This is a genomic window from Shewanella frigidimarina NCIMB 400, from assembly GCF_000014705.1.
GTDB classification, from domain to species: domain Bacteria; phylum Pseudomonadota; class Gammaproteobacteria; order Enterobacterales; family Shewanellaceae; genus Shewanella; species Shewanella frigidimarina.
Map to the genome: position 1 here is coordinate 749,441 of NC_008345.1, position 57,671 is coordinate 807,111.

33 protein-coding genes, 3 tRNA genes and 6 rRNA genes (2 of these 42 running past the window's edge) are annotated in these 57,671 nt (G+C 43.0%); 24 read left to right on the plus strand and 18 right to left on the minus strand.

Features of this window, described 5'->3' with window-relative positions; translation table 11 throughout:
* Positions 1 to 33, minus strand: partial view of a methionine adenosyltransferase gene (gene metK, locus SFRI_RS03305; protein WP_011636133.1) — the 5' end (the start) only. Its footprint begins 1,119 nt before the window's first position; the window shows 33 of its 1,152 coding nt (coding positions 1–33); it begins with the start codon at positions 31 to 33; its stop codon lies beyond the left edge, outside the window.
* 539 nt (positions 34 to 572) lie between these two features.
* Between metK and tkt the strand changes: the two genes are divergently transcribed.
* The 9 genes from tkt to SFRI_RS03350 all read left to right on the plus strand — a co-directional run bounded on the left by tkt (position 573) and on the right by SFRI_RS03350 (position 12,005).
* On the plus strand, positions 573 to 2,567 hold the full coding sequence (gene tkt / locus SFRI_RS03310) for a transketolase (protein WP_041412760.1): 1,995 nt from the start codon (positions 573 to 575) through the stop codon (positions 2,565 to 2,567).
* A gap of 189 nt (positions 2,568 to 2,756) precedes the next feature.
* A complete protein-coding gene (gene epd / locus SFRI_RS03315) occupies positions 2,757 to 3,776 on the plus strand; it encodes an erythrose-4-phosphate dehydrogenase (protein ID WP_011636135.1) in 1,020 nt (339 codons plus the stop codon).
* 76 nt (positions 3,777 to 3,852) lie between these two features.
* Positions 3,853 to 5,028 carry a phosphoglycerate kinase gene (locus SFRI_RS03320; protein WP_011636136.1) on the plus strand — a complete coding sequence of 392 codons (1,176 nt, stop codon included), beginning with the start codon at positions 3,853 to 3,855 and terminating at the stop codon, positions 5,026 to 5,028.
* Positions 5,029 to 5,183: 155 nt separating this feature from the next.
* Positions 5,184 to 6,248, plus strand: coding sequence for a class II fructose-bisphosphate aldolase (fba, locus tag SFRI_RS03325; RefSeq protein WP_011636137.1), 1,065 nt, complete (start codon positions 5,184 to 5,186; stop codon positions 6,246 to 6,248).
* A gap of 192 nt (positions 6,249 to 6,440) precedes the next feature.
* A complete protein-coding gene (locus tag SFRI_RS03330) occupies positions 6,441 to 7,781 on the plus strand; it encodes an MATE family efflux transporter (RefSeq protein WP_011636138.1) in 1,341 nt (446 codons plus the stop codon).
* A gap of 115 nt (positions 7,782 to 7,896) precedes the next feature.
* Positions 7,897 to 8,637, plus strand: a complete 741-nt coding sequence (locus SFRI_RS03335) for a DUF481 domain-containing protein (RefSeq protein WP_011636139.1) — start codon at positions 7,897 to 7,899, stop codon at positions 8,635 to 8,637.
* A gap of 620 nt (positions 8,638 to 9,257) precedes the next feature.
* Entirely contained in the window at positions 9,258 to 9,905 is a 648-nt protein-coding gene (locus tag SFRI_RS03340) for a hypothetical protein (RefSeq protein WP_123777948.1), read from the plus strand.
* Positions 9,898 to 10,473 (plus strand): hypothetical protein, encoded by a 576-nt coding sequence (locus SFRI_RS03345; protein WP_041412763.1) that lies wholly within the window; start codon positions 9,898 to 9,900, stop codon positions 10,471 to 10,473. Before SFRI_RS03340 ends, SFRI_RS03345 begins: the two co-directional genes overlap by 8 nt.
* Before the next feature lie 89 nt (positions 10,474 to 10,562).
* The gene (locus SFRI_RS03350; protein ID WP_011636142.1) at positions 10,563 to 12,005 is read left to right on the plus strand and encodes a hypothetical protein; all 1,443 of its coding nucleotides are present in this window, start codon (positions 10,563 to 10,565) and stop codon (positions 12,003 to 12,005) included.
* Between the two features lie 160 nt (positions 12,006 to 12,165).
* Here SFRI_RS03350 and SFRI_RS03355 read toward each other — a convergent pair whose 3' ends face one another.
* From SFRI_RS03355 to SFRI_RS03380, 6 genes are all read right to left on the minus strand, one after another.
* Complete coding sequence (locus SFRI_RS03355) at positions 12,166 to 14,415, minus strand: PAS domain-containing protein (protein ID WP_011636143.1); 2,250 nt, start codon at positions 14,413 to 14,415, stop codon at positions 12,166 to 12,168.
* A gap of 90 nt (positions 14,416 to 14,505) precedes the next feature.
* Positions 14,506 to 15,138, minus strand: a complete 633-nt coding sequence (locus SFRI_RS03360) for a TatD family nuclease-associated radical SAM protein (protein WP_011636144.1) — start codon at positions 15,136 to 15,138, stop codon at positions 14,506 to 14,508.
* A 145-nt stretch (positions 15,139 to 15,283) separates the two neighbouring features.
* On the minus strand, positions 15,284 to 18,436 hold the full coding sequence (locus SFRI_RS03365; RefSeq protein WP_011636145.1) for an efflux RND transporter permease subunit: 3,153 nt from the start codon (positions 18,434 to 18,436) through the stop codon (positions 15,284 to 15,286).
* 2 nt (positions 18,437 to 18,438) lie between these two features.
* Positions 18,439 to 19,638 (minus strand): efflux RND transporter periplasmic adaptor subunit, encoded by a 1,200-nt coding sequence (locus SFRI_RS03370; protein WP_011636146.1) that lies wholly within the window; start codon positions 19,636 to 19,638, stop codon positions 18,439 to 18,441.
* Positions 19,639 to 20,091: 453 nt separating this feature from the next.
* Positions 20,092 to 21,312: an ATP-dependent RNA helicase SrmB gene (gene srmB, locus SFRI_RS03375; protein ID WP_011636147.1), complete on the minus strand. Its 1,221-nt coding sequence runs from the start codon at positions 21,310 to 21,312 to the stop codon at positions 20,092 to 20,094.
* 53 nt (positions 21,313 to 21,365) lie between these two features.
* Positions 21,366 to 22,121: a tRNA1(Val) (adenine(37)-N6)-methyltransferase gene (locus SFRI_RS03380; protein WP_011636148.1), complete on the minus strand. Its 756-nt coding sequence runs from the start codon at positions 22,119 to 22,121 to the stop codon at positions 21,366 to 21,368.
* 481 nt (positions 22,122 to 22,602) lie between these two features.
* Between SFRI_RS03380 and brnQ the strand changes: the two genes are divergently transcribed.
* From brnQ to recJ, 4 genes are all read left to right on the plus strand, one after another.
* Positions 22,603 to 23,934 carry a branched-chain amino acid transport system II carrier protein gene (brnQ, locus tag SFRI_RS03385; protein ID WP_041412764.1) on the plus strand — a complete coding sequence of 444 codons (1,332 nt, stop codon included), beginning with the start codon at positions 22,603 to 22,605 and terminating at the stop codon, positions 23,932 to 23,934.
* Between the two features lie 89 nt (positions 23,935 to 24,023).
* Positions 24,024 to 24,929 (plus strand): site-specific tyrosine recombinase XerD, encoded by a 906-nt coding sequence (gene xerD / locus SFRI_RS03390; RefSeq protein ID WP_041412765.1) that lies wholly within the window; start codon positions 24,024 to 24,026, stop codon positions 24,927 to 24,929.
* A 144-nt stretch (positions 24,930 to 25,073) separates the two neighbouring features.
* Positions 25,074 to 25,802, plus strand: coding sequence for a bifunctional protein-disulfide isomerase/oxidoreductase DsbC (gene dsbC / locus SFRI_RS03395; RefSeq protein ID WP_041412766.1), 729 nt, complete (start codon positions 25,074 to 25,076; stop codon positions 25,800 to 25,802).
* 115 nt (positions 25,803 to 25,917) lie between these two features.
* Positions 25,918 to 27,642 carry a single-stranded-DNA-specific exonuclease RecJ gene (recJ, locus tag SFRI_RS03400; RefSeq protein ID WP_011636152.1) on the plus strand — a complete coding sequence of 575 codons (1,725 nt, stop codon included), beginning with the start codon at positions 25,918 to 25,920 and terminating at the stop codon, positions 27,640 to 27,642.
* A 283-nt stretch (positions 27,643 to 27,925) separates the two neighbouring features.
* On the opposite strand, the gene SFRI_RS03405 is transcribed toward recJ, so the two are convergent.
* The 3 genes from SFRI_RS03405 to SFRI_RS03415 form a co-directional block, all read right to left on the minus strand.
* Positions 27,926 to 28,012 (minus strand) — tRNA-Leu (locus SFRI_RS03405).
* Between the two features lie 59 nt (positions 28,013 to 28,071).
* Positions 28,072 to 28,147, minus strand: a tRNA-Phe gene (locus SFRI_RS03410).
* A gap of 325 nt (positions 28,148 to 28,472) precedes the next feature.
* A complete protein-coding gene (locus SFRI_RS03415) occupies positions 28,473 to 29,234 on the minus strand; it encodes an outer membrane protein assembly factor BamD (RefSeq protein ID WP_011636153.1) in 762 nt (253 codons plus the stop codon).
* A 123-nt stretch (positions 29,235 to 29,357) separates the two neighbouring features.
* Between SFRI_RS03415 and rluD the strand changes: the two genes are divergently transcribed.
* The 3 genes from rluD (at position 29,358) to clpB (ending at position 33,798) form a co-directional block, all read left to right on the plus strand.
* Positions 29,358 to 30,332 (plus strand): 23S rRNA pseudouridine(1911/1915/1917) synthase RluD, encoded by a 975-nt coding sequence (gene rluD / locus SFRI_RS03420; protein ID WP_011636154.1) that lies wholly within the window; start codon positions 29,358 to 29,360, stop codon positions 30,330 to 30,332.
* Entirely contained in the window at positions 30,332 to 31,060 is a 729-nt protein-coding gene (gene pgeF / locus SFRI_RS03425; protein ID WP_011636155.1) for a peptidoglycan editing factor PgeF, read from the plus strand. The genes rluD and pgeF overlap by 1 nt, the downstream gene beginning before the upstream one ends.
* A gap of 164 nt (positions 31,061 to 31,224) precedes the next feature.
* Positions 31,225 to 33,798 carry an ATP-dependent chaperone ClpB gene (clpB, locus tag SFRI_RS03430; RefSeq protein WP_041412767.1) on the plus strand — a complete coding sequence of 858 codons (2,574 nt, stop codon included), beginning with the start codon at positions 31,225 to 31,227 and terminating at the stop codon, positions 33,796 to 33,798.
* A gap of 61 nt (positions 33,799 to 33,859) precedes the next feature.
* Here clpB and SFRI_RS03435 read toward each other — a convergent pair whose 3' ends face one another.
* Positions 33,860 to 34,303, minus strand: a complete 444-nt coding sequence (locus SFRI_RS03435) for a DUF4124 domain-containing protein (protein ID WP_011636157.1) — start codon at positions 34,301 to 34,303, stop codon at positions 33,860 to 33,862.
* Positions 34,304 to 34,402: 99 nt separating this feature from the next.
* Here SFRI_RS03435 and pssA point away from each other — a divergent pair, with 99 nt between their 5' ends.
* From pssA to rrf (SFRI_RS03455), 4 genes are all read left to right on the plus strand, one after another.
* Positions 34,403 to 35,227, plus strand: a complete 825-nt coding sequence (pssA, locus tag SFRI_RS03440) for a CDP-diacylglycerol--serine O-phosphatidyltransferase (RefSeq protein WP_011636158.1) — start codon at positions 34,403 to 34,405, stop codon at positions 35,225 to 35,227.
* A 731-nt stretch (positions 35,228 to 35,958) separates the two neighbouring features.
* Positions 35,959 to 37,501: ribosomal RNA gene (locus tag SFRI_RS03445) — 16S ribosomal RNA — on the plus strand.
* Between the two features lie 392 nt (positions 37,502 to 37,893).
* Positions 37,894 to 40,797 (plus strand): 23S ribosomal RNA (locus tag SFRI_RS03450).
* Positions 40,798 to 40,948: 151 nt separating this feature from the next.
* Positions 40,949 to 41,064 (plus strand): 5S ribosomal RNA (gene rrf / locus SFRI_RS03455).
* Together the 16S, 23S and 5S rRNA genes form the textbook arrangement of a ribosomal RNA operon.
* A 788-nt stretch (positions 41,065 to 41,852) precedes the next feature.
* Here rrf (SFRI_RS03455) and SFRI_RS21170 read toward each other — a convergent pair.
* A protein-coding gene (locus SFRI_RS21170; RefSeq protein ID WP_086019737.1) for an IS630-like element ISShfr2 family transposase occupies positions 41,853 to 42,879 on the minus strand; the annotation gives its coding sequence in 2 pieces (ribosomal slippage) (positions 41,853 to 42,422 and positions 42,424 to 42,879; 1,026 coding nt in all).
* Between the two features lie 953 nt (positions 42,880 to 43,832).
* On the opposite strand from SFRI_RS21170, the gene SFRI_RS03470 reads away from it, so the two are divergent.
* From SFRI_RS03470 to rrf (SFRI_RS03480), 3 genes are all read left to right on the plus strand, one after another.
* Positions 43,833 to 45,375, plus strand: a 16S ribosomal RNA gene (locus SFRI_RS03470).
* A gap of 392 nt (positions 45,376 to 45,767) precedes the next feature.
* A 23S ribosomal RNA gene (locus tag SFRI_RS03475) occupies positions 45,768 to 48,672 on the plus strand.
* A gap of 151 nt (positions 48,673 to 48,823) precedes the next feature.
* A 5S ribosomal RNA gene (gene rrf, locus SFRI_RS03480) occupies positions 48,824 to 48,939 on the plus strand.
* A 210-nt stretch (positions 48,940 to 49,149) separates the two neighbouring features.
* Here rrf (SFRI_RS03480) and SFRI_RS21175 read toward each other — a convergent pair.
* A protein-coding gene (locus SFRI_RS21175) for an IS630-like element ISShfr2 family transposase (protein ID WP_086019738.1) occupies positions 49,150 to 50,176 on the minus strand; the annotation gives its coding sequence in 2 pieces (ribosomal slippage) (positions 49,150 to 49,719 and positions 49,721 to 50,176; 1,026 coding nt in all).
* A gap of 637 nt (positions 50,177 to 50,813) precedes the next feature.
* On the opposite strand from SFRI_RS21175, the gene SFRI_RS03495 reads away from it, so the two are divergent.
* A tRNA-Trp gene (locus tag SFRI_RS03495) sits at positions 50,814 to 50,890 on the plus strand.
* Between the two features lie 699 nt (positions 50,891 to 51,589).
* On the opposite strand, the gene SFRI_RS03500 is transcribed toward SFRI_RS03495, so the two are convergent.
* The 5 genes from SFRI_RS03500 to SFRI_RS03520 all read right to left on the minus strand — a co-directional run.
* Positions 51,590 to 52,642 (minus strand): porin, encoded by a 1,053-nt coding sequence (locus SFRI_RS03500; protein WP_011636161.1) that lies wholly within the window; start codon positions 52,640 to 52,642, stop codon positions 51,590 to 51,592.
* A gap of 240 nt (positions 52,643 to 52,882) precedes the next feature.
* The gene (locus tag SFRI_RS03505; RefSeq protein ID WP_011636162.1) at positions 52,883 to 53,608 is read right to left on the minus strand and encodes a fumarate reductase iron-sulfur subunit; all 726 of its coding nucleotides are present in this window, start codon (positions 53,606 to 53,608) and stop codon (positions 52,883 to 52,885) included.
* Positions 53,605 to 55,614, minus strand: a complete 2,010-nt coding sequence (locus tag SFRI_RS03510; protein ID WP_011636163.1) for a fumarate reductase flavoprotein subunit — start codon at positions 55,612 to 55,614, stop codon at positions 53,605 to 53,607. The genes SFRI_RS03505 and SFRI_RS03510 overlap by 4 nt, the downstream gene beginning before the upstream one ends.
* Before the next feature lie 203 nt (positions 55,615 to 55,817).
* A complete protein-coding gene (locus tag SFRI_RS03515) occupies positions 55,818 to 56,543 on the minus strand; it encodes a fumarate reductase cytochrome b subunit (RefSeq protein ID WP_011636164.1) in 726 nt (241 codons plus the stop codon).
* A 137-nt stretch (positions 56,544 to 56,680) separates the two neighbouring features.
* Positions 56,681 to 57,671 carry the 3' portion of an anaerobic C4-dicarboxylate transporter gene (locus SFRI_RS03520; protein WP_041412770.1) on the minus strand. 311 nt of this gene lie beyond the right edge of the window, so the window shows 991 of its 1,302 coding nt (coding positions 312–1,302); its start codon lies beyond the right edge, outside the window — the gene reads right to left on this strand; it ends in the stop codon at positions 56,681 to 56,683.

Consider the following 57,671-nt stretch of genomic DNA (forward strand, 5'->3'; position numbering starts at 1 on the left):
GACAGACTCAGAGGTAAACAAGTGCTTTGCCATAATAGGAAAATCTCGTTGGTTGCATTTGAATATACGTCTAGACGTCTATTTTAGTCGAAATCTAATCTGATAACACCCCTTTATACGAATTTAACTGGAGAATTGTGCAGTGGTGCATGAATATTTTTTATTCACAAGGAGTGTGTTTAGCGGTGAGGCTAATTAACATTCTGATTAAAATCGGTTTTTATAGTTTTTACTGATCGAATTTAACTACTTTAGTACTATTAATTGAACAATGTTAGCCATGGTTAGGAAGCTTTATGTGACCTTAAAACCTTTGTTTTAATGATGTTAAGCTAGTTTCGTGCTCGACTGTCAATTAATAATTACTCACAGCATCAATGCACTTTTTGGTGATGTGATCATCTTATATGGTGAATAAATGTAGCGGTGTTGATGCCTTATATAAGCAAAATGGCGTTTATTACAGACATAAAATGTAATGAGAGAAATTTTAATTTGCGTCACATCGCCTTGTAGGGGAAAATATGGCTTCACAATTGCCCGTTAGACCTTACAAACAAGCAGGAGAGAGCATGTCATCTCGTAAAGTACTCGCTAACGCTATTCGCGCCCTAAGTATGGATGCGGTTCAAAAAGCCAATTCTGGTCATCCAGGTGCCCCAATGGGGATGGCTGATATCGCCGAAGTGCTATGGAATGATTTTCTAAAGCACAATCCAACTAATCCTAACTGGGTCGATCGCGATCGTTTTGTTCTGTCAAACGGTCATGGCTCTATGCTTATCTACTCTTTACTGCATTTATCTGGTTATGAATTGCCTATCGAAGAGCTAAAGCAATTCCGTCAGTTGCATTCTAAAACACCTGGTCATCCTGAATATGGTTATACCCCTGGTGTTGAAACCACAACGGGTCCTTTAGGTGCTGGTATCAGTAACGCAGTTGGTATGGCGATTGCTGAAAAAACCTTAGCGGCTCAGTTTAACCGTCCTGGACACGACATTGTGGATCACTTCACATACTGTTTCTTAGGCGATGGTTGTTTAATGGAAGGGATTTCTCACGAAGTCAGTTCATTAGCTGGAACATTAGGCCTTGGTAAGTTAGTGGCATTTTGGGATGACAACGGTATTTCTATCGATGGTCATGTTGAAGGTTGGTTCACTGACGATACTCCTAAGCGTTTTGAAGCCTATGGCTGGCATGTTGTTGCTGATGTAGATGGTCATAATCCAGATGCTATCCGTGCAGCAATTGAAGAAGCTAAATCTGTAACAGATAAGCCATCAATGATTTGCTGTAAAACCATTATTGGTTTTGGTTCGCCTAACAAATCGGGTAGCCATGATTGTCATGGTGCACCATTAGGTGATGCTGAAATTGCAGCAGCTCGTGAGTTCTTAAACTGGCCACACGCTCCTTTTGAAATCCCATCTGATGTGTATGCTGGTTGGGATGCAAAACATAAAGGTGTTGCTAACGAGTCATTATGGAATGACAAGTTTTCGGCTTACCAAGCAGCGTTCCCAGAACTTGCTGCAGAATATGAACGTCGCGTATTAAAAGGTGATTTACCAGCTGATTTTGAAGCTAAAGCACAAACCTTTATTCAAGAAAGCCAAGATAAAGCCGAAGGTATTGCGAGCCGTAAAGCGTCTCAAAATGCCATTGGTTTCTTTGGTGCTATGTTGCCTGAATTACTTGGTGGTAGCGCAGACTTAGCCGGCTCTAACTTAACGCTTTGGTCTGGTTCAAAAGGTATTCAAGACGATCCTGCCGGTAACTACATCTATTACGGTGTTCGTGAATTCGGTATGAGCGGTATTATGAACGGCGCGTCGTTACATGGTGGTTTTATTAACTATGGCGCAACCTTCATGATGTTCATGGAGTACGCACGTAACGCGGTACGTATGTCAGCATTAATGGGCATTCAAAACATTTTCGTTTATACCCATGACTCTATTGGTCAAGGCGAAGATGGCCCTACTCATCAGCCGGTTGAGCAATTAGCTAACTTACGTTTAACGCCTAATATGGCAGTATGGCGTCCATGTGATGCAGCGGAAACTGCTGTATCTTGGAAAGCGGCCATTGAACGTCGTGATGCACCTACATCATTAATCTTTAGTCGTCAGGGTCTTAAAGCCCAAGCGCGTACCGCTGAGCAATTAGCTAACGTAGCTAAAGGTGGTTATGTACTGTCTGATTGCCAAGGCACTGCTGATGTGATTTTGATTGCAACAGGTTCAGAAGTGCAATTAGCTATGGATTCTGCAGTAGAGCTAACCAAACTAGGTCAAAAAGTACGGGTAGTGTCTATGCCTTCTACTACCGAGTTTGATAAGCAAGATGCAGCATATAAAGAATCGGTACTACCAAAAGGAGTCACTAAACGTGTTGCTGTTGAAGCGGCACACGCTGACTTCTGGTACAAATATATTGGTTTTGATGGTGCTGTAGTGGGTATGACCACCTTTGGTGAGTCTGCTCCTGGTGGTGATTTACTTAAACATTTCGGCTTCACTGTTGATAATGTAGTAAAAACTGTCCAATCTTTAGGATAATCAACTGAGATTAAACACTTATCTATTAGGTGTTTAATCTGTATAATAACGGCCTGCAATACTATTGTAGGCCGTTTTTTTATGTCTTTAATTCACGTAAAATAATATATGCTAAGTCACTTATTAATCAGTGTTTTTATCATAATTGATTAAATAACAAGTGCTTCGGTTAATTACTCTGGACCCTAAATGATTCGAGTTGCAATTAATGGTTATGGCCGGATTGGCCGCTCAATACTTCGTGCATTGTACGAATCTGGAAAACGTCAACAAATCCAAATTGTGGCGATCAATGAGTTGGCAAAGCCAGAAGCCATTTGTCATTTAACCCAATACGACACGACTCATGGTCGTTTCAAGCATACCGTTAAGCTAAATGGTGATCAGTTGCTTATCGGCGATGACAGCATTTTGTTACTCAATCAACCTGATGCTAATTTATTGCCTTGGGCAGAGCTTGATATCGATATTGTTTATGAGGCCACCGGCAGCTTAATTGATCGTCAAGCTTGCGAAGCACACATTCATGCAGGTGCTAAGCAAGTGCTGATTAGCCATCCTTCTTCAGCAGATGTTGATGAGACCATTGTATATGGTGTGAATCATGATTTGTTGCGCGCAGAACATACCGTTATTTCTAATGCATCTTGCACTACCAATTGTATTGTCCCGGTTATCGACGTATTGGATAAGCATTTTGAAGTTAAGAGTGGCGCCATTACCACTATTCACTCGGCGATGAACGATCAACAAGTGATCGATGCTTATCATGATGATTTACGCCGAACTCGCGCAGCGGGCCAATCTATTATTCCGGTAGACACAAAATTAGCGCGAGGCATTGAGCGTATTTTGCCGCACATGAAAGACAAGTTTGAGGCGATTTCTGTTCGAGTGCCAACCATAAATGTGACCGCGATCGACCTGTCAGTCACGTTAGAGAAAAAAGTCAATATTGAGCAAATTAACAGTGTGCTGCAACGTGCGTCAAACGGCAGTTTTAATGGTATTTTAGGTTATACTGACGAGCCTCTGGTATCGTGTGATTTTAACCACGATCCACGTTCGAGTATTGTAGACGGAACCCAAACGCGTGTCAGTGCCGGCCACTTGGTCAAATTATTATTATGGTGCGACAACGAATGGGGTTTTGCCAACCGTATGCTTGATACTAGCTTAGCGATGATTCAAGCAAAGTTAGATCGGTAATATCAATAGATTATGTCGCAATGGGTTACCGTTGCGCAGCAAGACTTTGTATTAACTTAAAAAGGAACTGCTAATTATGGCAATTATTAACATGACAGATTTAGATCTACAAAATAAGCGCGTGCTTATTCGTGAAGATTTAAACGTACCTGTCAGCGACGGTGTTGTAACAAGTGATGCTCGTTTACGTGCATCATTACCAACAATTCAACTTGCATTGAAAAAAGGCGCCGCCGTAATGGTGATGTCTCATTTAGGCCGTCCAACAGAAGGCGAGTTTAACGCTGAATATTCAATGCAGCCGGTAGTCGATTATTTAGCTAAAGCGTTAGATTGCCCAGTGCGCTTAGTGAGTGATTATCTTGATGGCGTTGACGTGAATGTTGGCGAAGTCGTCGTATTTGAAAACGTTCGCTTTAATGTTGGCGAAGGTAAAAACGATGAAGCACTGTCTAAAAAGATGGCTGCATTATGTGATGTTTATGTAATGGATGCATTTGGTACGGCTCATCGTGCTCAGGCATCTACTCATGGTGTGGGTGTTTATGCTCCTATTGCCTGTGCTGGTCCATTATTATCACAAGAATTAGATGCATTAGGCAAAGCGCTTGATAACCCTGCTCGTCCAATGGTGGCGATAGTTGGTGGTTCTAAAGTGTCGACAAAATTAACCGTGCTTGAAAGCCTATCAACTAAGGTTGACCAACTTGTTGTGGGTGGCGGTATTGCCAATACCTTTATCGCAGCTGCGGGCTATAAAGTCGGTAAATCATTGTATGAAGCTGATTTAGTTGAAGAAGCAAAGCGTCTTGTGGCAAATGCTAGAAGCCGTGGTGGTGATATTCCAGTACCAACAGATGTTGTTGTAGCAAGCGAGTTTAGCCCAACTGCAGCCGCAACATTAAAGTCAGTTGCGGACGTGACCGACAGCGATATGATTTTTGATATCGGCCCAGACAGTGCAGAAGCACTGGCTAAAATTATTGAACAAGCTGGAACCATCGTCTGGAATGGCCCAGTCGGCGTGTTTGAGTTTGATCAATTCGGCGAAGGCACTAAGCGTATTGCCCAAGCCATTGCTAATTCTAAAGCGTTTTCTATTGCTGGTGGTGGTGACACTCTAGCGGCAGTTGATAAGTACAATATTGCTGACAAAGTGTCTTATATTTCAACCGGCGGTGGTGCTTTCCTTGAGTTTTTAGAAGGTAAAGAATTACCTGCTGTAGCAATGCTTGAAAAGCGTGGCGCTTAGATCACACATCAAGTATTTGTACCGCAAAACCTAATAATAATTATTATAAAAAAATGCTCTGTCATAACCTACAGGATGTAGGTTGTGCCAGAGTGTAAAATCCGTCCAAACGATAGCGACCTAGGTGAGTAATCACCCTATTAATGGAGAACAAAATGGCTCTTATCTCTCTACGACAACTGCTTGATCATGCTGCTGAGCATGGTTATGGCGTCCCTGCATTTAACGTGAACAACCTTGAACAAATGCGTGCAATTATGCAAGCGGCTGAAGCGACTGACAGCCCTGTGATTGTGCAAGCATCTGCTGGTGCACGTAAATATGCTCGCCCACAATTTTTAAAATATCTAATGGCTGCTGCACTTGAGCAGTATCCGGATATTCCGGTATGTATTCATCAAGATCACGGTACTGATCCTGACATTTGTCAGCGTTCAATTCAGTTAGGTATGTCATCAGTAATGATGGATGGCTCGTTAATGGCCGATGGTAAAACACCAGCGTCATACGAGTACAACGTTGATGTGACTCGTCGTACTGTGGCTTTTGCTCATGCATGTGGTGTGTCAGTTGAAGGTGAAATTGGTTGTTTAGGCAGTTTAGAAACTGGCCAAGCAGGCGAAGAAGATGGTGTGGGTGCTGAAGGCATTTTGAGCATGGACCAAATGCTAACAACTCCAGAAGAAGCAGCGCGTTTTGTTGCCGATACTCATGTTGATGCATTGGCCATTGCGATTGGTACTAGCCATGGTGCTTATAAGTTTAGTCGTAAGCCTACTGGTGATGTATTACGTATAGACCGTATTAAAGAAATTCATGCGCGTATCCCTAACACGCATTTAGTCATGCACGGTTCATCTTCTGTACCGCAAGAGTGGCTGAAAATCATCAACCAGTATGGTGGTGAAATTCCAGAAACTTACGGCGTACCATTAGAAGAAATCGTTGAAGGTATTAAGCACGGCGTGCGTAAAGTGAACATTGATACCGATTTACGTTTAGCGTCAACAGGTGCAGTGCGTAAATTCTTAGCTGAACATCCTGCAGAGTTTGACCCTCGTAAATTCTTGAAAGCATCAATGGAAGCGATGGCTGACATTTGTACGACTCGTTATGAAGCATTTGGTTGTGCGGGTATGGGCTCTAAAATTAAGCCTAAGTCACTGCAAGCAATGTATAAAGCTTATCAATCTGGTGAACTTGACCCTAAAATCATGTAAACCTGTTTTACGCTAGAATAACAAATCAGCTCATTTTTCGAATGAGCTGATTTTTTTTCAATAAATAACGAAAAGCGTTGTTTTTTTAAACGCTATCGAGCATCATCCTCGCCTCAAAAAATTGACCCTAAACATCATCGCTTACTGATATAACCTTATTCTGTTAGCCATCTTAATAGTTGAATTACTCATATGCTTGTTAAGCCAAATACTCCCTTATCCTTATTTTCATTGACCTGGCCATTGTTCGTCGACTTTGCTTTGCACTTTTTAACAGCAGCAATTAATACTTTTATGATAAGTCATGTGTCGTATCAGGGAGTGGCGGCGTTGTCTGTAGGTAACATGGTGTTTGAGCTAGCGATTACGTTATTTAGTTTCGTTAGTATTGGCGCTAGTGTTGTCATTACCCAGTATTTAGGCGCCAATAATAAAACTGCAGCCAGTGCCGTGGTGTATTCATCTATCGGATTCAATTTCTTAGTTGGCTTGGTCGCAGCGGTAGGTATTTTAACCGGCTCAACCATGATGTTGAATTTAATGAACTTACCAGCCGAGCTTATGGCCGATGGTAAATTGTACTTACAAATTGTCGGTTTATGTTTAATTCCTGAAGCAATGGCCATGTGCTTAGCGGCGGGAATGCGTGCTCATGGTTTTACCCAGCAAGCCATGTGGGTAACATTATCGATGAATGTGATCACCTTTATCGGCAACTTATTATTACTCTATGGTTGGTTTGGTTTGCCACAAATGGGTGTAGCAGGTGTCGCTATTAGTACTGTTGTCGGGCGACTAGTGGGTGTGAGCATTATGATGGTGTTGTTTGTACGCTATACCAAAATACCATTACATATTCCGAGTATTTTGCGTCCAGATAAAGCCATGCTGAAAAAAGTGTTTCACATTGGCTTGCCTGCAGCGGGTGAAAACGTCTCATGGATGCTGCAATTTATGGTAGTCACTTCATTTGTTGGCTTAATGGGTGATAAGGCCTTAGCGGCGCAGTCATTATATTTTCAGATTTGTATGTTTATCTTATTGTTTGGCCTGTCGATAGGCATTGGTAACGAAATTATTATTGGCCATATGGTGGGGGCTAAGCAATTAAAAGCCGCAGAGCACCAAATGTATCGCGCATTAAAGTTGGGTTTGATTGTGACCAGTATTGTGGCTTTATTCGTTGCAATATGGGGACCTAATCTTGTCGGTCTGTTTACGGATGAACAGGACATTATTGTCCTTGTGGGGCAATTATTTGTGCTCACGTTAGTTATGGAACCCGGTAGAACCTTTAACTTAGTGGTGATTAATGCACTAAGAGCTAGTGGAGATGCCAAGTTCCCATTTTTTATGGGCTTATTCTCAATGTGGTGTATTGCGGTGCCTGGTGCTTATTATCTCGGGATCCACTTAGAGTTTGGTTTGCTGGGCATTTGGGCCGCTTTAGCGCTTGATGAATGGGTTAGAGGGTTGGCGATGTTGTGGCGTTGGCGCAGTGGCCGTTGGCAATCTAAGAGCCTTGTAGCTTAGCGCTTAAGGGGATGACTATTTTTCAATTCTGCGATCAAAGTGTTAGTATGCGTGGGAATTTTAAGCGCATGCCCCCCATTAGATTTTGTAAATAGTAAATAAAGGACGAAATGACATGAAAAAACTGCTACTTACTGCAGCAATTACACTAACCATGCCATTTGCAGCACATGCTGGAAGTGAGTTTGTTGAAGGTGATGCCACTCTTGCTGGTGAAGCAGAATTAGGTGCGACTTTAACCACAGGTAATACCGATACTTCTTCGTTTAAAGCGCGCCTAGCGTTGAAACAAGAATTAGGTGACTGGGAAAACGAGTATGTGTTTGAAGGATTATACAAAGAAGACACAGAAGAAGTGACTGCAAAGCGTTATTTCCTTGGTGTGCAAGGCGACTATCAAATTAATGATGTGAGCTATTTGTTTGCTAACACTAACTATGAAGTGGATCCATTCACGGGTTACGATTTCACTTCAACGACTTCAGCTGGTTATGGTCACCGTTTTATTGACACCGACAGAATGTCTTTAAAAGCAGAGGCAGGTCCTGGTTATATTTATCAGCAACTTGATGAAGAATCAGCACTGGCAGAAGGTTATGATAGCGACGACAGCGTTGTTGCTCACGCGGTGATTGATTTCCAAACCAAGATCAGTGATTCATCTAAGTTCCAGCAGAAATTTGTTGCCGATTGGGGTAGTAAATTAGATGCACGTTCTGAAACGTCATTAACTGCAAATATCGTTGGTGCTCTAGCGATGAAATTTGCCGTTATTGTTCGTTATAACAGTGAACCGCTTGATGACAAAGAAAGTACTGACACTGAAACAAACATGACATTACTTTACGCATTTTAAGTTAATAGCCTTAAGTTAACTTGAGTGTAAGTAACAGAAAGCTGGCTTTGCCAGCTTTTTTTATGGACCGTTAGCCGTAATATTATCTTGCTGGTATACCAGAAAAACTTGCTGATGAGCCACTGTTAATCCGTAGCCTTATTCAATCGCGGCATTAACTCGCTTGAAAATATCCCTCCAACCGTTATTCATCACTGATTGAGTTGATTCTATCTTTAAAATGCTCGCTATTGATGACTCTATTTATACTATTGCCTGCTTGATTAACTGCACTCCTTATTAGGCCTGTATTTACCTTGCTTTAACCTTTCTCATTCCAAATATGGTCGAATCAACAATGATATAAATTAGCGATTTCTACATTCATTATCATGCAATTATACCTTGCGCAAATAATCACCATATTCGCGAACTAGTTCACGAATATGCAATATTATCCACAGGATAGCCGACTTAACAACCATGCAACTCTCACTTTGAGAGTATACTTTTTGTATCGGTCGATACACTGAGACAGTGCGATGCAAATAGGATGTTGTTGGTTCGACAATACACGACGTTTGTTGGTCGATCAGACCACGGCAACTCAGTGGCATTTAAATGATCACGAGTATTGGGTTTTGAGCCAGTTAGTCCAACATCGTGGTCAAGTTGTTCCCTTATCTATGCTTGAAACTGTGGCTATTTCAGGCGACTGTCCTCACCAATTATCCCATGCTGAACTACTCGATATTATCAGCAAAATTATCAATTACATGTGTCAGCGCCATACCAATCTTATTGAATATGTACCAGAACAGGGGGTGATTTTATATACCACAGCCACCGCTAAGCGTACCAAAATATTGGAACTACCTGAGCGGCTATTATCTTTAGGTCAGTATCTGTTTATTATTGTAATTCTATTAGGTGTGTTGTTATTTGTTTACTCTAAGCTAAACCCTCCGGAGTTTGCCCAGGCCGATGTATTGCGTCAAGTGTTGACCCCTGATGGGCATATTGTTCAGCTATTTGTATTTGGCAATAATAATCAGCAAGATGCCATATTACATGCGGACTGCTTATCATCGCAATTACGTCTTTGTCATAATATTCGCTGGGATTCAATTCACGTTGCTCTGTCTGCCAATCAAGATTATATGAGTTTCACATTGACCGACGCGAGTGAAACGACACCATTAGTTAATAGCGTTAAAGTCAGTATCGATGATATGAGTACGCCATTTATCACCCAGCAATGGCTACAAAAGGTACACATTTGTGGCTAGATTAATACACATTAAAATGCACCGATTACTGCGGTCAAAACGCGGTAAGCTTTTTTTTGTATTAAGTTTTCTGCTTATCATATTTATTGCTATTAGTGTTCTGAATCGTATTGCAAATACCCATAATGTTTGGTATTTCAATTGCCATGCTGATGGCTATTTTAGTCAACAAGGAGAATCGTTATTAACGGTTGATAAAAGCAATTTATGGTTAATGTTAGACATTGATCATCATCAAGCTCAATTGACTTATAAACTTGATTCCTCAACAGATGTTACTGAAATTGCTAATCTATTAGGTAAGGTCAAGCGTGTTGATATGGGCTCATTTACTTATCATCTAGAATTAACACTACAACCTATCAGTTGGCAAGAAAACAGTCGACTACATCCATATTTACGTAACGAATATGGCATAACTACCCCTGACTTTAAGGATGGTTTTAGTGTATCTCAGCAGATTCAAGTGATTGACCTAGATCAGACATTGACCAAAGCAACGTTAAAATTCCTTCCAAGTAATAACACCTGGTCCTGTCAGTTACTATCCGCAAATACTTCAGACTAATTTTGATTGAATAAATTAACTTTTAGCTTAATATTCCCTTTGCGGTATAGTAGATCAGTGTCAATTTTAAAAGGTGTGTGAAATATATAGTGGCAAAAGTTAAAGTAAAACAAGAAGAAGCGTTATCAATTAAGTTCAGTCATCAAATGGGCCCTGGTGATCAGCGGGTATTTGATCTGTATTTTTATTTGCCAACAGAAATGGGCATTGGTTCGCATACCTTAGATGAAGAGGATTATTATCACAGTAGTATTCTTGGACGTCGCTCTTATTATTCTAAAGGGCTGCATTTACCATTAGTTCAGTCTCGTTTCGTCAGTTTAAATAAACGAACCTTAGAAGAGTTTCGTTTATACCTTAATTTATTCGCTTATCAATTTGCTGTTGCCATTGAAACTGACGTAAAAGAGCTACACCAAAAACTTGATCTCAATGAGTTTTATCCTGCTTTAGATGAACTTTGTGATGTGGTTACGCAACTATTGAAAAAGTTTCGTCGCAATGAACCGAATGATCCTAAGTGGAAATCTTATTTTGAGCATGCAGATAACTACTTGTCTTGGTTTTGTGAACAGCAGTTATTAAAGACATTAGCACGTAGTCCTAGAAGTGCTGACTATAGTGATGTTAAAGAAAAAGTACTTAACTTATGTCGTAACGAAAATCACTACCGCGAGCAAGTATGTAAATACAACTCTATGCAAACCCAGCAAGACGCCAACCGTATTTCTAATAAGATGTTGCTATTGCGTCGACTCATTCAACAAGGCGTAGTATTAAAAGAAGAATTAAAACCGCTTGGGGTAGGGCTAAAGAAGTTTGTTACTGGCGTCGCCACTGGGCTGGTAATGCTAGTGGTATCGGCGTTGATTATAAAAGCGCAAGGTTTCTTTAATGGATTAACCTTGACCTTGCTACTGACGTTAGCAGTCATCTATGGTTTCAGGGAAATCTTTAAAGAGGATTTTCGTAATGCGATGTGGCGCCTTATCCAACGCGGTCGTCCAAGGTGGAGCCGTATTTTACGTGATACCACCACTCAAACTGTGGTGGCCAAGCAGTTAGTTTGGCTTGAATTTATGCGCAGCCAAGATATTCCTAAAGCGGTTTCAGATATTATGAGGCAACGCCACAGCCAGAATAAAGTGGACTCGGAAGTACTGCATTATCGTATTGCAACTAAGGTAACCAATAAGCCCTTTGAGGCAGATTATTCACAGATACAAGAACAAGTGAATTTCAGTTTAGTGCCTTTTGCACGCCATTTAGAGCGTGGAAAAGCTAAAATATACTCAGAAAGTGAAGGCAATATTAGCAATGAATCTGTTGAGCGTCGTTATCAAGTCAATTTGGTTGCGGTGTTACGTGACGGAAAGCAACAACCTGAATATGCTCGCTTTAAAGTGACCATGAATCGTTCAAGCATTGTTGAAATTACCGAAAGTAAACTGCCTGATAATGTTCAGCCTTTCAGGCTCGAATCTGATGAGATCCTTCCTGAAGTGGTTAGTCATCCGAAACCACACGCTTAAGGTTAGATTGAACGCAATACTCGTATTTAAGTGCTCATCGAGTCGCTAATGGATGGGAGTTATCCTGTCATTAAACAACGGTTCCAATTGAATATCACCTGACGTTACACAATACTGCGTCAGGTGATTTTATCGATCAATTTCACCGGCGGTTGTTAGTTTAATGATTACTTTGATTGTTCGTGGGGCGCGTAAAGGCTTGGCAAATGTTCTGGTCAACAGATTGTTTAGCTCTTTTTAATGCTATTTCAGCGTTAGCTAGGTATGTATCTAAACTTTGTGGCTGCAAGTAGCTGGCGATACCAATGTTAATCCCTTCACCTAAATTCTTTTCTTCAAGACTTTGAAGCATATTAATCGCATATTGATGTGCAGAGTTTGCATTTGTTTCGGTCAGCAAGATGACGAGCTTTCCGAGTTGCCATTGTGCTATTTGATAATTAAGCGGTAACTCAATCAATAATTGCAGTTCAATGTCCTTTTGACGCTTTTCAAGCTGGCTCATATTACCCATATTACTGAAAATTCCTTCTGGGTTAATATCCATTACCAGTAAGCTTGAGTGTTCTTTAGTGAGTTCGCTGAGCTTGAAAAAGTAATTTTCAAGCTCATTTAAACGAAGCACTATGGCGCTTCTATGGCCAATGACGTTACTGTTACTTTGGGTCGACACCGCTGGTGTGGTCTCTTCAAATGTGCAAATAAGGTATTCAATATCACCTTCAAATGTCAATTGGCCTGCTAGCGTCGTTTTTAAACAATGGTCATAACGACTATGGTTAAATGGCATAACTTGCGCAGTCCACTCTCCCTGTAGGCTAATTTGTGCAGTTATATTTTGCCATTGATTTTTCAGCTCATCGCCGAGTAGTTCGGTGATCGAAATATTGGTGTCTCCGTGTAAAGACATCAGGTGATCAAATTGGTTATTACATTTTATTATTAATCCACTGGCATCGGTGAGTGCCATAGCAACCGCTCCGCTACTCATTAATTGATAGAGATAGGCTTGGCGTTGACTTTCAAACAATGCGGTAATGTCTTCAAATGTGACTAACCAGTAATGTTCATTACTGTTAGGGCACTTTTTACTGCGAATATGTGTTTGTAGCATACTACTATTTAGCGTCTCTAAACTGATCTCACCATGCCATTGTTTATGATGGGTTAACGCCTCTTTAATGTGATTAAAGCGTTCATCATCAAGATGCAATACTCGTTGCAAACTGCGGTCTTTAAGAACGTCAGCTGGTAAAGATAGTGCAGCAGCAGCTTTGGCATTTATGCTCTGGATTCGACCGCTATCGTTAACGATTAAACAGCTCAATTCGCTGTTAAACAAACCGTTACTCAATTGAACGCTATTTTGCTTTGCGCGTCGCTCAAGTACAAATCTATGCCTTAGTATTATCAGTAAACTGGCGAGCAGAGCGATTAAACATCCTGCGATAATGATCACTATTCGCCATTGTGCATATCGAGCAGCAATGTCGTCATGACGAATATAAGACAATAGAAAGTATTCTCTTTTGGTTTCGTATTGACTGGTTAACTCGACTTTTAAATACACGAAAGTGGAATCATGGCTGTGAAATTGGCCAAAGTTATTCATGGCCATCACTCGCCACAATTCTGGGTAAGATTGCTTTAAACTTGCGCCTAGTGCATCGGGCATATTGTCTAGTGGTGCAGGTTGGTTGGCTCCTGCATAGAGGAACCCTTGAGTATCTAGCATGAGCAATGGTGAATTTTGATTAAAAAAAGCCGGTTTTATTGTTTCAAGTAATTTAACGATCGAATTGTAAGTGACCAAATAGCCTTTAATACTTTGGTCTGGATTTTCAATCCATGATAACTGATAAAAATAGGGTTCTAAGATGCCATCAATCGGCGTAAATGCCATTGGTGAAGTGTAAATGTCGTTGCCGCCCATATTTCTGCCCGAGCCTAATAATGCAGCGGGGAGTTGCATGTTATTGAAACTACCGGTAGTGGCAAATTGGAGTTGCCCTTGAGGGTTAAACAATGCCAGCCCAAGCAGTTCTGGAATATTGTCAGTTAATGAATCCCAGTTTTCGATGGTTTTTAATTGCAGCTTTTCTGATGGGTTTTGCAGGTATTGTCTCAGTAACTCACCTTTGGCTATGATTTGGGTTCTAAACTGTAAAAATGACACTTTGTCATAGGCTAATGACGCGACAGTTTGTAACTCACTATAGCGCTGATCTGCCCAATCTTCTTGTAGGCGACGCTCGCCTAAATTGACCACCATGCTAGTGACAATAAACACCGCAATTAATAAAATAATCAATTGGCTTAACAGCGAAAGAATGTGCTGTTGCGACCAATGAGTCGCCTGTGAAGAAATTAATAACGAGTTTGAAGAACTCACAGCTGTGTGTTTAGACATGGTGCCACTTTTTTAGCATTCTCTTGGTGGCAATACTAGCATGAAGCCGGCAGTCGCGAAAACGTCTAGCTGCGATTAGGCGCTATTTGTTTAACCAATATTATCAAGTTCCCGCTGTTTAAATACTACGCCATTTCGTTCTGCGATATCACGGCAGCGGTCAATGTTGACATTAGCGAGTCCGTTAATGGCACTCACTTGAACTTGGGAGATATAACTCGGTGCAAGCTTAATAAAATCCAGCAATGCAGTATACGAATTGGCAAGCTTAGGGCGGCAATGCTGTTGATAGCTTTCTGGTGTATCGGCGTTAAGCGAAATAGACAAACTGTCTATACATTGACTGAGCTCTGGCAAAATATTCCTTCTATGAAAGTGGTTACCGAGGCCGTCAGTGTTTAATCGCACTTTGCCGCCTTGCACTTTTATTGCATGAGCAACTTGCAGTAAGCAGTCAAGGTTTAAAGTCGGTTCACCAAAGCCGCAAAAAACATATTCTTCAACCTCATGTACATTGCCTAGCAAGGGTAAAACGTCCTCAGCGATAATGCGTTTAGTGAGTGATAAGTCATAATCATGCACTTGTTTGGAGCCATTATGTTTGGGGCAAAACTGGCATCTTAAGGTGCACCTAGCAGTAATATTGAGATAACGGTGCTTGCCGATATCGTAAACTAATGTTGGTATAGGTGAGGTTGGCATTGGTAACGTTGTGTCGGTCATGTCAGGCTTTCTTTCATGGAGATTATAGCGGTCATTTTAGCTGAATTTTAATAGTGACTATGTTGCTCAGCTCGCAGATTTTACTGCAAAAAAAACAGAGCTAAGTTAGCTCTGTTTTTTTTGTTAACAATCGGGATTAATTCGATTAATGGTGCTCGTCAGAGCTGAACTCACTTTCAGCAGGTTTAGGTTGCCACCACCAAATATAAAATCGTCTTAATAGGCGTTTTATATCATCAAGAATAATGTACAAAATAGGCACTAAAATTAACGTCACTACAGTAGAGAACAAAATACCGAAAGCTAATGATGTCGCCATTGGGATGACAATTTTAGCTTGTAAGCTTTTCTCCATAATAATCGGCACCAAGCCAACAAAGGTGGTTAGCGAAGTTAAGATAATTGCTCTAAAGCGATAACAACCCGAGTCGATAGCTGATTGCATTAGCGACTTACCTTCTTCACGAGCTCGGTTAACAAAGTCGACTAAAATAAGCGAGTCGTTTACCACTACCCCAGCTAACGCCACAATACCGCATAAGCTCAATACACTCATGGATAAGCCAAGAATGTAATGACCAAACAAGGCGCCAATCATGCCGAACGGGATCACTGACATGATAATGAGTGGTTGAGTGTACGACTTTAATGGAATAGCCATTAAGGCATAAATAGTAAACATGGCAAAAAAGAAGCCCTGCGCTAACCCTAGCATGGCATTTTGTTCATCCAAGCTGCCGCCATCTAATGCTGAAGCCACTTTAGGGAATCGTGCTGTGAGTTCAGGTAAAAAATCTTCCTGAATTTCAGCGACCACTTTCGATGGTTCAACATTGTTTTTATTCACATTGGCGGTAATGGTGATAGCACGTCGGCCATCGACACGAGTAATAGACGCATATGACTCGCCCAATTCGATATCTGCTACGGTTGAGAATGGCACCGCCGCGCCAGACGGAGTGCGGATAAGCATGTTTTCAAGATCACCCACAGTACGGCGTTGTTCTAATGGGTAACGCACCATGACTTTCACTTCTTCTTTATTACGTAAAATACGTTGGGCTTCATAACCATAAAAGCCGTAACGGACTTGGCGAGCTAAATCAGACAGTGTTAGTCCTTGTGCTTCTGCTTCTGGGCGAATGTTTAGTCGTATTTCGTGTGAACCGGATGAGAAGTTATCGGTAATATCATACACGCCTTCATAAGTGGCCAGTTTAGCCTTAAGTACTTTGGCCGCTTCAGATAGCTGGCCTAGGTCGGTTGCCGTTAAGCGGAATGATAAATCTCCGCCAGCATCGTTGGTACTGGCATTGATGTTAAGCTTTTTAACTGACAATAACTCGGGCAGTTGTTTACGCCATTCTTCTGCAATTGCGACGCCGTCGACTTCGCGGTCTTCGCCTTTGGTCAGTTCGGTAAACACAAACGCACTGCTGCGTGAGCTAAGCTCAATGTAGCTGTGTTTCACCATTGGGTAACCGTATTGCTCTTCAAGTTTGGCGTTCATCTTGTACAACGCATCTTCGACTTGTTGCAGCACTTTTAAGGTGTTTTGTTCAGAGCTGCCTTCTTCCATTTCAAGTTGTACTTGAATAAAATCGGATGGAATATCAGGGAAGAAAACCCAACGCACTTTGCCACTTTGCACTAACGCAATCGACAAAATCAGTACCCCAATAAACACTGCCACCACGCTGTAACGTTGTTTAATGCAACGCTCTAAAAAGTGACGATAGACGTTATGAATGAAATGCTGTAACCATTCGTTGAGGGCAAATTTAAACCGCGATAAAAAATGGGTTGGTGCTGTGCGTTTTTTGATTTTCATGTGAGCTAAATGTGCGGGTAGAATCAGTTTTGATTCGATCAGCGAAAATGCTAAACACAAAATCACCACCATACCGATGGATTTCCAAATAATCCCCATGGGCCCAGACACCATAATCATTGGGATAAAGGCGGCAATGGTGGTGAGTACCCCAAATGTGGCGGGCATGGCTACTTTTTGCACACCTTTTACGACGTTATCCAACGAGTGGCCGTTTTCTTCTAACTCGGTATAGGCACTTTCGCCGATGACAATGGCATCGTCGACGACGATCCCCAGCACCAGAATAAACGCGAATAAGGTCAGCATGTTAATCGACATGTTAAACGGCTCAAGTGGCATCAGTAGCATGGTGCCCAAAAAGCACACCGGTAAGCCCATCATGACCCAAAAAGCGAGTTTAAGATCTAAGAACAAAGCCAAAATAATAAATACCAGCAGGGCGCCATAAAACATGTTCGACAACATCATGTTTAAACGGCCTTGCAGGTAGTGAGTTAAATCACCCCAGGTATCAAGTTGAATATTACTTGGTAAGCTCTTTTTACGTTCGGCAACATAAGCTTTAACTTGCGAAGAAATATCTAACGCATTTTGATCGTCGATACTGGTAATTTCAATCACGGCAGCAGGTTTGCCGTTAAAGCGGGTGTACTCTAAACGTTCTTCAAAATCATCATTAATGGTGGCCACTTGCGGTAACATAATCCGGCTGCCATCAGCACGGGTTTCTACTACAATTTGAGCAAAGTCATCTGCAGTATAAGCTTGGCCTTTTGTACGTAGTAAGATGTCACCGTCTTGGGCACGAATAGAGCCACCGGGTAAATCAATCGATGAGTTTTGTACTGCTAAAGCGACTTGGGTAAACGTAATACCATATTCACGTAATTTGTCTTCAGACAGTTCAATGCCTATTTCGTAGTCACGAACACCAGTAACTTTTGCTCGAGTGACCGCGGGTAAATCGGTAATGTCGTCGCGTATACTCTTCGCCATTTCTTTCATGTCATGCAAGGTCATGTCGCCATAGACCGACACCCAAATGACATTGTTTTCTGGCTTTATTTGGTAAATATTGGGTTTTTCGATGTTATCTGGAAAGGTCGCAATAGCATCGATACGCAGCTTGGCTTCATCTAAAACTTGCTGTACTTCGTAGCCGTCTTCGACTTCAATCGTCACTGAGCCAACACTATCACTGGCAACAGAAGTGACTTTTTTAATCCCGCTTATGTCTTGAATAGCCTCTTCAATTTTTATATTAATCCCTTCTTCAATTTCTTGTGGCGCAGCACCGGGGTAGGCCACATTGATATTGATGAGGTTTAATTCAAATGTTGGAAATATTTCTTTATTAATCAATACAGCACTAAACAAACCGCCAATAAGCAAGGCTGCCATCAGTAAGTTGGCGGCGACACTGTTGCGGGCAAACCAGGCGATAATTCCTTTATTAGTATCCATTATTATTCACCTGCAGTCGTAGCGGCTTGGGTGTCAGTATCGACTGGTTCAGTCTTGGTTTCTTCGCCCAGTACTTTGATAACCTGTCCTGAATTCAAGCTGTTAATGCTAGTGGTTGATACGCGCTCATTTGCCTTGAAACTGCCTTGAATATAAATGGTATCAACGTCTGAGCGAATAATGTTCACCTTGCGCATTTCGATAATATTATCTGCACTCACTACGGCAACCTGACCATTACGCACCACATGACGAGGTAGCTTTACTACATCATTAACGGTTCTGCCTGTGATAACGGCATTAACAAAGCTGCCGTATTTTAAGGGTAACTGACCTTCGGTTTTGTTGTTGCGCAGATACGGGTCATGAATTTCAGCAACGAGGTATACCATGCGAGTTTGTTCGTCGATGACGTTTTCGCTGCGCACTATATTTCCTTGCCAAGAGACTTGCTTACCCGCCAGCAATGCTGTGAGTGTCACTGCGGTTTCAGGATTATCGACAGACTCTAAATAAGCGAGATCTTCATTTGCTAACGGCAATCTGATTTCGGCAATACTGGTGTCGTATAGCTCACCTAAGTTTGTGCCTAACGTGACATATTGGCCTAAGTCGACATTGCGGGCCTTAATTATGCCGTCAAATGGTGCGCGAATAACGGTGCGCGCTAAGTTACGTTGTGCGCGTGCTAATGCAGCTTCTGCATACTTGACGTTGGCTTGTTCCTTTTTCAGTTGTGGAATACGTAACCCTAGCTCTGGCGGTAAGCCTTTGCCAAAGTCTTTAAATTCAATTTTAGCCACTACACCGCGGGCTTTTTCTTCATTTAATGCAGCTGTTGCTTGAGCGACAGTCGCTTCGGCCTGAATAAGGTCAGCTTCGTAATCAGATGGTTCGATAATAGCCAGTTGTTCGCCTTTTTTAACCACGCCACCAGCAACAAAATTGGCTGAAATACTCAACATGCGCCCTTGAACTTCGGTGACAAGCTGAGTTTTATATTTGGGATTTACCACGCCATAAGAGGGTAAGTTAAGCGACAAGGTTTGCGGCGTAACAGTTTGCACATCAATAATAGGTACACTGATAGCTTCATCTTTTTGCTCTGGAGCTTCTTGGGTGCTAATAAGTGCTAGGGCTAACCCAACAAATACAATAATGATCAAGAGTGGTGACAATCTTCTTAGTATGATTTTTATCATTTCTTTTGCGTATCCATGCTGAAATAATGCTAAAGACAGTTAACTTCGTTGGCTAACATGTTCATTCAGATTCATTTTTATTACTCATTACATCTAAATTAACAGAGTATGACGTTTATCTAAATAGTTTGATGTAAATAAAATGTTTCAAAATTTTGTGTTTTTTATGATTCTACGATTAAAGCTTAATAAACGGATATTTTTGAGATGTTTGAGCTAGGATGAAATGTACTGTTAACGTTTTAATTCATAGTAATTAGCGGCTTAGAATTGATTTACTTGGTGGGTGTTTTTTGTGCATAAATTGACATATCTTGACACTTTGCAGTGGTATTAGGTCTAGTTAGTGATGATTTATAGGCTTTAGGGATAAAAAAAGCGAATTACAGAGTAATTCGCTTTAATACTAGTTGGTCAATGTATTTTAGGACGTAATATAAGTCTGCCTAAAAGTTACTTTTTCTTATATTTTTTCGATTTAACTCGAGCATCTTTTGCATTGGCTTTTTTCTTACCAGGCACTTTAGCTTCTTTGTGTTTAGGGCGAAGTTCTTCAATCACACGGCGTTTCAGTGGGATCTCAATGTAACGTTCAATTTTAGACACAATACGCATATCGTGCGCTTCAACTAATGAAATCGCTGTTCCTTTTGCGCCCGCGCGCGCAGTACGGCCAATTCGATGAACATACGCGTCAGCAGAACGTGGCATGTCAAAGTTAATCACATGAGTAATATCATCAACATCGATTCCTCGAGCTGCAACATCCGTCGCCAAAAGCACATTAACTTCGCCTTTAGAAAAACGACCCAGTGCTTGGAAGCGTTTTTTCTGCTCCATATCGCCACGCATAAATGCACATGGGATATTCGCTTTTAGCAATAAACCTTCAAGGCTGGCAACCATTTCGCGAGTTTTAACAAACACAATGGTGCGTGTAACATTTTCTTGTTGAAGAATATGACATAACAACGCAAATTTATGTGCTTGATCGTCAGCCAAGTGAACCCACTGGTGTACTTTGGCTTTTTCACTGCGTGGCGCTTCAACATCGACCATTACTGGATCGGTTAATAAGTCGCGAGCGAAACGGTTAACCCCATTACCTTCAAGCGTGGCAGAAAACAGCATGTTCTGTTTGCGGCCTTGAGCTTCAATGGCAATTGATTGCACTACTGATGAGAAACCCATATCAAGCATACGGTCAGCTTCATCAATAATTAAAATTTCAACTTCAGTGGCGTCAAATTTGTCTTTATCTAGGTATTCCATTAATCGACCAGGGGTGGCGATCAATAAATCAACATTGTCTGCAAGTGCTTCTTCTTGTGGACCATATGGCACACCACCAGTAATAATGGCGATATTAAGCTCAAGCCCAGTGGCTAAATGGCTTGCATAACGATGAATTTGACTGGCTAATTCACGTGTTGGCGTTAGCACCAAAATGCGTGCTTGGCCTTCAAAACGACGTGGGAAGTCAATAAGGTGCTGTAAAGCAGGCAGTAAAAAACTGGCTGTCTTACCGGTGCCGGTTGGCGCACGCGCTAAAATATCCCGCTGATCCATGGCCAATGGAATAGTTTGCTGCTGAATAGTGGTAGGGGTGTTGTGTCCCATGGCCTTGAGTGACTCTAATAAGCTAGGGTCGAGCTGGAAATCTTCAAATTGCATGCGCTGGTCTCGCTGAAAAATAGTTGAGTATTATAGCTGACCTAATGAGCAGGCTAAAGCTTTAAGTAGAATGGACGACATAAATCTATCATCGTTTCGCTGTATCGCCCTTGTTTATCGCGGATCGTCATTTGATGATACTGAGTTTCCACAGCAGGATTGGTTAGTGTTTGTGGTTCAGCAGTTGTTGGGTTGTGTTGGATTGCCAATATTGATCGGTTAGCTACCTTTCCCTCAATGCTAATGATATCAAGCTGCTTAGCAACGAATAGACCATAAGCGTTAAGTTGTTGGATAAAACTGGCTAAACTTTGCAGCGGTAAAATAACACTTGCCGTGCCTTGCGGGGCTAGTAATTGGCTAATCACGTTCTGTAATTCTGCAAAGGACAAGGTATTAGTATGTCTGGCGTCAGCACGTGCACTATTTTTGGCTTGTGTGCCCTGTTCAAAGTAGGGAGGGTTACAAATAATATGGTCGAATAATGGCTCATCATTGTTGTTGTGACGTTGTTGGAAGTCTTGAATAGCACCGTGAAATAGTTGCACTGTCTCTGACCAAGGGCTTTGCTTAATATTAAATTGGCAAGCCTTTGCTGCAGCATTGTCTATTTCTACTGCAATAATACTGGTGTGATGAGGACTTCGTTGTGCAGCCATTAAACTGAGTAAACCACTTCCTGCACCGATATCTAAAATATGACTTGATTGAGTTAATTCAGCCCAAGCTCCGAGTAAAACTGCATCAGTACTGACTGCCATACCACACTGTTGATCATCGATATGAAATTGTTTAAACGTAAAAGACATAGATAATTGATTACTCTTTGGGCTGTGTGGACGACTCGGATAAGATCATAACTGCTTTGATTTTTACTGTCGCGTGTTAATTGTCTCCAGCCTGTATGGTTGACTTTTTGTTATGGTCAATTAACTTAAAAATCATAGATGTGGTGAATATGTACACAAGTCTTGCCATAAATCGTAACTAAACTGGTTTTTTTTATTGTTTAGGGGGCTGGAGCTTGAGTATTAAGGCGATATTTGGTATTAGTTTGCGCGCTTTTTTACGAATTAAATCGAGTAAAAAGTCTAATTAAGGCTATTTGACAGGGATGTAACGCTGAATACTGAGTTAACGAGTCATTTTCGTTACTCTCTTAACAAAGTTTACTATTTTTTAAGTGTATTTTTAACTTTACAATTTATTATTCGTTCAGCTCAGCAGTAGCTAATTATGGCGTAATCAATTAGGTTTGTTAAAAAACATAACAATAAAACGAGGCTAGTAGTGCAAACAACCAAAATGAGTGTGACTGATACGCTAGGGTTAGGGTTTATGACCTTTGCGTTTTTTTTAGGTGCGGGTAACTTAATTTTTCCACCTTTTGCTGGCATGCTTGCTGGCGAGAATATGTCTTTTGCGATGTTCGGTTTCTTAATTACCGCAGTGGGTATGCCACTTATAGGCTTAATTGCCGTTGCTAAAGCTAACGGTAAAGTGATGGCGTTATTACCTGCGTTTGCGGCTACAGCATTAGCCATTGCGATTTATATCATCATTGGCCCAGCATTTGCCGCCCCACGTACTGCATTGGTGGCATTTGAAATTGGCGCAAGACCTTTTATTAGTAATCCCGATGCGTTAATGATGCTCGGCGGCAAAGAGTTCAGTATTGCGCAACTTATTTATACTTTGGTGTTTTTCTCCATTGTGATGTTTTTATCTTTATTTCCAGGAAAATTACTCGATAGCGTTGGTAAAATACTTACGCCTGTATTGATTCTACTATTGGTGGGATTAGCCAGTTCTGTGATTATTCTTCCTGGCGCAGAGGTGAACCTGCCGGTTGGTGAATATATTAATAGTCCATTAACCAAAGGGATTATTGAAGGTTATAACACCATGGATACCTTGGCATCATTGATGTTTGGTATGCTAATCATCGATTTGTTGCGCAAAAAAGGTGTTAACGATGCGGCCGATCAAACTAAGTATTTAGTTCGTGCAGCATTTATTGCTGCTGGTGGTTTAGCATTTGTGTATGTGTCGTTATTTTATCTTGGTGCTTCAGCAGGTGATTTTGCTATTGGTGCCGACAATGGTGGCCAAATTTTAACAAACTATGTGACTCATCATTTTGGCAATATTGGCACCTTAATGCTGTCAACGGTTGTGACGCTTGCTTGCTTAACGACTGCGGTTGGTTTAGTCACCGCTTGTTCTGAATTTTTTAATGAATTAATGCCTAGATTATCGTACAAGTTGCTGGTGGTTTTATTAAGTGTGATTTGTGCCACTGTCGCTAACGTAGGTTTATCGCAATTAATAAGCATCAGTATTCCTGTGTTAATGACGATTTACCCAGTTGCGATAGCATTGGTATTGGTGACTTTTTTGACAGAACGCTTTGCTAGACCGGCATTTTCGCATCGTGTCGTGCTGAGTGTGGCATTATTTTTCGGTATTTTTGATGGGTTACAAACGGCAGGCATGGATATGAGCTTCCTAGACTTTATGCCACTGCATGTAGAGGGGATGGCTTGGTTGCTACCTACTGCGTTAACGGCAATTGTGTGTTTGTTTATACCCAAAAATCTGGATCAAAAAGCGGATGCTTAATTGTTAAATAGATCATAATTAACAGAGCAATATAACGACGTTATGATAGATTATCTAACGTCGTTTTTTATTATTTATTGGATACCGCTTTGGCCAAACCTGTTTATCAACCCGATCCTTTAATTAACCAGTTTCTTGATGATTTATGGTCAACTAACGGGCTAAGTGATAATACCTTGGTATCTTATCGTACAGATTTACAAAATGCAGAACGTTACATTTTGACTAAAGGTAAGGATTTGCTGCAAGTTGACCAGGCCTTACTGCGTGACTATCTTGCTGAACGTTTTGATAAGCAATTTGCTAAAAGTAGTACAGCGAGACTTCTCAGTAGTTTACGGCGTTTTTATGCTTACTTATTAGTTAAGCAGAAAATTAGCCAAGACCCGACTGCATTAATCAAGTCACCTAAGCTCGTTCGCCAATTACCGGATACATTGTCTGAAGCGCAAATAGACAATTTGTTATCAGAGCCAAATATTGATGATCCGATCGAGCACCGAGATAAAGCCATGTTAGAGCTTTTGTATGCCACAGGGCTGCGGGTGACTGAATTGGTAAGTTTAACGATGGAGCAGATTAGTTTGCGCCAAGGTTTAGTGAGGGTGATGGGTAAAGGAGGCAAAGAGCGTTTGGTCCCTTTAGGTGAACTGGCCATTACAGCTGTTGAGCAGTACATCAAGTTTGCTCGTGCTGAACTATTAAGTATGAAACAGTCTGATGTTTTGTTTCCCTCTCGCCGTGGGCAAATGATGACCAGACAAACCTTTTGGCATCGAATTAAATTGTATGCGGCCAGAGCCGGTATTCAATGTCATCTATCTCCACATACGTTACGCCATGCTTTTGCTACCCATTTACTTAACCATGGCGCAGATTTACGTGTGGTACAATTGTTACTCGGTCACAGTGATTTATCGACCACTCAAATTTATACACATGTTGCTAAAGTACGCTTACAGCAACTACATAGCCAACATCATCCACGCGGTTAGCTTAGCGGGTTGTGTATCCGTGTGGGTTTCAAATTCTTACATTTAAGATAATGAGTATTTGTTGCGCTAGCGAAATTAAATCTGTAAGTTTTGCTTACGAAGTCGGGTCTATTGATTATGAACCCGTGTAATATAGGAATTACCATGAAGTTAACTAAAGCATTCGCCCTTGTTGCCAGCCTTATTATTGCCCCTATTGTGTCAGCGGCAACTGCGACCGATGTATCCAATGAATCAGCATTAAAGCAAAAACTCACTGAAACCTTAGGGGTCAACGTGATGCTCATTCAACAATCTCCAGTCGATGGTTTATATCAAGCACTAACAGACCGCGGAGTCCTATACGTCACCAAAGATGGCGCAAAGCTATTTCATGGCAATCTGTATGACATGGATAAAGGCATGAAAAACTTAACTGAGGCAGCTTTAGCTGGACCTCGTATTGAGTTACTTAAGCCGTTTGAAGATGAGATGTTGGTTTACAAAGCGAAAAACGAAAAGCATGTGGTCACAATATTTACCGACGTAGATTGTGGTTATTGCCGTAAGCTGCATAATCAAATGCAAGGCTATAATGATTTAGGTATTACGATTCGTTATTTAGCTTATCCTCGTGCGGGCATTCCATCTGCTAATGCAGACGAGATGCAAGCGGTATGGTGTGCTAAAGATCCTTTAAAAGCGATGACAGAAGCTAAAAATGGTGGCAATGTTAAAGCGGCTAGTTGTGATATTGATATTGCAGCGCAGTATAAGTTAGGTATGTCATTCGGTGTTAACGGCACACCAGCGTTGATTTTAGAAAATGGTGTGATGGTACCTGGTTATCAAGCTCCGGCAGACTTATTACGTACGATTGAATCGAATTTATAATTCAGACTAGTAAATCAACGTCGTAAAGCGTGTGCTAAAAACGTAAAATCAAGGTGAGCTTAGGCTCACCTTTTTGTTATGCTCTATTCTCTAATTACCCGTTTAAGGTTGCCTTTTGTCTCATAAAATAGTCCGTCGCCCTCAGGTTGATGATAGTCATTTACCTGCTTCTTTATCACCATTACTGAAACAGCTCTATGCTCGCCGTGGCGTCAATGAAGATAACTGCGAATTAGTGCTAAGTAAGTTATTGCGCCCAGATACCATGAAAGGGCTTGCAGAAGCCGCTGTGATTATTGCGGATGCTATTGCTGCGCAGCAATCGATTCTGATTGTTGGAGATTTTGATGCTGATGGTGCCACGTCGACTAGTGTGTGTATGTTGGCGCTGAAAATGATGGGGGCTAAGCATGTTGACTACCTTATTCCCAATCGGTTTGATTATGGTTATGGCTTAAGCCCTGAAATTGTTGCGGTGGCTTTTACTAAAAATGCAGATGTACTCATTACCGTTGATAATGGTATTTCGTCAATTGAAGGGGTGGCAGCAGCAAAGTTGCTGGGAATGACTGTTATCGTGACAGACCACCATTTACCTGGCAGCACTTTGCCCAATGCTGATGTTATTGTTAATCCAAATCAGCCCGGTTGTCAGTTTGCCAGTAAGTCTATTGCCGGTGTTGGGGTAGCGTTTTATCTGATGTCTGCTTTACGTGCAGAATTAAGGCAGCGTAATTGGTATCAACAACAGCAAATTACTGAGCCTAATCTGGGCACATTGCTTGATATTGTCGCTTTAGGTACTGTCGCAGATGTTGTGTCGCTAGACACGAATAACCGTATTCTAGTCAATGCTGGTTTGCAGCGAGTCAGAAGTGGCCGCTGTCGTGTTGGCATTACAGCATTGCTTGAAGTGGCTAAGCGGAGTCCTGAAAAGATTGTTGCTGCTGATTTTGGTTTTGCAGTTGGACCTCGGCTCAATGCTGCTGGTCGTTTAGATGAAATGGCACTAGGGGTTGAAACTTTACTGTGTGAAGACATCATGTTAGCCAGAAGAATGGCAGCCGAATTAGATGGATTAAACCAAGAGCGCCGCGAACTTGAAACGGGTATGCAGCAAGAGGCATTAAAGAGTTTATCGAAAGTGTCGCTCAATGAAGAAGATTTGCCGTGGGGTATCGCCATTTTTCAGGAAGATTGGCATCAAGGTGTTATTGGCATTTTGGCCTCACGAATTAAGGATCGTTATCATCGGCCGGTTATTGCCTTTGCCGATGCCGGTGATGGTGCGATAAAAGGTTCTGCCCGGTCGATTAAAGGCCTGCATATGCGAGATTTACTCGAACGCATTAATGGTCTCTATCCTGGAATGATAACCAAGTTTGGTGGTCATGCTATGGCAGCAGGGCTATCGTTAAAAGCAGATGTGTTCGAGCAGTTTAAGCAAGCTTATGATGATGCGGTAAGAGAAGTATTAGATTATGAACAGCTGACGGGAGAGTTGCTCTCTGATGGTGAGTTATCGAGCCCATTAATGACGCTTGATACAGCATTTTTATTACGAAATGCAGGACCATGGGGGCAGTCCTTTGAAGAGCCACTGTTTGATGGCGTATTTAAGGTCGTGCAACAGCGTATCGTAGGTGAAAAACACTTAAAATTATTACTTGAGACTGAATGTGGCAGTACGATGTTAGACGGCATTGCTTTTAATGTGGATTTAGCCATATGGCCTGATGCAACCATTAAACATGCTCGTGTGGTCTATAAGCTTGATGTGAACGAGTTTAGAGGAAATCAAACTGTGCAGCTAATGGTGGATTATATTGAGCCCATGTAATCACTGTTTTATGTTGTCGCAGGTTTTCTGGCGAGTTGACGGACTCGTCAGTGAACAAACTGTTTGATGAATCGTAACGAGGTAGCGATATTGTAGGGTTAACATCCAACTGATTTTATTGTCAATGCACTAACTATTAGCGATACAGTAAAGCAATCAAGTTAATATGTTATCTGAGCAGCTAAATAATATGTGGCTTTAACACTCTTCAAAGTGATACAAGCAACAAAAACAAAAAGGCCTCGCAATGCGAGGCCTTTTTGTTAAATCGTATAAAGTTATTTGGTACAGGTGAGAGGACTTGAACCTCCACGCCCTTACGAGCATCAGCACCTGAAGCTGACATGTCTACCAATTTCACCACACCTGCAAAACATGTATCGCGAAATAACTTTATTCTATTAGTCGCTGTCGCCACCAATGTAAATATGGTGCCCGAACCCGGAATCGAACCAGGGACACGAGGATTTTCAATCCTCTGCTCTACCGACTGAGCTATTCGGGCGACGGACGCAATTTAAAGGATTTTGACCCATTGAGTCAACCTGTTTTTAATATTTATATCAAAAATCGATTTGTTTGGATGTATTTTGGGCGTATCGAATGTAATTCAGCCTAAGTATCATATTGTCATAAATACTTCATTCATATGATGGTTGCTACAGCAAATGGTGTTATGGTGCCGTTTTACTTGTGTGATAACCATAACAAGTAAAAATATTGAATAATTGCGACTCAATTATTCAATATTGAAAAATCAGATATAAAAAAACGCTCCGAGGAGCGTTTAATGCGAAACATTAATTAATAGTCGTGAGTTTGAATGATGACTAGTTAGATAATACTTCGTTAGTTGGAAAGTTTGCTTTCATTACGGTTTTAACGTTTTGTTGTAATTTTTCCTGGCCTAATTCGCCATACGCTTTAACCATAATTTCTAACGCGCGTTCAGTTGATGGTGTTCCAGGGAACTTTTCCATAACTGATTGAGCACGAACAGCAGCTGCACTCCATGCATTCATTTTGATATAATATTCTGCAACTTGAATTGAATATTTAGCCAAACGGTTCTTTAAGAACTGCATGCGTTGTTGTGCATCAGCAGAATACTTGCTATTTGGATACGATTTAATCAATCGATCAAAATCTTTAAATGCATCTTGAGCATTTTTAGGATCACGATCGGTACGATCAATATTCATTAAATCGTGAAATAAGTAATTATCTGCCTGCATATTCGTTAAACCACGCATATAATAGACGTAATCTATATTAGGATGCGTTGGATTGAGGCGTAAAAAGCGATCAATATTGGCAAGTCCTGAGGCAGCATCATCCATTTTGTAATACGCAAAAATCAAGTCTAATTGAACTTGAGTTTTGTGCGGACCAAATGGAAAACGAGAATCCAATGCTTCAAGTGAACGAACGGCTTTAGAGTAATTACCTAATTCCATTGACGTTCTTGCTTGAGAGTACAGGACATCAGGTGATGCTTTACTGGCAACATCATCGTCTTCTGGACTGCTACTACAGGCTGTTATAGCCAGTGAAAGTAATACTAGGGCGGCACCTTTGGCAATTTTATACATACTTGAATTCAATTCTTTTTAAGTTGTTGTTAAGAATTTTTCCATTTCACGGTAAAATAGAAAACATCCGATTGTAACAGATAGCACATTCACTTTGGACCCCTAAACTGGGGTACGGTTCCTATGACACAAGAGATTAATCTAAAAAGCGAGATAACAGCAATACAAACCGGTCTGAGATTAGACCAAGCATTAGCTGGTTTGTTCCCTGACTACTCGCGCACACGCATCAAGGAATGGATCCTATCTGGTGCAATTACTATTGACGGTATCACAGTCGACAAGCCACGGGAAAAGGTTTTCGAGTCTCAGTTGGTAGAAGTTACGGCAACACTTGAAGAAGAAGTGAGTGCTAAAGCGCAAAATATCGACTTAAATATTGTTTATGAAGACGACCATATTCTTGTCATTAACAAGCAAGCTGGTTTAGTTGTTCATCCTGGTGCTGGTAACGCAGACGGCACATTGATGAATGCTTTATTATATCATTGTCCAGATATTGAACATGTACCAAGAGCGGGTATTGTTCATCGTTTAGATAAAGACACTACAGGGCTAATGGTTGTCGCTAAAACAGTTGAGGCACAAACACATTTGGTTGCCGCATTACAGGCGCGTGATATTGTTCGTGAGTATGAAGCGATTGTATTAGGCACTATGACGGCTGGTGGCACGGTTGATGAACCTATTGAACGTCACGCAACTAGACGTACTCAAATGGCCGTTATCCATGGTGGTCGTCCATCGGTGACTCATTATCGAGTGTCTGAAAAGTTCCGAGCTCACACGCGTTTACGTTTGCGTCTGGAATCTGGTCGTACTCACCAAATTCGTGTTCATATGGCACACATTGGCCATGAGTTGGTTGGCGATCCGGTTTATGGTGGTCGTCCTCGTCCGCCTAAATCTGCTAGCCCAGAGTTTTTTGAATTACTCAAAAACTTTAAGCGCCAAGCTTTACACGCAGTGCGTTTAGAGCTTGCTCATCCATTTACCTGTGAAATCATGACTTGGCATGCGCCGATCCCTGATGACATGGTTGAGCTGACAAAAGCACTACGAGTCGATACTGAGCTTAATCCGATAGTGTATTTATAATGCTTGAGCACGATTGGCCAATACCAGCTAACGTTGCCATTGCGATGACAAATCGTTTTGGTGGCGTCAGCGTTAGCCCATTTGATAGTTTGAATTTAGGGCTTCATGTTGGTGATAAGCCTCAAGATGTATTCGCTAATCGTGCAATATTAACTCAGAAATTATCATTACCGGCTGAGCCAACTTGGCTTGAACAAGTTCATGGTACTAATGTTGTTGATGTACAAACATTGATCCCAGGCAGTGCTATAGCGTTAGCTGATGGCTGTTACAGTAATCAGTTTGGCCATGTATGTGTAGTAATGACGGCCGATTGCTTACCAATATTATTATGTAATCAACAAGGTACCGAAGTTGCCGCTGTTCATGCCGGGTGGCGCGGTTTGTGTGAGGGCGTCATCGAGCAAGCATTGGCGATGTTTCATTCACCACCGTCAACATTAATCGCATACTTAGGTCCTGCAATTGGTCCTTGTGCATTTGAAGTTGGTCCTGACGTTCGTGATGCTTTTATCAATAAAAATCCGCAAGCGGCAACTCATTTTATCCAATATAATGCTAAATATTTAGCTGATTTAGTCGGCTTAGCTAAGTTGCGTTTATCTACAGCAGGCGTTACTCAAACTTATAGCGCAGATGTGTGTACCTTTTCTGAACCTGATTACTTTTCTTACCGTCGTGACAAGCAAACTGGACGAATGGCTTCTCTCATTTGGCTAAAATCTTAAGTTATTATTGGTAACAACTTTCAAGTATAAAAAATCAACAATTTTTTGATCCAGATTAAGTTTTAACCTTGAGTTTACATTAAATGCCCCCATCTTTAAGTTAACAAATTATTCATTTCTGAATTAATTTCCCATTCCACATGTATCAGATCCTAGGAGGTTGTATGAGACTCGATCGTATGACTAATAAGTTTCAAATTGCCATTTCTGATGCCCAATCATTAGCATTGGGACGCGATCATCAATTTATTGAACCTATTCATTTAATGATGGCGCTGTTAAATCAAGATTCTGGTTCTATCCATTCTTTACTTACGCAAGCGGGCATTCGTGTTAGCGCGCTTCGCTCTGCGGTTAGCCAAGAGTTGGAGCGTTTTCCACAAGTTGAAGGTACTGGTGGTGATGTTCAGTTATCACAAGGGTTAATTCGTTTACTAAACCTATGCGATAAGTTAGCGCAAAAGCGCAAAGACAAATACATTTCATCTGAATTGTTTGTCTTGGCTGCATTGGAAAATAATGACCCCCTTGCCAAAGCATTAAAAGATTCTGGTGCAAGCAAAGAGTTAATGGAAAAAACCATTGAAGACATGCGTGGCGGGCAGAAAGTTGATGATCCCAATGCTGAAGATCAACGCCAAGCATTGAAAAAATTTACCGTAGATTTAACCGAGCGCGCAGAGCAAGGTAAGTTAGACCCTGTTATTGGTCGTGATGAGGAAATTCGTCGCACGATTCAAGTGCTACAACGCCGTACTAAAAATAATCCGGTATTAATTGGTGAACCTGGTGTCGGTAAAACCGCCATTGTTGAAGGTTTAGCTCAGCGTATTGTTAATGGTGAAGTCCCTGAAGGGATTAAAAATAAACGGGTATTGTCATTAGACATGGGGTCGTTAATTGCGGGAGCCAAATATCGCGGTGAGTTCGAAGAACGCTTAAAAGCAGTATTAAATGAGCTATCACAAGAAGAAGGTCAGGTCATTCTGTTTATTGATGAGCTGCATACCATGGTCGGCGCAGGTAAGGGCGAGGGCGCAATGGATGCTGGTAATATGCTTAAGCCTGCTTTAGCACGTGGTGATTTGCATTGTGTCGGCGCAACAACACTTGATGAATATCGTCAATATATTGAGAAAGATGCTGCACTTGAACGCCGTTTTCAAAAAGTAATTGTTGATGAACCGAGCGTTGAAGACACCATTGCCATTTTACGTGGTTTAAAAGAGCGTTACGAATTACATCATCATGTTGAAATAACTGATCCTGCTATTGTTGCAGCTGCAACCATGTCGCATCGTTATATTTCAGACCGTAAACTGCCTGACAAAGCTATCGACTTAATTGATGAAGCCGCATCGAGTATCAGGATGCAGATTGATTCTAAGCCCGAAGTACTTGATCGATTAGAGCGCCGTGCTATTCAGCTTAAGCTGGAAGAACAAGCGTTAAGTAAAGAGTCAGACGAAGCCAGTCGTAAACGTCTTGAGTTTTTACAACATGAACTGAGAGATGTTGAAAGTAAAGCGGCTGAAATGAATGAGATTTGGCATACCGAGAAAGCAGCATTAGCAGGTACTCAACATATTAAAGCTGATCTCGAACAGGCGAGAATGGATTTAGAAGTTGCTCGACGTGCTGGTGACTTAACGCGGATGTCTGAATTACAGTATGGGCGTATTCCTGAACTTGAAAAACAGTTGGATTTAGCATCACAAGCCGAAATGCAAGATATGACACTGTTACGTAATAAAGTGACTGATGTCGAGATTGCAGAAGTACTATCGAAAGCGACGGGGATACCTGTTTCAAAAATGCTCGAAGGCGAACGTGAAAAACTATTGCATATGGAAACCGCATTACATGAACGTGTAATTGGCCAAAACGAGGCTGTGGATGCAGTATCTAATGCCATTCGCCGTAGCCGCGCCGGTCTTGCCGATCCGCAACGTCCAATCGGTTCGTTCTTGTTCCTCGGGCCTACTGGTGTGGGTAAAACTGAATTATGTAAATCGCTAGCTAAGTTTTTATTTGATTCAGAATCGGCTCTTGTGCGCATTGATATGTCTGAATTTATGGAAAAACATACCGTTTCGCGTTTAGTTGGTGCCCCTCCAGGATATGTGGGTTATGAAGAAGGTGGTTATTTAACTGAAGCGGTTCGCCGTAAGCCTTACTCAGTGATTTTGTTAGACGAAGTTGAGAAGGCACATCCAGATGTATTTAACGTGTTGTTGCAAGTATTAGATGATGGCCGTTTAACAGATGGCCAAGGCAGAACGGTTGATTTTAAAAACACTGTGATCATCATGACCTCTAACCTTGGTTCAGATATTATCCAAGAGGGCTTTGGTCATACGAGTTATGAAGAGATGAAAGCTGGAGTCATGAATGTTGTGACGCAAAGCTTCCGTCCAGAGTTTTTGAATCGAATTGATGAGTCTGTGGTATTCCATCCCTTAGATGCAGAAAATATCAAACACATTGCCAGCATTCAATTTGAATTGTTGCGCAAGCGTCTTATTGAGAAAGAGTTTGATATTGAGTTGTCTGATGCCGCTTTATCATTAATTGCCGAAGCTGGATTCGATCCTGTTTATGGTGCAAGGCCTTTAAAACGAGCATTGCAACAAGAAGTGGAGAATCCTTTAGCCCAAAAATTACTTCGAGGCCAATTATTGCCAGGTAAAATGATTAAAGTTGTAGTAGAAGATGGCAAGCTAGCTTTCAATCAATAATGTTATACCGCATTATTAGCTGAAGTTATTTGAACAAAGGGAGCATTAGCTCCCTTTTTTATTACTTGCTTTGACAAAATAACCTGACTCGCTCGGTGTTTTCAGCAATAGCAGCTTGCCTCTGTTCTTCTGTCATGGCGACAGTTTCACCAGTAGCTTTGTCTTGTTGATTTAATTTGCTGTGAGTCTTCAACACACTAAGGCTGTGCTTAGCACTTTTACAGATGTCTTTGGCTTGTTGTTTGTCTTTTTCATTAATGATCTTTGCTGACGTTTCTAATTCAGACTCCGCGTTAACAGCGGTTTTTTTTTGTGGTGTGTAAGTGCCAATTTTAGCGGGTTCCACATCTTCACTATAAATCTTGCTAGCATCTACATTTAAAGGTTGTTGCTGACTGTAATGCACAACCCCAGCATCATCCACCCAAGTGTAAATCGTCGCGGCATATAAGCATGCACTAAATGCAAAAGTGGCTAAGCCAAAAACTAAACGCATAATTCCCATGTGAGTATCCCAGAGCTAATTGACGACATGCTTGAATGTTTCAAAATATGCTATCTTTGAGTATAAATCCAACAACTAAAACGATAATGTGTAAAGTGTATGCAAAATTCACCTAATCACCCAGTAAAAAATAAAGGTATTTACTTATTACCCAACTTATTTACTACAGCAGGGCTGTTCTCTGGTTTTTATGCTGTCATTTCATCAATGAACGGTCACTTCGAGTCAGCGGCAATCGCTATCTTTATTGCTATGATTTGCGATGGACTCGATGGCAGAGTCGCAAGATTAACCAATACTCAAAGTGATTTTGGCGCTGAATATGATAGTTTGGCCGATATGGTTTCTTTTGGCATGGCTCCAGCCATCCTTGCTTACAATTGGGCATTACAAGACTTAGGTAAAATAGGTTGGTTAGCGGCTTTTATTTATTGCGCTTGCGCGGCATTGAGATTAGCTCGTTTCAATACCCAAGTTGGTGTTGCCGATAAACGTTATTTTCAAGGTCTAGCTAGTCCCGCTGCAGCAGCCTTAATCGCTGGAAGTATTTGGAGTGGTTCTAAATATGAGCTTGACCCTACCAATATAAATTACCTTGCTGCATTGATTACTGCCTTAACAGGACTACTCATGGTCAGTAACTTTCGCTATCACTCCTTTAAGGAAGTCGATTGGCGAGGGAAAGTAAATTTCGTGGTGATGTTATTGCTCGTAGGTGTGTTCGTTATTATTTCTGTAGAACCAGCAATTATTCTTTGTCTTGGTTTCTACATATATGCACTATCTGGACCTGTTATCACGATTAAAGCTATTAAGAAGTTAAAAGTGGCCCACATCGTTGGCGATGAATTGAATAAAACAGAGACACAACAACACTCAACCATCGATGACATCAATAGTACCAACGAGAAAAAAGAAAGTTAATTATAGAGTGATTTTCTTCAATAGCATCTAACTATAGAGTTTACCTCTACTATATAGGTAGCTGAGGTAATCGTTGTTATTCACCAATGTATTCATTAAATCACGTCTTTTTTATTGAAATCGTAAATATGTACTATAATTCTTATCCAGTTTTATATTCGTTAATGCGCTTCTGTATATTAACTGGAGTTTAATTAAGCAAAATCGAACGTGGTTGTGTATTTTTAATACCGTCTTGTTTGATTAGTATTCAGTTGATTGCTTTTTTACTAAAAACCTTTAAAAAGGCCTTGCGCAAAAACGTGTGGTGCCTATAATGCGCATCCACTGACACGGCAGACAGCGCAAGCGGTTACCGAGTCAGGTTGAATTAAGTGCTTCAAAACACTGAATTCAAGGCGAAAAGAAAGTTTGAAAAAACACTTGACGCCAACACGGGAAAGCGTAGAATACGCACCCCAAGCCAACGACCTAGCGTCTTATGGTGATGTCTGAAAAATTGATATCAACGTTCTTTAACAATCTAAACAAGAAATCTGTGTGGACATTCACAGGTATTGAGTTATTCGAAATTGTCTTCTGTTCTTCGGAATGTTGGCAATCAAAAAATTTAAACTCAATGCAACGATGAATGTTCATAGTAATATGTACAAACATTATTTAGATTCTTCCGAGTCTAATTAATGAAATCAGAATTCATTGAGCCGAAACCTTCGGGTTTCAAAAAACTTTAATTGAAGAGTTTGATCATGGCTCAGATTGAACGCTGGCGGCAGGCCTAACACATGCAAGTCGAGCGGTAACACAAGGGAGCTTGCTCCTGAGGTGACGAGCGGCGGACGGGTGAGTAATGCCTAGGGATCTGCCCAGTCGAGGGGGATAACAGTTGGAAACGACTGCTAATACCGCATACGCCCTACGGGGGAAAGGAGGGGACCTTCGGGCCTTCCGCGATTGGATGAACCTAGGTGGGATTAGCTAGTTGGTGAGGTAATGGCTCACCAAGGCGACGATCCCTAGCTGTTCTGAGAGGATGATCAGCCACACTGGGACTGAGACACGGCCCAGACTCCTACGGGAGGCAGCAGTGGGGAATATTGCACAATGGGGGAAACCCTGATGCAGCCATGCCGCGTGTGTGAAGAAGGCCTTCGGGTTGTAAAGCACTTTCAGTAGGGAGGAAAGGTAATAGTTTAATAAACTATTACTGTGACGTTACCTACAGAAGAAGGACCGGCTAACTCCGTGCCAGCAGCCGCGGTAATACGGAGGGTCCGAGCGTTAATCGGAATTACTGGGCGTAAAGCGTGCGCAGGCGGTTTGTTAAGCCAGATGTGAAATCCCCGGGCTCAACCTGGGAATTGCATTTGGAACTGGCGAACTAGAGTCTTGTAGAGGGGGGTAGAATTCCAGGTGTAGCGGTGAAATGCGTAGATATCTGGAGGAATACCGGTGGCGAAGGCGGCCCCCTGGACAAAGACTGACGCTCATGCACGAAAGCGTGGGGAGCAAACAGGATTAGATACCCTGGTAGTCCACGCCGTAAACGATGTCTACTCGGAGTTTGGTGACTTAGTCACTGGGCTCCCAAGCTAACGCATTAAGTAGACCGCCTGGGGAGTACGGCCGCAAGGTTAAAACTCAAATGAATTGACGGGGGCCCGCACAAGCGGTGGAGCATGTGGTTTAATTCGATGCAACGCGAAGAACCTTACCTACTCTTGACATCCACAGAAGAGACCAGAGATGGACTTGTGCCTTCGGGAACTGTGAGACAGGTGCTGCATGGCTGTCGTCAGCTCGTGTTGTGAAATGTTGGGTTAAGTCCCGCAACGAGCGCAACCCCTATCCTTATTTGCCAGCACGTAATGGTGGGAACTCTAGGGAGACTGCCGGTGATAAACCGGAGGAAGGTGGGGACGACGTCAAGTCATCATGGCCCTTACGAGTAGGGCTACACACGTGCTACAATGGCGTATACAGAGGGTTGCAAAGCCGCGAGGTGGAGCTAATCTCACAAAGTACGTCGTAGTCCGGATCGGAGTCTGCAACTCGACTCCGTGAAGTCGGAATCGCTAGTAATCGTGGATCAGAATGCCACGGTGAATACGTTCCCGGGCCTTGTACACACCGCCCGTCACACCATGGGAGTGGGCTGCAAAAGAAGTGGGTAGTTTAACCTTCGGGAGAACGCTCACCACTTTGTGGTTCATGACTGGGGTGAAGTCGTAACAAGGTAGCCCTAGGGGAACCTGGGGCTGGATCACCTCCTTACCTATACGACTAACTCAATACCTAAAGTGCAGAGATGCATGTGAGTGTTCACACAGATTACTTGTTAACTTCTTCGGAAGTAGAGTGAAACACACCGCTTGCCGGTTAAGTGTTGTTCTTTAACAATTTGGAAAGCTGATAGTACTAACTAAAGGCGCATGGATGATGATTCGTTGTCGTTTGTGTGATTACGTTAGTGCGAAAAACGTTAATGCGAAAGCATTAACACTTGAGTTCTCAAAACACTGTTTAAGTGTCTTGAATATTCTAAAAACTAAGGCGAGTCCACTTCCTACCCTGGAGGTGAGACAAGTAAAAAACCAGCTGGTCATGATATGACCCAGAGCTCTTCTCTTGTTAATTCAAGGGTGTGAAACTCATTTGGGTTGTATGGTTAAGTGACCAAGCGTATACGGTGGATGCCTTGGCAGTCAGAGGCGATGAAGGACGTAATAACTTGCGAAAAGCGTTGGCGAGCTAGTAATAAGCATTTGAGCTAACGATATCCGAATGGGGAAACCCACATGCATAAGCATGTATCACAACATGAATACATAGTGTTGTGAGGCAAACCCGGGGAACTGAAACATCTAAGTACCCGGAGGAAAAGAAATCAACCGAGATTCCCCTAGTAGCGGCGAGCGAACGGGGATTAGCCCTTAAGTCTATGGGGTGTTAGTGGAATGTGTTGGAAAGCACAGCGGCACAGGGTGATAGCCCCGTACATGAAAACTAACCATAGATGAAAACGAGTAAGGCGGGACACGTGACATCCTGTTTGAATATGGGGGGACCATCCTCCAAGGCTAAATACTCCTGACTGACCGATAGTGAACCAGTACCGTGAGGGAAAGGCGAAAAGAACCCCTGTGAGGGGAGTGAAATAGAACCTGAAACCGTATACGTACAAGCAGTGGGAGCGGTTCTTGAGACCGTGACTGCGTACCTTTTGTATAATGGGTCAGCGACTTACATTTTGTAGCGAGGTTAAGCGAATAGCGGAGCCGTAGGGAAACCGAGTGTTAACTGCGCGTTTAGTTGCAAGGTGTAGACCCGAAACCGAGTGATCTAGCCATGGGCAGGTTGAAGGTTGAGTAACATCAACTGGAGGACCGAACCGACTTATGTTGAAAAATGAGCGGATGACTTGTGGCTGGGGGTGAAAGGCCAATCAAACTCGGAGATATCTGGTTCTCCTCGAAAGCTATTTAGGTAGCGCCTCGAGCGAATACCATTGGGGGTAGAGCACTGTTAAGGCTAGGGGGTCATCCCGACTTACCAACCCTTTGCAAACTCCGAATACCAATGAGTACTACTCGGGAGACAGACAGCGGGTGCTAACGTCCGTTGTCAAAAGGGAACAACCCAGACCGTCAGCTAAGGTCCCAAAGTGTATGTTAAGTGGGAAACGATGTGGGAAGGCTTAGACAGCTAGGATGTTGGCTTAGAAGCAGCCATCATTTAAAGAAAGCGTAATAGCTCACTAGTCGAGTCGGCCTGCGCGGAAGATTTAACGGGGCTAAACATACCACCGAAGCTACGGGTGCATTTCATTAGAAGTGCGCGGTAGAGGAGCGTTCTGTAAGCGGTTGAAGGTGAAGGGGTAACCCACACTGGACGTATCAGAAGTGCGAATGCTGACATGAGTAACGATAAAGGGAGTGAAAAACTCCCTCGCCGGAAGACCAAGGGTTCCTGTCCAACGTTAATCGGGGCAGGGTGAGTCGACCCCTAAGGTGAGGCCGAAAGGCGTAATCGATGGGAAACAGATTAATATTTCTGTACTTCCGCTAACTGCGATGGAGAGACGGAGAAGGCTAGGCTAGCGCGGCGTTGGTAGTCCGCGTTTAAGGTGGTAGGTTGATTTCTTAGGCAAATCCGGGAAATCGTACTTTAATGTACAGGCTGAGAGCTGATGACGAGTCACTACGGTGATGAAGTAGTTGATGCCATGCTTCCAGGAAAATCTTCTAAGCTTCAGGTTAGTGGGAATCGTACCCCAAACCGACACAGGTGGTCGGGTAGAGAATACCAAGGCGCTTGAGAGAACTCGGCTGAAGGAACTAGGCAAAATGGTACCGTAACTTCGGGAGAAGGTACGCTGCTGTTGGTGATGGGACTTGCTCCCTAAGCTGACGGCAGTCGCAGATACCAGGTGGCTGCAACTGTTTATCAAAAACACAGCACTGTGCAAAATCGCAAGATGACGTATACGGTGTGACGCCTGCCCGGTGCCGGAAGGTTAATTGATTGGGTTATCTTCGGAGAAGCTCATGATCGAAGCCCCGGTAAACGGCGGCCGTAACTATAACGGTCCTAAGGTAGCGAAATTCCTTGTCGGGTAAGTTCCGACCTGCACGAATGGCGTAATGATGGCCACGCTGTCTCCAGCCGAGACTCAGTGAAGTTGAAATTGCGGTGAAGATGCCGTATACCCGCGGCTAGACGGAAAGACCCCGTGAACCTTTACTATAGCTTGGCACTGAACATTGAACCTACATGTGTAGGATAGGTGGGAGACTTTGAAGCTTGGACGCTAGTCTGAGTGGAGTCAATCTTGAAATACCACCCTTGTAGTTTTGATGTTCTAACTCTGGCCCCTTATCGGGGTTGAGGACAGTGCCTGGTGGGTAGTTTGACTGGGGCGGTCTCCTCCCAAAGAGTAACGGAGGAGCACGAAGGTTGGCTAAGTACGGTCGGACATCGTACGGTTAGTGCAATGGCATAAGCCAGCTTAACTGCGAGACATACACGTCGAGCAGGTACGAAAGTAGGTCATAGTGATCCGGTGGTTCTGAATGGAAGGGCCATCGCTCAACGGATAAAAGGTACTCCGGGGATAACAGGCTGATACCGCCCAAGAGTTCATATCGACGGCGGTGTTTGGCACCTCGATGTCGGCTCATCACATCCTGGGGCTGAAGTCGGTCCCAAGGGTATGGCTGTTCGCCATTTAAAGTGGTACGCGAGCTGGGTTCAGAACGTCGTGAGACAGTTCGGTCCCTATCTGCCGTGGGCGTTGGATGATTGAAGGGAGCTGCTCCTAGTACGAGAGGACCGGAGTGGACGAACCGCTGGTGTTCGGGTTGTCATGCCAATGGCATTGCCCGGTAGCTACGTTCGGAATCGATAACCGCTGAAAGCATCTAAGCGGGAAGCGAGCCCTAAGATGAGTCATCCCTAGAGCTTTAAGCTCTCTAAAGGGCCGTAGGAGACTACTACGTTGATAGGCAAGGTGTGTAAGCGTTGTGAGGCGTTGAGCTAACTTGTACTAATGACCCGTGAGGCTTAACCATACAACCCAGATGGGTTTTACTGACCTTAGTGTTAGAATGAGGCGCTTAAACAGTGCGAACTCAAGACTCTTGATAAGAGTAAAAGCAATCAGCTTTCCGAATTATTATTTAATGCCTAATGAAGAATTAGTGCGTTAGATAAACAAATTTGTCTGGAAACCATAGAGCTGTGGCACCACCTGATCCCATTCCGAACTCAGAAGTGAAACACAGTATCGCCGATGGTAGTGTGGGGTCTCCCCATGCGAGAGTAGGTCATTTCCAGGCGCCTAATTGACTTGAAAGAGTCGTGAAACAGCCCGCTATCATGTAGCGGGCTTTTTTACGTCTGTCATTTGTTGAAATTACGGTTTGGTTAATATGAGCATAATGCTTGTGTGGACGATATGCCCATGCGAAGTAGGTCATTTTCAGGCGCCTAATTGACTTGAAAGAGTCGTGAAACAGCCCGCTATCATGTAGCGGGCTTTTTTACGTCTGTCATTTAACGACAAGTAGGCTTGGTTAATATGAGCATAATGCTTGTGTGGACGATATGCCCATACGAAATAGGTCATTTCCAGGCGCCTAATTGACTTGATAGAGTCGTGAAACAGCCCGCTATCATATAGCGGGGTTTTTACGTCTGTAATTTAACTACAAGTAGTTAATTCATCGATCTAGTTCATTCCTTAAAGTATCAACTTTGCAGGCCTTTGGATTTTGTGCATATACGTCGTCTACAGATTCATTAAGCTACAATAGCAGTCACGCTTAGGTATCGATTTTGTTTTAAGGCTTCCAAAGAAGGGTGGCATTACTGCATTTTGCCAGCAGTTATGTCTTCGGTTGATATTCTGTCCTATTTTATACTTTCATGGCTTTCATATTTGCTCAAACCAAATTGGAATTTTGTCTTTCACAACAGGCAACTCACCAATGTCCCACATATAAATTTATTACCACAGCTAAATAGGTCCATTTTGTTCTAGGCCTAATATACGTTATAAAATCAGACCTGATTTATAGCGCCAACATTACGCTCTTGCTGTAACAAGTTATACCATTTACATTAATTAATTGGTCAATTTTGTCCAACGTCTAGAACATAGTTGAATCACCCTTTCCGGCTCTGCAATAAATCGATTCCATGCAATGGAACACTGCTCAACAATATCGTCATATCCACTAAAGCAACGATTTGCGAGTTCATTCTGACGAAGCCATTGCCACACTTGTTCTATAGGGTTGAGTTCTGGCGAATAGGGCGGAAGCTTAAGGATACTAAGGTTATCAAAGTCCTCAGTCAGATCTTGTTGATGCCAACCTGCACCATCCATGATGACCAAAGCATGGCGACCCGATTCGGTAGCCTCTGAAATTAATTTTAAATGCTCCCACATATATTCACTGTTGGCATGCGGGGCAATAATAGCCTCTGTCGTGCCCGTTGCAGGACACACCGCACCATATAAATATGCTGATTCGAACTGTTGTTGCCTTACCGCTCGTGGTCGGGTTCCTTTCGTTGCCCAAATGCGGGTCGTGGTATTTTGCTGACCAAATCTGGCTTCATCTTGAAACCAAACATCAATGCGATCTAACGCCACATGACCAGGGGTGTTAAGGATCGTTGACAGCTGGAAGTTTTTTAAAAGCGTCCTGAATATCTTGAGATTGTTTTGGGTGTCGAGAACGGGTCGTTATCCATGACAATCCTAATTGATGCAGTAATCTGTAGATATTTGCCTGTTTAAAGGTCACCCCAAATTCAGACTGAATAAAAAGACTGACATCTCTTGCCATCAATCTTCCGCCACTCTCAGACAAGCTTTGACGTTGTACAAATTCTTTCAGATTTACCAGTTGTTTCGCCGATAGTTGAGCGGGTCTACCTGGATTATGTTTATCATCTAGGCCGCTAATGCCATGAGTTAAATAATGAGTAACCCAAGTATTTACACTGGTTCTACTGACCTTCAGCATGTTGGCTATAGCAGTACGAGAATGACCTTCGGTAAAATGAAGTAAGGCGAGATAACGCATACGTTTACGTGCGCGTTTCTCAGATTTAACTAATGCTGCAAGATTGAGATTATTCATCGATACTGAAGTAAGGAAATGACGAGCAATTAGATCACATATTTAATGTAAATGGTATTAGGCGTAATTGTAGGTTCATCATTGGCTATCTTGTAGTGATGGTTTCTCTACTGATTAGTTGGTTACCTCTTAATGATTGAATTCCCTATGTAAGTAACAATAAATGCGAATATTCTCATTCGATAATACTGCCTAACCTTCACCCATCAATATCGGCATATGCGGTTATTAGATCCTAAGGCGTCTCAGGCCGATAATTGATTACACAAAATTGTGTCAGTACGAATTATTTTTACCTTGATTATATTACTGGCTAAACATGATTTATCTAACTTTGGGCAGCATAGTGAACAAATGCAAAGCCCATAATCAAAAGCGTTAATATGCTTGCCTATCTGACCATGGGTAAAATATGAATCTAATGATTCATATTTGTGGGTAAGTCTGTGGGTAAGGTGTGCTTAATGTGGTGTTAAGTTAAGTATAAAAATTAATTGATAAATTAGTTAAAAAAGGCCTTGCGCAAAAACGTGTGGTGCCTATAATGCGCATCCACTGACACGGCAGACAGCGCAAGCGGTTACCGAGTCAGGTTGAATTAAGTGCTTAAAAACACTGAGTTCAAGGCGAAAAGAAAGTTTGAAAAAACACTTGACGCCAACACGGGAAAGCGTAGAATACGCACCCCAAGCCAACGACCTAGCGTCTTATGGTGATGTCTGAAAAATTGATATCAACGTTCTTTAACAATCTAAACAAGAAATCTGTGTGGACATTCACAGGTATTGAGTTATTCGAAATTGTCTTCTGTTCTTCGGAATGTTGGCAATCAAAAAATTTAAACTCAATGCAACGATGAATGTTCATAGTAATATGTACAAAGACTTTGTCAGCTTCGGTTGATAAAGCAATCAGAATTCATTGAGCCGAAACCTTCGGGTTTCAAAAAACTTTAATTGAAGAGTTTGATCATGGCTCAGATTGAACGCTGGCGGCAGGCCTAACACATGCAAGTCGAGCGGTAACACAAGGGAGCTTGCTCCTGAGGTGACGAGCGGCGGACGGGTGAGTAATGCCTAGGGATCTGCCCAGTCGAGGGGGATAACAGTTGGAAACGACTGCTAATACCGCATACGCCCTACGGGGGAAAGGAGGGGACCTTCGGGCCTTCCGCGATTGGATGAACCTAGGTGGGATTAGCTAGTTGGTGAGGTAATGGCTCACCAAGGCGACGATCCCTAGCTGTTCTGAGAGGATGATCAGCCACACTGGGACTGAGACACGGCCCAGACTCCTACGGGAGGCAGCAGTGGGGAATATTGCACAATGGGGGAAACCCTGATGCAGCCATGCCGCGTGTGTGAAGAAGGCCTTCGGGTTGTAAAGCACTTTCAGTAGGGAGGAAAGGTAATAGTTTAATAAACTATTACTGTGACGTTACCTACAGAAGAAGGACCGGCTAACTCCGTGCCAGCAGCCGCGGTAATACGGAGGGTCCGAGCGTTAATCGGAATTACTGGGCGTAAAGCGTGCGCAGGCGGTTTGTTAAGCCAGATGTGAAATCCCCGGGCTCAACCTGGGAATTGCATTTGGAACTGGCGAACTAGAGTCTTGTAGAGGGGGGTAGAATTCCAGGTGTAGCGGTGAAATGCGTAGATATCTGGAGGAATACCGGTGGCGAAGGCGGCCCCCTGGACAAAGACTGACGCTCATGCACGAAAGCGTGGGGAGCAAACAGGATTAGATACCCTGGTAGTCCACGCCGTAAACGATGTCTACTCGGAGTTTGGTGACTTAGTCACTGGGCTCCCAAGCTAACGCATTAAGTAGACCGCCTGGGGAGTACGGCCGCAAGGTTAAAACTCAAATGAATTGACGGGGGCCCGCACAAGCGGTGGAGCATGTGGTTTAATTCGATGCAACGCGAAGAACCTTACCTACTCTTGACATCCACAGAAGAGACCAGAGATGGACTTGTGCCTTCGGGAACTGTGAGACAGGTGCTGCATGGCTGTCGTCAGCTCGTGTTGTGAAATGTTGGGTTAAGTCCCGCAACGAGCGCAACCCCTATCCTTATTTGCCAGCACGTAATGGTGGGAACTCTAGGGAGACTGCCGGTGATAAACCGGAGGAAGGTGGGGACGACGTCAAGTCATCATGGCCCTTACGAGTAGGGCTACACACGTGCTACAATGGCGTATACAGAGGGTTGCAAAGCCGCGAGGTGGAGCTAATCTCACAAAGTACGTCGTAGTCCGGATCGGAGTCTGCAACTCGACTCCGTGAAGTCGGAATCGCTAGTAATCGTGGATCAGAATGCCACGGTGAATACGTTCCCGGGCCTTGTACACACCGCCCGTCACACCATGGGAGTGGGCTGCAAAAGAAGTGGGTAGTTTAACCTTCGGGAGAACGCTCACCACTTTGTGGTTCATGACTGGGGTGAAGTCGTAACAAGGTAGCCCTAGGGGAACCTGGGGCTGGATCACCTCCTTACCTATACGACTAACTCAATACCTAAAGTGCAGAGATGCATGTGAGTGTTCACACAGATTACTTGTTAACTTCTTCGGAAGTAGAGTGAAACACACCGTTTGCCGGTTAAGTGTTGTTCTTTAACAATTTGGAAAGCTGATAGTACTAACTAAAGGCGCATAAATGATGATTCGTTGTCGTTTGTGTGATCACGTTAGTGCGAAAAACGTTAATGCGAAAGCATTAACACTTGAGTTCTCAAAACACTGTTTAAGTGTCTTGAATATTCTAAAAAACTAAGGCGAGTCCACTTCCTACCCTGGAGGTGAGACAAGTAAAAACCAGCTGGTCATGATATGACCCAGAGCTCTTCTCTTGTTAATTCAAGGGTGTGAAACTCATTTGGGTTGTATGGTTAAGTGACCAAGCGTATACGGTGGATGCCTTGGCAGTCAGAGGCGATGAAGGACGTAATAACTTGCGAAAAGCGTTGGCGAGCTAGTAATAAGCATTTGAGCTAACGATATCCGAATGGGGAAACCCACATGCATAAGCATGTATCACAACATGAATACATAGTGTTGTGAGGCAAACCCGGGGAACTGAAACATCTAAGTACCCGGAGGAAAAGAAATCAACCGAGATTCCCCTAGTAGCGGCGAGCGAACGGGGATTAGCCCTTAAGTCTATGGGGTGTTAGTGGAATGTGTTGGAAAGCACAGCGGCACAGGGTGATAGCCCCGTACATGAAAACTAACCATAGATGAAAACGAGTAAGGCGGGACACGTGACATCCTGTTTGAATATGGGGGGACCATCCTCCAAGGCTAAATACTCCTGACTGACCGATAGTGAACCAGTACCGTGAGGGAAAGGCGAAAAGAACCCCTGTGAGGGGAGTGAAATAGAACCTGAAACCGTATACGTACAAGCAGTGGGAGCGGTTCTTGAGACCGTGACTGCGTACCTTTTGTATAATGGGTCAGCGACTTACATTTTGTAGCGAGGTTAAGCGAATAGCGGAGCCGTAGGGAAACCGAGTGTTAACTGCGCGTTTAGTTGCAAGGTGTAGACCCGAAACCGAGTGATCTAGCCATGGGCAGGTTGAAGGTTGAGTAACATCAACTGGAGGACCGAACCGACTTATGTTGAAAAATGAGCGGATGACTTGTGGCTGGGGGTGAAAGGCCAATCAAACTCGGAGATATCTGGTTCTCCTCGAAAGCTATTTAGGTAGCGCCTCGAGCGAATACCATTGGGGGTAGAGCACTGTTAAGGCTAGGGGGTCATCCCGACTTACCAACCCTTTGCAAACTCCGAATACCAATGAGTACTACTCGGGAGACAGACAGCGGGTGCTAACGTCCGTTGTCAAAAGGGAAACAACCCAGACCGTCAGCTAAGGTCCCAAAGTGTATGTTAAGTGGGAAACGATGTGGGAAGGCTTAGACAGCTAGGATGTTGGCTTAGAAGCAGCCATCATTTAAAGAAAGCGTAATAGCTCACTAGTCGAGTCGGCCTGCGCGGAAGATTTAACGGGGCTAAACATACCACCGAAGCTACGGGTGCATTTCATTAGAAGTGCGCGGTAGAGGAGCGTTCTGTAAGCGGTTGAAGGTGAAGGGGTAACCCACACTGGACGTATCAGAAGTGCGAATGCTGACATGAGTAACGATAAAGGGAGTGAAAAACTCCCTCGCCGGAAGACCAAGGGTTCCTGTCCAACGTTAATCGGGGCAGGGTGAGTCGACCCCTAAGGTGAGGCCGAAAGGCGTAATCGATGGGAAACAGATTAATATTTCTGTACTTCCGCTAACTGCGATGGAGAGACGGAGAAGGCTAGGCTAGCGCGGCGTTGGTAGTCCGCGTTTAAGGTGGTAGGTTGATTTCTTAGGCAAATCCGGGAAATCGTACTTTAATGTACAGGCTGAGAGCTGATGACGAGTCACTACGGTGATGAAGTAGTTGATGCCATGCTTCCAGGAAAATCTTCTAAGCTTCAGGTTAGCGGGAATCGTACCCCAAACCGACACAGGTGGTCGGGTAGAGAATACCAAGGCGCTTGAGAGAACTCGGCTGAAGGAACTAGGCAAAATGGTACCGTAACTTCGGGAGAAGGTACGCTGCTGTTGGTGATGGGACTTGCTCCCTAAGCTGACGGCAGTCGCAGATACCAGGTGGCTGCAACTGTTTATCAAAAACACAGCACTGTGCAAAATCGCAAGATGACGTATACGGTGTGACGCCTGCCCGGTGCCGGAAGGTTAATTGATTGGGTTATCTTCGGAGAAGCTCATGATCGAAGCCCCGGTAAACGGCGGCCGTAACTATAACGGTCCTAAGGTAGCGAAATTCCTTGTCGGGTAAGTTCCGACCTGCACGAATGGCGTAATGATGGCCACGCTGTCTCCAGCCGAGACTCAGTGAAGTTGAAATTGCGGTGAAGATGCCGTATACCCGCGGCTAGACGGAAAGACCCCGTGAACCTTTACTATAGCTTGGCACTGAACATTGAACCTACATGTGTAGGATAGGTGGGAGACTTTGAAGCTTGGACGCTAGTCTGAGTGGAGTCAATCTTGAAATACCACCCTTGTAGTTTTGATGTTCTAACTCTGGCCCCTTATCGGGGTTGAGGACAGTGCCTGGTGGGTAGTTTGACTGGGGCGGTCTCCTCCCAAAGAGTAACGGAGGAGCACGAAGGTTGGCTAAGTACGGTCGGACATCGTACGGTTAGTGCAATGGCATAAGCCAGCTTAACTGCGAGACATACACGTCGAGCAGGTACGAAAGTAGGTCATAGTGATCCGGTGGTTCTGAATGGAAGGGCCATCGCTCAACGGATAAAAGGTACTCCGGGGATAACAGGCTGATACCGCCCAAGAGTTCATATCGACGGCGGTGTTTGGCACCTCGATGTCGGCTCATCACATCCTGGGGCTGAAGTCGGTCCCAAGGGTATGGCTGTTCGCCATTTAAAGTGGTACGCGAGCTGGGTTCAGAACGTCGTGAGACAGTTCGGTCCCTATCTGCCGTGGGCGTTGGATGATTGAAGGGAGCTGCTCCTAGTACGAGAGGACCGGAGTGGACGAACCGCTGGTGTTCGGGTTGTCATGCCAATGGCATTGCCCGGTAGCTACGTTCGGAATCGATAACCGCTGAAAGCATCTAAGCGGGAAGCGAGCCCTAAGATGAGTCATCCCTAGAGCTTTAAGCTCTCTAAAGGGCCGTAGGAGACTACTACGTTGATAGGCAAGGTGTGTAAGCGTTGTGAGGCGTTGAGCTAACTTGTACTAATGACCCGTGAGGCTTAACCATACAACCCAGATGGGTTTTACTGACCTTAGTGTTAGAATGAGGCGCTTAAACAGTGCGAACTCAAGACTCTTGATAAGAGTAAAAGCAATCAGCTTTCCGAATTATTATTTAATGCCTAATGAAGAATTAGTGCGTTAGATAAACAAATTTGTCTGGAAACCATAGAGCTGTGGCACCACCTGATCCCATTCCGAACTCAGAAGTGAAACACAGTATCGCCGATGGTAGTGTGGGGTCTCCCCATGCGAGAGTAGGTCATTTCCAGGCGCCTAATTGACTTGAAAGAGTCGTGAAACAGCCCGCTATCATGTAGCGGGCTTTTTTACGTCTGTCATTTGAGGGGCTGATTGTTGATTGCATCACATTGTTGTGTAGATGGCATCAAACAGGCTATCGCTGACAACATCAAACGATAGGATAGTCGTGGCTCAGCAGGTGCGAGAGCGATAGTTGGCCAGCTTATACCATTTACATTAATTAATTGGTCAATTTTGTCCAACGTCTAGAACATAGTTGAATCACCCTTTCCGGCTCTGCAATAAATCGATTCCATGCAATGGAACACTGCTCAACAATATCGTCATATCCACTAAAGCAACGATTTGCGAGTTCATTCTGACGAAGCCATTGCCACACTTGTTCTATAGGGTTGAGTTCTGGCGAATAGGGCGGAAGCTTAAGGATACTAAGGTTATCAAAGTCCTCAGTCAGATCTTGTTGATGCCAACCTGCACTATCCATGATGACCAAAGCATGGCGACCCGATTCGGTAGCCTCTGAAATTAATGTTAAATGCTCCCACATATATTCACTGTTGGCATGCGGGGCAATAATAGCCTCTGTCGTGCCCGTTGCAGGACACACCGCACCATATAAATATGCTGATTCGAACTGTTGTTGCCTTACCGCTCGTGGTCGGGTTCCTTTCGTTGCCCAAATGCGGGTCGTGGTATTTTGCTGACCAAATCTAGCTTCATCTTGAAACCAAACATCAATGCGATCTAACGCCACATGACCAGGGGTGTTAAGGATCGTTGACAGCTGGAAGTTTTTTAAAAGCGTCCTGAATATCTTGAGATTGTTTTGGGTGTCGAGAACGGGTCGTTATCCATGACAATCCTAATTGATGCAGTAATCTGTAGATATTTGCCTGTTTAAAGGTCACCCCAAATTCAGACTGAATAAAAAGACTGACATCTCTTGCCATCAATCTTCCGCCACTCTCAGACAAGCTTTGACGTTGTACAAATTCTTTCAGATTTACCAGTTGTTTCGCCGATAGTTGAGCGGGTCTACCTGGATTATGTTTATCATCTAGGCCGCTAATGCCATGAGTTAAATAATGAGTAACCCAAGTATTTACACTGGTTCTACTGACCTTCAGCATGTTGGCTATAGCAGTACGAGAATGACCTTCGGTAAAATGAAGTAAGGCGAGATAACGCATACGTTTACGTGCGCGTTTCTCAGATTTAACTAATGCTGCAAGATTGAGATTATTCATCGATACTGAAGTAAGGAAATGACGAGCAATTAGATCACATATTTAATGTAAATGGTATTAATGCAAGAAAACATCAAACGATAGCGTTAATTGAATCGTTATCGAGAGAGAAAACATCGTCAAACAGCTTTGTCATTTGTTTGGAATATCGTGTGGTAGCTAACATTATCATCTCAAACATCGTGGATTAGTAAAGCCTGAGTGTGAGAAGTTACGCCAGCAAGCAATTGCAATCCACCGTGATAGTCGTGGCTTAGCAGGAGCTAGAAAAGTAGCTGGCTAGCTTAATCAGTTTGGTGAAAATGTTGGCCGTTATATGGTTGCGAGATTAATGAGTTATGCAGGACTCATCAGTAGTCAATCCAGAAAGCATAGTTACAAGATAGCGAATGATGAGTCTACAATCGCGTCTAACTTGTTAAAGCGGCTGTTTAACGTTGACGCTATAAACCGGTTTGGTTTGGCGTGTGGATGTGACGTGCGTTTGATCTGGAGCCAAATGGCTCTACTTAGCGGTATGATCTACACATAAATTGGCTAGATTGGCTAACTTGCCTGAAAAAACTGCAATTGAGCACTTTATTATAAAAAGTACTTTACCTTTGGTGGTGGTTTTAGCATAATGCCCCTCGTCAACAGGGGTGTAGTTCCAATTGGTAGAACAGCGGTCTCCAAAACCGATGGTTGCGAGTTCGAGTCTTGCCACCCCTGCCAAATAAAACAACGGCTTGCATAGAAATATGCGAGCCGTTTTTAATTGTGTAAAATATAGCTTAGAAAAAGAAAGTTTAACATCTGCATTGCTGTTATTACCCCTTTGTGCCTTTGTAATTTATATTCTTAGACATATGAGTATAAATTTTTGTTTCTCTCTTTATATAGGCTTTCTTGTTCCTGTTTCACTTTCATTGTAGCTAAGATCAACCTGGCGTTTCTGAGTTAACCTGCTGTTTTTTCATTGGTGATGGAAATGCTTGTCGCTCTTATGTGCATTTTTATTTAGTTGACTACTCATTTCATCCTCATTATGCCTTTATTTGTTTCTTATCCATTTCCCTTGGAAAACGATTAGTCAGTAGAACTCTGCAAAGCCTAGGTTTGTATTTTCTTAGTTTTTTTTCGACAATTTCTTGAACTACTGTCAGTAGTATTTTCGATTTATGCACTGAATATTCTGATGTTTTATGGATAATTGACTACGGAGAATTAACATTATGCGTTAATCCTCCGTAACGTGTTCTTAACGGAATATCAGGGGGGTTAGATTTATACTGTTAGTGTATTTAAAAGTAGTAGTTAACCATGTTAACCATGGCTAGTTTGCTCATGCTTACAGTATCTAATGGCACTCTAATAAATATAAGCTTCTTAGGGCGCCATTACTTTTACTGAATCATGAAGTTGATTTACGGCTTAAAACTTATAATCGAAGTTATAACGCATACCGACCATAATTTGATCATCAGTCTCTTGGTATTCAAAATCTTTTTTCTGATATTCGATGAAGGTACTGAATTTCGATGTTTTATGCCATTCAAAGGTTGTGTTATAGGCATTATACTTACCTGAGGTGATATTGTTGCCACCATCATCATATTTGGATATCCCCAGTTTAATTTTATAGGTTTCATTGATGAAGTAGCTTGCGACTATATCAAGAGTTGAACCATCGGCGATGTCTTTGTCTATGTTTTGATAAGCAGCTGCTAGGTACAGTGACTCAAAGTTTTTAGCTAAGGTGACACCTACGGTATTTTCATCTGTACCGTCTTCCAATTCTTTAGTGTAAAACGCTGCGGCTATGTAGATTAGGTCGGTTTTGTAACGTAAACCGGTGTTAAAAAAATCACTCCCATCACTTCCTTTGTTACCATCGAATTGCGCATCAGCAGAAAACAAAATATCGCCGAATTGCTTTCTATAGGTCACTAGATTGTTAAGTCTAAATGGACTTGCACTGTCATAGGCTATTGGGGTTCCTGAACGATTGAAGATATCGACGGGATCGTAAATAATTTCTTGTGTTACTGCTTGCTTACCAATAGCAAACCGACCTAAAAAACCTTCGATTCCAACATAGGCTTTTCGTGCATCGCCAAAGTCACCATCATTTCTTATATCAACTTTAAACTCGCCTTTAGCAAAGGCCATTAGGCCATCTCCTAATTGGTATTCCGTCGCAAAACCAATCCGTGAGTTAGCATCTCCAACATCCCACACATCATCTGAATTGGTATGGGTAAGACCGAATGTCGGACGTAAAGAACCATAAAAATTAAACTGGGTATCTGAGAGCAAAGATGACTCTCTGTCTTGGGTTTCAAGCGTGGCGAGCCTTTGCTGAATTTGTTGTAGTTCAGCTCGTAACTCCTCATTAGTATCGGTGTTGCTATTAGCTTGAGTTGTGAATATGGGAGCCGCAAAGCTCAGCATAATAATTGCAGATTTTAGTTGGGACGGTTTCATTTATGTTTCCTTACATAACAACTACTAGTGTTCTGCTACTGGTTTGGTTACCGATTAAACAGTACTGCTAGTAGTAAGGATGTGCACTTATGACAGTGCGTGAGCAGGTGCCTAGCGACAATGCAAAAGCTCCCACATATTTACTGCAAACAGGAACGCCTGTTTGCAAAGTTTTAATGCTGTATTGCCCTCATCAATCTCGCCAAAGCAGCGAGCTTTTTGATTAAAGGACTTTTTTGACTAGAGAATTGTCGAGGCCATTTTTCGGCGTAAATAAGCAATTTGCTGCATGTGGGGCAAGTCTTTAGGGCAGTTATCTTGGCAACCTAACAGCGTCATGCAGCCAAAGACTCCATCTTGATTGCCGATAACATGGTAGAAGTCGTCTGCGCTGCGGTTGTCTCTACTATCCATTTCGAAACGGGCAATTTTCATCATGCCTACAGCGCCCACAAAGGTGTCTCGCATTTGTTTGGTGGCACATGCAGAGACGCAGACACCACATTCGACACAGCGTTCCAATTCATATATCCGCGCGGCTTCTTCTGGTGCCATTGGATTTTCTAGGCGATGCATGTCTTGATCGTCCGGTTTAGGATGTAACCAGAGCTTTAATCGCTCGGCTAATTCACGCATAAATTTCCCGGTGTTTACCGACAAGTCACCAATCAGTTCAAAGCCAGGTAGAGGCATTAAGGTGATTTCACCATCAGGGTAATTTGCCGTTAAGGTACGACAGGCAAGCGTTGGGAAGCCATTAATCACCATGGCGCAACTGCCACAAATACCTGCTCGGCACACAAAGTCGAACTGTAACGAAGTATCTTGTTGTTCACGGAGTTGATTTAATGCGATAAACACTGTCATACCATCTGTTTCGGTTAATTCGTAACGTTCCATTTTTGGCTTATCTTGGCTATCTTGTGGATCGTAGCGGAAGATATTAAAGGTGATTTTTCGGCTCATAATGATTTATTTCCTACCGGTTGAGATGGTATGACTGCTAATGTATCGCTAAGACGTTCATTAGCTGGTTGTAGATGGCTAGGTAGCGTATATGGCATCAATGCTTGCTGAAGTGCATGCCTATCTGGGGCGTCGCCAAGTTCTGCCGTTATTTTGTTTATTTCTTGAGTTCGTTTTTCTGTATCGGGATGGGCTATGTTGTTATCGTTGCCGTAACCGCGGTATCCAGGAGGTAACTCCATTTTCATTACATCGAGCTTCTCATAATGTAAAACGGGTTCTAATGACTCGTCATTTGGCCAGGTAGCCAATGTACGGTTTAGCCAATCTTTATCATTGCGTTGTGGATAATCTTCTCTCGAGTGGGCTCCACGGCTTTCGGTGCGTGCAGCAGCCCCACAAGCAACAGTTAAGGCTACTTTCAACATTCTGGTGACGCGCAGAGCTTCGACTAATTCAGGATTTGAATGACGTTTTTTACACTTAAGTCCTAGATTTTTTGCGCGTAGAAGTAATGCTTTAAGCTCGGCTATAGCCTTGTCTAGTTCAGGGCCATTTCGAAAGATGCCGACGTAATTCATCATGATACGTTGCATTTCTTTTTTTATTTCGAAGGGGTTCTCTGTACCTTTACCATCGACTAAGTTATCGATTTCATTTTGTAACTTATCGAGAAATTTTTGGGTAAGGGCAGTATCTATTTCTAAGGCATTTTGTTCACAAAAATCGGCTACATACTTACCGATGATCATGCCGCCTACTACGGTTTCTGCCACAGAATTACCACCTAAACGATTAAAACCATGCATATCCCAGCATGCAGCTTCTCCAACACTAAATAGTCCTTTAAGTTGTGGGCTTTCACCGGTGGCATTAGTACGAACGCCGCCCATAGAATAATGCTGGGTAGGTCTTACAGGGATCCACTCTTTGCAGGGATCGATTCCAAGAAAATATTCACAAATTTCTTTCACTTCGCGCAGATTGGTTTCAATATGCTCACGACCTAAAATGGTTATATCTAACCAGAGATGTGGCCCGTAAGGACTGTCATCTCCTTTACCTTTGCGAATATGTTCGGTCATGCGGCGAGATACCACATCACGGGAAGCGAGTTCCTTTTTCTCTGGCTCGTAGTCTGGCATAAAGCGATGACCGTCTTTATCGCGTAGTATGCCGCCGTCACCGCGACAACCTTCAGTGGTGAGAATTCCTGCTGGGACGATGGCTGTCGGATGAAACTGTACCGCTTCCATATTGCCTAATGTCGCGACGCCAGTTTCGAGTGCTAACGCTTGGCCTATACCTTCGCAGATAGTGGCATTAGTCGATATTTCATAAATTTTGCCGTAACCTCCAGTCGCAATCGTAGTTGATTTAGCCACATAGGCGCGCAGCTCTCCGGTCACTAAACAACGTGCAATTACTCCGTGGCAACGCTTACCATCATGGATCAGTGATAAGGCTTCAATCCTTTCGTGTACCGGAATACCCATCGATATTGCTTGGTTATCTACCGCATACAATAATGAGTGGCCAGTACCATCGGCGGTATAGCATGTTCGCCATTTTTTGGTGCCGCCAAAATCTCGAGCATTGATGAGGCCATGAGCTTCTTCTGCTTCATGTAACGTCACCTTTTTTGCATTCATTATTACATCGCGTGGACCAGCAGAAATTCTAGACCAAGGCACACCCCAGTTTGTCAGTTCACGTATGGCTTTGGGGGCGCAATGGGCAAACATACGTGCCACATCTTGGTCACAACCCCAGTCAGACCCTTTTACCGTATCCTGAAAATGTATGTCTTCGTTGTCACCCATACCTTTAACTGTGTTGCCAAGGCTTGCTTGCATACCGCCTTGAGCAGCCGCGGAATGTGAACGTTTTGCCGGAATAAGCGATAATACCAGTGTGTCTAGGCCGCGTTCTTTGGTGGCAATGGCTACTCTAAGGCCTGCTAGCCCGGCACCAATGATTAATGAGTCTGTATAAATAAGTTTCAAAATCAGCTCCTTATCTAATGATCTAGATAATATGTATGAATTTCAATTACGCCTCTGCGATAGATGTAATGCACCTATTCGTCAGAGAAGGATCTGTGTGTTGAGGCTTAGCCTTGCTATTCAGGGTGGAAGCTCATTTAGTTATTGACTCTGGCTGTTTGTTGCCAGGCAATCACACTTAGCGTCCCCCCTTAGCATGCCTATTACTTCGGAATAAACGGCTGAACGGGTAGTGTCAGTTCACTGCCAATAGAGATGTAGGTAATGAGGCTTAATGAACCTAAACAAAGTAAATAGATCATTAACACCTGGGCAATTGTGCGTATAAGAGAACGATTATTGCTCACTCCCCATTTTAATATCACTCGGTATAAGCCAATTAAGCCATGTACTAATACAACCGGAAGGAATACCACATACAAGAGCCAGGCATGTCCGTTATAGACGCGGTCGGCTGAGAGGTGTGGACCAATTTTAGGATCTAAAATCATGGTTGCAAGATGTGCTGAGACTAAGAAAAATAAGATGAATCCAGTGATCATTTGCCAATACCAAGCGCGAGTGTCTTTGTGCTTTATGTTGGACATAAACCCACGAAGTGCACGCCACTGGCCAAGTTGTACCGGAAAGCGACGTAATGCTAGCGCCGCGTGAACGACGACGATAACTAAAATAAATACTGAAAAGATTTGTGTCACTAGTGGCCAACCGTGCCCAGTAGCGCTAAACATGCCACCTTCAAGTACTTGCACGAAGCGGTAGAAGGTTTCTTTGCCTAATAAAATGCTTGCCTCAAAATGCATATGCACTAATAAGAAAGCGCCCAGTAAAACACCCGTCAAACTTTGTAAACAGTCGGCTCTAGCTGACCAGGCTTGTCCAAATGGTCCACCGTTGATGGCGGTTGGAACGCGCGTTTTTTCTGACATTAATTCACCTCTTATAACTTTGTTATGATGTAAATGCGTAAGCATTACCCCAAAACAAAGTCTCTATATAAAGATTAAAGGAACGGGGTTAATCCATTTTCTGGATTAGCCCTTCGATTACTTTGTTTAACATTGAGCTATATAATCATGCCGCCAAATAAGAACGCTAACGCGACACTGGTAGCAATTGTCACTACACCAGGGATGAGGAATGGGTGGTTAAATACCGCCTTACCAATTCGAGTTGAGCCTGTGTCATCCATTTCGACAGCTGCCAGTAGCGTTGGATAAGTAGGTAGTACAAACAACGCACTCACAGCAGCAAAAGAGGCAACGGCAGTTAAAGGGCTCACACCAATGGCTAATGCCGCAGGCATCAGCGCTTTAGTTGTGGCCCCTTGTGAGTAGAGCAACATAGAAGCGAAGAATAGTGTTACCGACAATAACCATGGCTGGCTCTGCAGTAAGGTTCCTGCAAGGTCTTTGATTTCATCAATATGGTTTGCAACAAAAGTATCCCCTAACCACGCAACGCCTAGCACACAGACACAGGCAGACATACCTGACTTAAAAGTGGCAGCATTAGAAATTTCGCTAGCGTCTAATTTACAAAAAATCGTTATAGCCGCAGCAGCAGTTAGCATAATCACCATGATGGCTGAATCGCGAGGCAATACCGGATTAACAATTAATCCCACTTTGTCGGAAATCGCAGTGGCATAAATCATCACAGCCGCAATAGCCATTAAAAAAATCACCACTGAACGTTTAGCACCGTCTTTAATGTTTATTTGGGTAGCACCACGTTTTTTGATTAATCCTTTAGCCAAACGGTCTTGGTAAATCGGATCTTCTGCTAGCGGTTTACCCATTAAATTGGCTACTACGGCCCCGACCATACAAGCGAGAAAAGTGGAGGGGATACATACTGCTAATAGCACTAAATAGTCCACTCCAAGTGGCTCTAAGATGCCAGAGAAGAACACTACTGCCGCTGAAATAGGTGAGGCAGTAATGGCGACTTGAGATGCTACAACTGCGATAGATAGAGGTCGAGATGGACGTATACCTTGTTCTTTGGCTACTTCTGCAATAACAGGTAAAGTTGAGAATGCTGTGTGACCCGTT

Coding starts and splice junctions, on each gene's coding strand:
- tkt (WP_041412760.1), top strand. CDS start 573: ATGTCATCTCGTAAAGTACTCGCTAACGCTATTCGCGCCCTAAGTATG.
- epd (WP_011636135.1), top strand. CDS start 2,757: ATGATTCGAGTTGCAATTAATGGTTATGGCCGGATTGGCCGCTCAATA.
- SFRI_RS03320 (WP_011636136.1), top strand. CDS start 3,853: ATGGCAATTATTAACATGACAGATTTAGATCTACAAAATAAGCGCGTG.
- fba (WP_011636137.1), top strand. CDS start 5,184: ATGGCTCTTATCTCTCTACGACAACTGCTTGATCATGCTGCTGAGCAT.
- SFRI_RS03330 (WP_011636138.1), top strand. CDS start 6,441: ATGCTTGTTAAGCCAAATACTCCCTTATCCTTATTTTCATTGACCTGG.
- SFRI_RS03335 (WP_011636139.1), top strand. CDS start 7,897: ATGAAAAAACTGCTACTTACTGCAGCAATTACACTAACCATGCCATTT.
- SFRI_RS03355 (WP_011636143.1), bottom strand. CDS start 14,415: ATGTCTAAACACACAGCTGTGAGTTCTTCAAACTCGTTATTAATTTCT.
- SFRI_RS03360 (WP_011636144.1), bottom strand. CDS start 15,138: ATGACCGACACAACGTTACCAATGCCAACCTCACCTATACCAACATTA.
- SFRI_RS03365 (WP_011636145.1), bottom strand. CDS start 18,436: ATGGATACTAATAAAGGAATTATCGCCTGGTTTGCCCGCAACAGTGTC.
- SFRI_RS03370 (WP_011636146.1), bottom strand. CDS start 19,638: ATGATAAAAATCATACTAAGAAGATTGTCACCACTCTTGATCATTATT.
- srmB (WP_011636147.1), bottom strand. CDS start 21,312: ATGCAATTTGAAGATTTCCAGCTCGACCCTAGCTTATTAGAGTCACTC.
- SFRI_RS03380 (WP_011636148.1), bottom strand. CDS start 22,121: ATGTCTTTTACGTTTAAACAATTTCATATCGATGATCAACAGTGTGGT.
- dsbC (WP_041412766.1), top strand. CDS start 25,074: ATGAAGTTAACTAAAGCATTCGCCCTTGTTGCCAGCCTTATTATTGCC.
- SFRI_RS03415 (WP_011636153.1), bottom strand. CDS start 29,234: ATGTATAAAATTGCCAAAGGTGCCGCCCTAGTATTACTTTCACTGGCT.
- rluD (WP_011636154.1), top strand. CDS start 29,358: ATGACACAAGAGATTAATCTAAAAAGCGAGATAACAGCAATACAAACC.
- pgeF (WP_011636155.1), top strand. CDS start 30,332: ATGCTTGAGCACGATTGGCCAATACCAGCTAACGTTGCCATTGCGATG.
- clpB (WP_041412767.1), top strand. CDS start 31,225: ATGAGACTCGATCGTATGACTAATAAGTTTCAAATTGCCATTTCTGAT.
- SFRI_RS03435 (WP_011636157.1), bottom strand. CDS start 34,303: ATGGGAATTATGCGTTTAGTTTTTGGCTTAGCCACTTTTGCATTTAGT.
- pssA (WP_011636158.1), top strand. CDS start 34,403: ATGCAAAATTCACCTAATCACCCAGTAAAAAATAAAGGTATTTACTTA.
- SFRI_RS03500 (WP_011636161.1), bottom strand. CDS start 52,642: ATGAAACCGTCCCAACTAAAATCTGCAATTATTATGCTGAGCTTTGCG.
- SFRI_RS03505 (WP_011636162.1), bottom strand. CDS start 53,608: ATGAGCCGAAAAATCACCTTTAATATCTTCCGCTACGATCCACAAGAT.
- SFRI_RS03515 (WP_011636164.1), bottom strand. CDS start 56,543: ATGTCAGAAAAAACGCGCGTTCCAACCGCCATCAACGGTGGACCATTT.